General features: G+C 62.9%; 40 protein-coding genes (1 of these 40 cut by a window edge). 23 read left to right on the forward strand and 17 right to left on the reverse strand.

The window, feature by feature from the left end:
* From ACTJLB_RS19340 to ACTJLB_RS19395, 12 genes are all read left to right on the forward strand, one after another.
* Positions 1–265 carry the 3' end of an ABC transporter substrate-binding protein gene (locus ACTJLB_RS19340; RefSeq protein WP_020066283.1) on the forward strand. Its footprint begins 803 nt before the window's first position, so the window shows 265 of its 1,068 coding nt (coding positions 804–1,068); its start codon lies off the left edge, out of view; its stop codon occupies positions 263–265.
* Positions 266–322: 57 nt separating this feature from the next.
* Positions 323–1,402 (forward strand): ABC transporter ATP-binding protein, encoded by a 1,080-nt coding sequence (locus ACTJLB_RS19345; RefSeq protein ID WP_087753361.1) that lies wholly within the window; start codon positions 323–325, stop codon positions 1,400–1,402.
* The gene (locus ACTJLB_RS19350) at positions 1,389–2,261 is read left to right on the forward strand and encodes an ABC transporter permease (RefSeq protein WP_020066285.1); all 873 of its coding nucleotides are present in this window, start codon (positions 1,389–1,391) and stop codon (positions 2,259–2,261) included. Before ACTJLB_RS19345 ends, ACTJLB_RS19350 begins: the two co-directional genes overlap by 14 nt.
* Positions 2,262–2,277: 16 nt before the next feature.
* The gene (locus ACTJLB_RS19355) at positions 2,278–3,075 is read left to right on the forward strand and encodes an ABC transporter permease (RefSeq protein ID WP_020066286.1); all 798 of its coding nucleotides are present in this window, start codon (positions 2,278–2,280) and stop codon (positions 3,073–3,075) included.
* Positions 3,072–4,223, forward strand: coding sequence for an NAD(P)/FAD-dependent oxidoreductase (locus tag ACTJLB_RS19360; protein WP_087753364.1), 1,152 nt, complete (start codon positions 3,072–3,074; stop codon positions 4,221–4,223). Before ACTJLB_RS19355 ends, ACTJLB_RS19360 begins: the two co-directional genes overlap by 4 nt.
* Before the next feature lie 7 nt (positions 4,224–4,230).
* The gene (locus ACTJLB_RS19365; RefSeq protein ID WP_027804346.1) at positions 4,231–4,614 is read left to right on the forward strand and encodes a (2Fe-2S)-binding protein; all 384 of its coding nucleotides are present in this window, start codon (positions 4,231–4,233) and stop codon (positions 4,612–4,614) included.
* The gene (locus tag ACTJLB_RS19370; RefSeq protein WP_440784215.1) at positions 4,604–6,010 is read left to right on the forward strand and encodes an FAD-dependent oxidoreductase; all 1,407 of its coding nucleotides are present in this window, start codon (positions 4,604–4,606) and stop codon (positions 6,008–6,010) included. Before ACTJLB_RS19365 ends, ACTJLB_RS19370 begins: the two co-directional genes overlap by 11 nt.
* The gene (locus ACTJLB_RS19375) at positions 6,003–7,184 is read left to right on the forward strand and encodes an NAD(P)/FAD-dependent oxidoreductase (RefSeq protein WP_440784216.1); all 1,182 of its coding nucleotides are present in this window, start codon (positions 6,003–6,005) and stop codon (positions 7,182–7,184) included. Before ACTJLB_RS19370 ends, ACTJLB_RS19375 begins: the two co-directional genes overlap by 8 nt.
* Positions 7,185–7,262: 78 nt before the next feature.
* Complete coding sequence (locus ACTJLB_RS19380; protein ID WP_440784217.1) at positions 7,263–7,616, forward strand: RidA family protein; 354 nt, start codon at positions 7,263–7,265, stop codon at positions 7,614–7,616.
* 191 nt (positions 7,617–7,807) lie between these two features.
* On the forward strand, positions 7,808–8,689 hold the full coding sequence (locus ACTJLB_RS19385; protein ID WP_088173923.1) for an RNA polymerase sigma-70 factor: 882 nt from the start codon (positions 7,808–7,810) through the stop codon (positions 8,687–8,689).
* A gap of 104 nt (positions 8,690–8,793) precedes the next feature.
* Positions 8,794–9,804 (forward strand): LysR family transcriptional regulator, encoded by a 1,011-nt coding sequence (locus tag ACTJLB_RS19390; protein WP_087753368.1) that lies wholly within the window; start codon positions 8,794–8,796, stop codon positions 9,802–9,804.
* 157 nt (positions 9,805–9,961) lie between these two features.
* Positions 9,962–10,717, forward strand: coding sequence for an SDR family oxidoreductase (locus tag ACTJLB_RS19395; protein WP_440784218.1), 756 nt, complete (start codon positions 9,962–9,964; stop codon positions 10,715–10,717).
* Between the two features lie 63 nt (positions 10,718–10,780).
* Here ACTJLB_RS19395 and ACTJLB_RS19400 read toward each other — a convergent pair whose 3' ends face one another.
* Positions 10,781–11,959, reverse strand: coding sequence for a GGDEF domain-containing protein (locus ACTJLB_RS19400; RefSeq protein WP_087753370.1), 1,179 nt, complete (start codon positions 11,957–11,959; stop codon positions 10,781–10,783).
* A gap of 442 nt (positions 11,960–12,401) precedes the next feature.
* On the opposite strand from ACTJLB_RS19400, the gene ACTJLB_RS19405 reads away from it, so the two are divergent.
* Positions 12,402–13,589, forward strand: a complete 1,188-nt coding sequence (locus ACTJLB_RS19405; RefSeq protein ID WP_020066297.1) for a hypothetical protein — start codon at positions 12,402–12,404, stop codon at positions 13,587–13,589.
* Between the two features lie 144 nt (positions 13,590–13,733).
* Here the strand turns inward: ACTJLB_RS19405 and ACTJLB_RS19410 are convergent, their stop codons facing one another.
* Genes ACTJLB_RS19410 through mhpT form a run of 3 tightly spaced genes read right to left on the reverse strand, consistent with a single transcriptional unit; the run spans position 13,734 to position 17,893 of the window.
* Positions 13,734–15,440 (reverse strand): tannase/feruloyl esterase family alpha/beta hydrolase, encoded by a 1,707-nt coding sequence (locus tag ACTJLB_RS19410; RefSeq protein WP_440784219.1) that lies wholly within the window; start codon positions 15,438–15,440, stop codon positions 13,734–13,736.
* Between the two features lie 10 nt (positions 15,441–15,450).
* Positions 15,451–16,593, reverse strand: coding sequence for a porin (locus ACTJLB_RS19415; RefSeq protein ID WP_288827291.1), 1,143 nt, complete (start codon positions 16,591–16,593; stop codon positions 15,451–15,453).
* Positions 16,594–16,651: 58 nt separating this feature from the next.
* The gene (gene mhpT, locus ACTJLB_RS19420) at positions 16,652–17,893 is read right to left on the reverse strand and encodes a 3-(3-hydroxy-phenyl)propionate transporter MhpT (RefSeq protein WP_165572649.1); all 1,242 of its coding nucleotides are present in this window, start codon (positions 17,891–17,893) and stop codon (positions 16,652–16,654) included.
* A 423-nt stretch (positions 17,894–18,316) separates the two neighbouring features.
* Between mhpT and ACTJLB_RS19425 the strand changes: the two genes are divergently transcribed.
* The 3 genes from ACTJLB_RS19425 (at position 18,317) to ACTJLB_RS19435 (ending at position 22,681) form a co-directional block, all read left to right on the forward strand.
* Complete coding sequence (locus ACTJLB_RS19425; protein WP_020066301.1) at positions 18,317–19,153, forward strand: p-hydroxycinnamoyl CoA hydratase/lyase; 837 nt, start codon at positions 18,317–18,319, stop codon at positions 19,151–19,153.
* Between the two features lie 80 nt (positions 19,154–19,233).
* Entirely contained in the window at positions 19,234–20,685 is a 1,452-nt protein-coding gene (locus tag ACTJLB_RS19430; protein WP_440784220.1) for an aldehyde dehydrogenase, read from the forward strand.
* A gap of 106 nt (positions 20,686–20,791) precedes the next feature.
* A complete protein-coding gene (locus tag ACTJLB_RS19435) occupies positions 20,792–22,681 on the forward strand; it encodes a feruloyl-CoA synthase (RefSeq protein ID WP_440784221.1) in 1,890 nt (629 codons plus the stop codon).
* Between the two features lie 45 nt (positions 22,682–22,726).
* Here ACTJLB_RS19435 and ACTJLB_RS19440 read toward each other — a convergent pair whose 3' ends face one another.
* Positions 22,727–23,416, reverse strand: coding sequence for a hydrolase (locus ACTJLB_RS19440; RefSeq protein WP_408192446.1), 690 nt, complete (start codon positions 23,414–23,416; stop codon positions 22,727–22,729).
* Positions 23,417–23,813: 397 nt separating this feature from the next.
* On the opposite strand from ACTJLB_RS19440, the gene ACTJLB_RS19445 reads away from it, so the two are divergent.
* From ACTJLB_RS19445 to ACTJLB_RS19455, 3 genes are all read left to right on the forward strand, one after another.
* The gene (locus tag ACTJLB_RS19445) at positions 23,814–24,830 is read left to right on the forward strand and encodes an ATP-grasp fold amidoligase family protein (protein ID WP_440784222.1); all 1,017 of its coding nucleotides are present in this window, start codon (positions 23,814–23,816) and stop codon (positions 24,828–24,830) included.
* A gap of 260 nt (positions 24,831–25,090) precedes the next feature.
* Complete coding sequence (locus tag ACTJLB_RS19450; protein WP_020066306.1) at positions 25,091–26,092, forward strand: glycosyltransferase family 2 protein; 1,002 nt, start codon at positions 25,091–25,093, stop codon at positions 26,090–26,092.
* Positions 26,093–26,197: 105 nt separating this feature from the next.
* Positions 26,198–27,421: an acyltransferase family protein gene (locus ACTJLB_RS19455; protein WP_027804350.1), complete on the forward strand. Its 1,224-nt coding sequence runs from the start codon at positions 26,198–26,200 to the stop codon at positions 27,419–27,421.
* A gap of 56 nt (positions 27,422–27,477) precedes the next feature.
* Here the strand turns inward: ACTJLB_RS19455 and ACTJLB_RS19460 are convergent, their stop codons facing one another.
* Positions 27,478–28,329, reverse strand: a complete 852-nt coding sequence (locus ACTJLB_RS19460; RefSeq protein ID WP_310066480.1) for an alpha/beta fold hydrolase — start codon at positions 28,327–28,329, stop codon at positions 27,478–27,480.
* A 124-nt stretch (positions 28,330–28,453) separates the two neighbouring features.
* On the opposite strand from ACTJLB_RS19460, the gene ACTJLB_RS19465 reads away from it, so the two are divergent.
* Positions 28,454–29,275, forward strand: a complete 822-nt coding sequence (locus tag ACTJLB_RS19465; RefSeq protein WP_174447015.1) for a LysR substrate-binding domain-containing protein — start codon at positions 28,454–28,456, stop codon at positions 29,273–29,275.
* Positions 29,276–29,355: 80 nt separating this feature from the next.
* On the forward strand, positions 29,356–30,300 hold the full coding sequence (locus ACTJLB_RS19470) for an ATP adenylyltransferase family protein (RefSeq protein ID WP_440784223.1): 945 nt from the start codon (positions 29,356–29,358) through the stop codon (positions 30,298–30,300).
* 60 nt (positions 30,301–30,360) lie between these two features.
* On the opposite strand, the gene ACTJLB_RS19475 is transcribed toward ACTJLB_RS19470, so the two are convergent.
* The 11 genes from ACTJLB_RS19475 to ACTJLB_RS19525 form a co-directional block, all read right to left on the reverse strand.
* Positions 30,361–31,395, reverse strand: a complete 1,035-nt coding sequence (locus tag ACTJLB_RS19475; RefSeq protein ID WP_440784224.1) for an MxaL protein — start codon at positions 31,393–31,395, stop codon at positions 30,361–30,363.
* The gene (locus tag ACTJLB_RS19480) at positions 31,392–31,961 is read right to left on the reverse strand and encodes a tetratricopeptide repeat protein (protein ID WP_440784225.1); all 570 of its coding nucleotides are present in this window, start codon (positions 31,959–31,961) and stop codon (positions 31,392–31,394) included. The genes ACTJLB_RS19475 and ACTJLB_RS19480 overlap by 4 nt, the downstream gene beginning before the upstream one ends.
* A complete protein-coding gene (locus ACTJLB_RS19485) occupies positions 31,958–32,947 on the reverse strand; it encodes a vWA domain-containing protein (protein WP_440784226.1) in 990 nt (329 codons plus the stop codon). The genes ACTJLB_RS19480 and ACTJLB_RS19485 overlap by 4 nt, the downstream gene beginning before the upstream one ends.
* The gene (locus ACTJLB_RS19490) at positions 32,944–33,879 is read right to left on the reverse strand and encodes a calcium incorporation protein MxaA (RefSeq protein ID WP_440784227.1); all 936 of its coding nucleotides are present in this window, start codon (positions 33,877–33,879) and stop codon (positions 32,944–32,946) included. The genes ACTJLB_RS19485 and ACTJLB_RS19490 overlap by 4 nt, the downstream gene beginning before the upstream one ends.
* On the reverse strand, positions 33,876–34,829 hold the full coding sequence (locus tag ACTJLB_RS19495) for a DUF58 domain-containing protein (protein WP_440784228.1): 954 nt from the start codon (positions 34,827–34,829) through the stop codon (positions 33,876–33,878). Before ACTJLB_RS19495 ends, ACTJLB_RS19490 begins: the two co-directional genes overlap by 4 nt.
* Before the next feature lie 3 nt (positions 34,830–34,832).
* Positions 34,833–35,852 carry an AAA family ATPase gene (locus tag ACTJLB_RS19500; RefSeq protein WP_027775908.1) on the reverse strand — a complete coding sequence of 340 codons (1,020 nt, stop codon included), beginning with the start codon at positions 35,850–35,852 and terminating at the stop codon, positions 34,833–34,835.
* Between the two features lie 52 nt (positions 35,853–35,904).
* Complete coding sequence (locus tag ACTJLB_RS19505; protein WP_440784229.1) at positions 35,905–36,891, reverse strand: LysR family transcriptional regulator; 987 nt, start codon at positions 36,889–36,891, stop codon at positions 35,905–35,907.
* Between the two features lie 13 nt (positions 36,892–36,904).
* Positions 36,905–37,714, reverse strand: a complete 810-nt coding sequence (locus ACTJLB_RS19510; RefSeq protein ID WP_087753383.1) for a hypothetical protein — start codon at positions 37,712–37,714, stop codon at positions 36,905–36,907.
* Complete coding sequence (locus ACTJLB_RS19515) at positions 37,711–38,625, reverse strand: substrate-binding domain-containing protein (RefSeq protein ID WP_020066319.1); 915 nt, start codon at positions 38,623–38,625, stop codon at positions 37,711–37,713. Before ACTJLB_RS19515 ends, ACTJLB_RS19510 begins: the two co-directional genes overlap by 4 nt.
* A gap of 30 nt (positions 38,626–38,655) precedes the next feature.
* Positions 38,656–39,075: a c-type cytochrome gene (locus ACTJLB_RS19520; RefSeq protein ID WP_020066320.1), complete on the reverse strand. Its 420-nt coding sequence runs from the start codon at positions 39,073–39,075 to the stop codon at positions 38,656–38,658.
* A 227-nt stretch (positions 39,076–39,302) separates the two neighbouring features.
* On the reverse strand, positions 39,303–41,069 hold the full coding sequence (locus ACTJLB_RS19525; protein ID WP_370687530.1) for a methanol/ethanol family PQQ-dependent dehydrogenase: 1,767 nt from the start codon (positions 41,067–41,069) through the stop codon (positions 39,303–39,305).
* A 575-nt stretch (positions 41,070–41,644) separates the two neighbouring features.
* On the opposite strand from ACTJLB_RS19525, the gene ACTJLB_RS19530 reads away from it, so the two are divergent.
* Both ACTJLB_RS19530 and ACTJLB_RS19535 read left to right on the forward strand, forming a co-directional pair.
* Positions 41,645–42,052 (forward strand): 4a-hydroxytetrahydrobiopterin dehydratase, encoded by a 408-nt coding sequence (locus ACTJLB_RS19530; protein WP_408167128.1) that lies wholly within the window; start codon positions 41,645–41,647, stop codon positions 42,050–42,052.
* A gap of 241 nt (positions 42,053–42,293) precedes the next feature.
* The coding region (locus tag ACTJLB_RS19535; RefSeq protein WP_440784230.1) for a beta-ribofuranosylaminobenzene 5'-phosphate synthase family protein at positions 42,294–43,159 on the forward strand (866 nt) is incomplete at its 3' end.

A 43,159-nucleotide genomic window follows, 5' to 3' on the forward strand; every position in this document is an offset into this window, starting at 1 on the left:
GGCGTGCGTCGTCGCCGAGAATGCGCAGCCGCAGTTGTCGCAACAGTTCGTGCAATACCTGTTGAGCCCGGAAGTGCAAACCGTGCAGGCGCAAGGCATCGGTCTCGGTCCGGTCAACAAGACGGTGAAGCTGACGCCGGAAATCGCTGCGCGCGTGCCCTATGGTCCCGATCAGATCTCGAAGCTGACCTCGATGGACTGGGCGACCATCAACCAGCATCGCACGGAATGGACGGAGCGCTGGAACCGTTCGGTCGAGCGCTGATGCGCGGCACCGGCAAGTCCCTCGCGCGGCGCGCGATCTGATGAAGGAGCGAGGCGTATGGCCTTCCTGACTCTGCAAGGCATTTCGAAACGCTACGGCGATTTCACCGCGATCGAGCACATCGATCTGGACGTCGAACGCGGCGAGCTGCTTGCGCTGCTCGGCCCGTCCGGCTGCGGCAAGACCACCACGCTGCAGATGGTCGCCGGGTTCGTCTCGCCGACCACCGGCCGCATTCTGCTCGACGGACGCGACATCACGAACGAGCGTCCTGAGAAGCGCGGCATCGGCGTCGTGTTCCAGAGCTACGCGCTGTTTCCGCACATGACGGTCGCAGGCAACGTCGGCTTCGGGCTCGAGATGCGCAAGGTCAGGCGCAAGGAGCGCGAGGAGCGTGTTGCCGAAGCGCTGTCTCTCGTGCGCCTCAAGGGCCTCGGGCATCGCTATCCGAAGGAACTGTCGGGCGGCCAGCGGCAACGCGTCGCAATTGCACGCGCCATTGCCATGGAACCCGAACTGCTGCTGCTCGACGAGCCGATGTCCAACCTCGACGCCAAGCTGCGCGAAGAGATGCACATCGAACTGCGCGCGATCCAGAAGCGCCTCGGCATCACGACGATTCTGGTCACGCACGACCAGGTCGAGGCAATGACCATGAGCGATCGCATCGCCGTCATGCATCGCGGCGTCATTGCGCAACTGAGCACGCCCTACGACGCCTATGAGCGCCCCGCCACGCCTTTTGCGTCCACGTTTCTCGGCCGCACCAACGCGTTCTCCGGCGAGGTGTTGCGCCGTAATCCACGTTGCGCGGAGGTCGACGTCGCGGGCACGACACTGCATGTTCCGCACGAAGGCCGCCATGTGGACGGCGCAGTGCATGTGTATATCCGGCCGGAGAAAGTGCACCTTGCCAACGGCGATGCCCGGCTGCGCGGACGCATCGCGACGCGTGTGTTCGTCGGTAATCAGTGGCTGCTCGAGGTAGACACCGAGCTCGGCAAGCTGCGGGTCGCGCAGCCGAACCACGGTGCGCCGCCGCCCGAGGAAGGCCATGAAGTGGGCCTCGCATGGACCGACGACGACCTGCGCGTGCTGACGCAAGACCGTCCGGAGGGCGCTCATGGCCACGCTTGACGACGATCGCCCCGGCGCGGCGCCGTGGTTGCTGTCGGGGCCGGCGCTGCTGCTCTTTGTCGGTCTCTTACTGGTGCCGCTGCTGCTCACACTGATGCTGTCGTTCCGCGTGTTCAGCGATACGGCCGGCGTCACCGCAGCCTATACGCTGAAGAACTACTGGGAGGTGGTCAGCGACCCGTACTACGGCACGATCTTCCTGCGCACCGCGGGTCTGGCCTTCGCCGTCACGCTGCTGTCCATCGTGCTCGGCGTGCCCGAGACCATCGTGCTCGCACGGATGAAGCGCCCGTGGCAGTCGCTGTGTCTGCTGGTCGTACTGGGGCCTCTGCTCATCTCGGTGGTGGTGCGCACGCTCGGCTGGCAGATTCTGCTCGGCAACAACGGTGTGCTCAACAACGTTCTCCAGTCGCTGCACGTCACCAGCGAGCCGATCCGTCTGGTATTCACCATGACGGGCATGATCATCGCGCTCACCCATGTGCTCGTGCCGTTCATGGTGATGTCGGTCTGGGCGACCATGCAGAAGCTCGATCCGCAAGTTGAATGGGCCGGCCGCTCGCTCGGCGGCTCGCCGTTCGCGGTGTTTCGCCGCGTGGTGCTGCCGCAGATCATGCCGGGCGTGCTGTCGGGCTCGATCATCGTGTTCGCGCTGTCGGCGTCCGCTTTCGCCACGCCTGCGCTGATCGGCGGGCGGCGCCTGAAGGTGGTCGCCACCGCCGCCTACGACGAATTCCTCGGCACGCTCAACTGGCCGCTCGGCGCGAGCATCGCCGTGCTGCTGCTGATTGCCAACGTGGCCATCGTGATGGGCTGCAGTCGAGTCGCCGAACGCCGTTTCCGGCACATCTTCGATTGAGCGAAGGAGAGCGATCATGAAACAGAACGGCATTCTCGGGCTCGTCTACAACGCGTTTTTCCTGAGCTTCATTCTTGCGCCCCTCGTCGTGGTGATGCTCGTCGCTTTCACCGACAAGGGCTTTATCTCGATGCCTTTCGACGGCGCGTCGCTGCGCTGGTTTCGCGCGATCATCGAGAACGGCGACATTGTCTCGGCCTTCTGGCTATCGGTGCGGCTTGCGTTCGCGGCCGCGACCATCGGCGTGTTGCTCGCGGTGCCCGCCGCGCTCGCCATCGCGCGCTATCGCTTTCCTGGCCGCGCCGCGCTCACGAGCTTCTTTCTTTCACCGATGATGATTCCCGCCGTCGTGCTCGGCATCGCGTTCCTGCGTTTTCTGTCGCTGCTGCATCTGTCGGGCTCGTTCTGGTCGCTGGTGTGCGCGCATGTGGTCATCGTGCTGCCGTATGCGCTGCGTCTCGCGTTGTCGTCGGCAGTCGGACTCGATCGCGATGCGCAACGCGCCGCGCTCTCCTGCGGTGCAAGCCGCTTTACCGCGTTTCGCCGCGTGGTCCTTCCGATGATCCGCACCGGCGTAGCGGGCGGCTGGGTGCTCTCGTTCATCCAGAGTTTCGACGAACTCACGATGACCATCTTCGTCGCAACTCCGGGCACAACCACCCTGCCCGTCGCCATGTACAACCAGATCGCGCAGACGATCGATCCGCTCGTCGCTTCGGTGTCGGCGGTGCTGATCGTGGGCACGGTCCTGCTGATGGTTCTGCTCGACCGCATGGTCGGACTGGACCGCATTCTGATCGGAGAAGCGCAATGACATTGACAAGCACCGCCGCGAGTCCCGATACGCTCGCGGACGTAGTCGTCATAGGCGGCGGCCTCGTGGGTTCGGCCGTGGCCTACGGACTTGCCCGCGAAGGCGCGCGCGTAACCGTGCTGGACGAGGACGACGGCGGCTTTCGCGCGTCACGCGGCAATTTCGGCCTTGTCTGGATCCAGGGCAAGGGTTACGGCCTGTCTCCATACGCACGCTGGTCGCGCAGTTCGGCCACGCGCTGGCCGCAACTCGCGAAGGCGCTGCTGGAGGAGAGCGGCATCGACGTCGCGCTGAAGCAGCCGGGCGGCTTCCACTTCTGCTTCAACGACGAAGAACTCGCCGAACGCGACAAGCGCCTCTCTACCCTGCAAGCCGAACTGGGCGATTACCCGTATCAGATGCTCGATGCCGCCGAAGTCCGCGCGCGCATTCCGCAAGTCGGGCCTGCAGTAATCGGCGCGAGCTACACGCCGATGGACGGCCACGTGAACCCGCTCAAGCTGTTGCGCGCGCTGCACACCGCAATGCAGGCTCGCGGCGTGCGCCTCGTGTCGAGCGAGCGGGCGCAGCGCATCGAACCGCAAGCGCACGGCTTCGTCGTGCACGGGAAACGCGGGACCTATCGTGCTGCAAAGGTCGTGCTTGCGGCGGGACTCGGCAATCGCGTGCTCGCGCCGTTCGTCGGGCTCGACGCGCCGGTCGCGCCCAATCGCGGCCAGGTGCTGGTGAGCGAGCGCGTTGCGCCGTTTCTCCACTATCCGACGCTCAACGTGCGCCAGACCGACGAGGGCAGCCTGCAGTTCGGCGATTCGATGGAAGAAGTCGGCTTCGACGATTTCACGACTACCCATGTGCTTGCCGACATCGCCCGGCGTGGCGTGCGTGCATTCCCGATGCTGCAACACGTGCGGCTCGTGCGCATGTGGGCCGCGTTGCGCGTCTACAGTCCTGACGGCTTTCCGATCTACGACCAGTCCGTGGCGCATCCCGGCGCGTTCGTCGTCACTTGTCATAGCGGCGTGACGCTGGCAGCTGCGCATGCGCTGCGCGTCGCGCCGTGGATCATGGGCGCGCCGATGCCCGGCGAACTGCCCACCTTCTCCGCGCGACGCTTCGAGCACGCGCGAGAGCTGATTCCCGCACATTGAATTCGACATGACTACTCAATCGACTCAAATGCCGACTCACGCCCTTTTCAAGCCGCTCGACGGCGCGCAAGGCGCGGCCGCCACACCCGTCGCAATCTGGTTCAACGATCAGCCGCTGACCGTGCCGGATGGCCGCTCCGTCGCGGCAGCGCTGCTTGCCGCGGGCGTTTCGCGGTTTCGCGCGACGCCGGTGTCGGGCGCTCCGCGCGCACCGTTCTGCATGATGGGCGCGTGCTTCGAATGCCTCGTCGAGATAGACGGCGTGCCGAGCCGCCAGGCCTGCATGGTCGAGGTCAAGGCGGGCATGCGAATCCGCTCGCAGGAGGGCGCGCGCGATCTGCCGCCCGCAGATTTGACAGATGTACCTTTGGAGAACGCCCATGGCCGCTGATTTTGTTTCCGAAGCAGTGGACGTCGTCGTGATCGGCGCCGGTCCCGCCGGCATGAGCGCGGCCACGCGCACGGCGCGCGCCGGACTGAAGACGGTGCTGATCGACGAACAGGACGCCGTGGGCGGCCAGATCTATCGCGGCATCGGCCGCGCCGATGCGCGCCGCAAGGAGATACTTGGACCAGATTACGCGGCGGGCGCGGCGATCGCCGATGCATTCGCCGCCTCCGGCGCGCGTCACGTGACCAGTGCAACTGTGTGGCAAGTCACGCGCGAGCGGGGCATCAATTATCTGAAGGACGGCAAGATCGGCAGCTTCGACGCCCAACGCGTGATTCTCGCGAGCGGCGCACTCGAGCGCCCGTTTCCGATTCCCGGCTGGACGCTGCCGGGAGTGCTGACGGCGGGCGCCGCGCAGATCCTTTTGAAGAGCGCGGGCGAAGGGCCTGCCGCACCGCCGGTGCTGGCGGGCTGCGGACCGCTGCTGTATCTGCTCGGCTGGCAATACGTCCGCGCCGGCGTGCCGATCCGCGCGCTCGTCGATACCACGCGCCACGAGGATCGCTGGCGCGCGAAACGTCACATGCTTTCGGCGCTGCGCGCATGGCCGTTCCTGAGCAAAGGCCTGCAACTAATCCGAACGCTGCGCAATGCCGGCGTGCCCATTTTCGAGGCGGCCGACGACTTGCGCGTGGAAGCGCGCGTCGGCGCAGATCATGTGGAGCGCGCCGCCGCGCTGCACTTCACGACCCAAGGCAACGCGCATCGTCTTGAAGCCGACGTGATTCTTCTGCATCAGGGCGTGGTGCCGAACACGCAATTCACGCAGGCGCTGCGCGCGTCGCACCGCTGGGACAACGACCAACTCTGCTTCACCCCGAAAGTGGACGCGTGGGGCGAACTGGACGTGCCCGGCATTTTCATCGCCGGCGATGGTGCGGGCATTGGCGGCGCGCAGGCGGCGGCCTTGCAGGGCGCACTGGCCGGCCTCGCGGCAGCCGCGCAACTCGGCGCGATCACCGCCGCCGCACGCGACGCGCAAGCCGTCGAGCACCGCCGCGACCTCGCGGGCGTCATGCGTATCCGGCCGTTTCTCGACAGCCTGTACCGCCCTCGCGACATCAACCGTATTCCGCGCGACGAGACGATTGTGTGTCGTTGCGAGGAAGTCACTGCGGGCGAGTTGCGCAAGTTTGTCGAGTTGGGCTGCGTCGGGCCGAATCAGGCCAAGTCGTTCGGACGCTGCGGCATGGGTCCGTGCCAGGGGCGCATGTGCGGTCTGACGGTGACGGAGGTGATCGCCGATGCGCGCCGCGTCTCGCCCGCCGAAGTCGGCTACTACCGCATCCGTCCGCCGATCAAGCCGCTCACGCTTGGAGAACTGGCCGGTGAATGACACGACCGTCATCCAGGAAGCCGATGTGCTCGTGGTCGGCGGCGGGCTGCACGGCACGAGCAGCGCGCTTCATCTCGCGCGCCGCGGCGCGAAGGTGATCGTGCTCGAAGCCGATTACGTCGCGCGTCATTCGTCGGGCGTCAACGCGGGCGGCGTGCGAACGCTGGGCCGTCCGTTGCCCGAGATTCCGCTCGCTCTGATGTCGCGCGAAATCTGGCATGGCATGACCGACCTGCTCGGCGAGGATGGCGGCTTCGTGCCTTCAGGTCAGTTGAAGATCGCCGAGACCGACGACGAACTGCAGGCATGCCGCGAGCGCGTTGCGCTGCTCGAATCGCACGGATTCACACACGAGAAAGTAATCGACCGCGACACCGTGCTCGAACTCGAACCGGCGCTCGCGCGGCACGTCACAGGCGGAATCTGGGTCGAGCGTGACGGCTACGCGCTGCCCTTTCGAACCACGACGGCATTCCGCCTCGCGGCCCAGCGTCTCGGCGCCCGTTTCCTGGAAGGCACCGCCGTGCACCGCATCGAACAACGCGGCACGCGCTGGCTCGCCTTCACGCCGCGCGGCACCTTCAGCGCGGAGAAGCTGCTCGTCACCGCGGGCGCGTGGTCCGGCGAACTGGCGAAGCAGGTGGGCGAGCCCGTGCCGGTGCACCCGGAAGGTCTGATGCTGATGGTCACGCATCGCGTCGCGCCGTTCTGTCGTGCCACGCTCGGTGCAACCGGCCGTCCGTTGTCGTTCAAGCAGTTCGACAACGGTACCGTGGTGATCGGCGGGAAGCTGATCGGTATCGCCGATCTGTCGAACCGTCACGGCGAAGTCGACTTCGCGCGGCTCGTGCGCAGTGCACGGACGGTGACCGACCTCTTTCCTCATTTGCGCAATCTCGGCGTGAACCGTGCGTGGGCCGGCGTCGAGGCCTTCACCGAAGACGAACTGCCAGTCATTTCCGCAAGCCGCAAGGCGTCGAACCTGTACTACTCGTTCGGCTATTGCGGCAGCGGCTTTCAGCTAGGACCCGGTTGCGGCAAGCTCGTGTCCGAGCTGATGTTCGACGGCACGCCTTCCATTTCGCTGGATGCGTTCGGAATCGACCGGTTCGAGCGCGGCGCGGCTTCGTCTGCGTCTTCGTCTGCAAGCGCGGCGCATCTCGTTACGCAATAAGCGGTTCCCTTTTTGCTCCGTCGCGCGTTTCATGAGCGCGCGCGGCGGCTTCGTTCGACCTCAACCAGAGACATTGTCATGACCGATATTGTTCGCATCGAAACCAATCAACGTATGAGCCGCGTCGTCAAGGCTGCCGGCCTCGTATTCATCGGCGGCCAGACTTCCGCTGATCACACGCCGGACGTGAAAGTGCAGACCGCGAAGGTGCTGGAAAAGATCGACGGCTTCCTGGAGAAGGCCGGCATCGACAAGACAAGACTCGTTTCCGCCCAGGTATGGCTCTCGGACATTGCGCGCGACTTCGGCGGCATGAACGAGGTATGGGACGCGTGGGTTCCGCAAGGTTGCGCGCCCACGCGCGCCACCGTGCAAGCGCAGCTTGCCGCGCCGGAATTGCTGGTGGAGATCGCCGTGGTGGCGCTCGGCTGAAACCGGTCCAGAGGCGGCACGTGAGCGCGACTGCTGGTTCGCTCACGCGCCGGAGTCCGATCCTGCCCGGATTCCCGTCGAGCCGACCCGGCGTTTAAGGCTGTCGCTCGCAAGACAGATCGTCCATGGCAATATTCGGTTGCCGGCCCGCTCTTCGAGCGAGGCCTGTATCAACGCAACAGGAAACCTCCATGGACGACGACGTCAGCGCCTTCAACGGCCTGCGCCCGCGCTTGCAGAAAATCGCTTATCGAATGCTCGGCTCCGTAGCGGAAGCCGAAGACATCGTGCAGGACGTCTGGCTGCGCTGGCATGCGGCCGCGCGCGAAAAAATCGACAACGTGGAAGCATGGCTCGTCGCGGTCACGACCCGCGTGTCCATAGACCGTTTGCGCGCTGCCAAAACGCAGCGCGAGCACTATAAGGGCATCTGGTTGCCCGAACCGCAAATGACCGGCTCGCCCGCTACACCCGAGGAGGCGGTCGAACGCAGCGACGACGTGTCCGTCGCGTTCCTGATGCTGCTGGAACGGCTGACGCCCGAAGCGCGCGCCGCCTTCCTCTTACGCGAAGTTTTCGATGCCGACTACGACGAAGTGGCCCGCGCAATCGGCAAGAGCGAGGCGGCCTGCCGCCAGCTCGTGAGCCGTGCCAAAGGCCAACTTCGCGAAGAGCGTCCGCGTAATGCCGTGCCGCAGGAGACGCATCATCGTCTTTTGCGGATGTTCGCGCAGGCCGTCGAGCGCGGCGACTTCCCGGCGATCAACGCGTTACTCGCCGAAGACGCCATGCTGATCGGCGACGGCGGCGGCAAAGTGCCGAGCGCGCCCCAGCCGATGCTCGGCGGCCGCAGAATCGCGCAGCTGTTCTACGCGTCGTCGCGCCGCTATGGCAGCGAACTCAGTATCAGGCTCGTGGTGCTCAACGGTGAGTGGGCGCTGCTGCGCTTTTTCGAAGGCAAGCTCGAATCGGCACAAGCGGTCGAAACGGACAATGAGCGCATTGTCCGCATCCTCGTGCAGCGCAATCCCGAGAAGCTCGCGCGCCTTGCCGCGGCCTGTTCGAACGGTTGAATCCACATGCGGCGCGCGGCGCCGGCGACGCAAAACCGCGGGCGATGTCACAAACGGCGCGACTGATACGTCTAGCCGGTTTTAGACCTCACGAGTCGCGCCGCATGTCAGATTACCGATCACCTCGCCCTGTAGCCGGCAGCCAGGACCCGTTCGCGAGCAGCTTTGCGACCACCTATGCCGGCGTCGTTTCGTTCCTGGCCGTCGCCAATGAAGGCAGTTTCGCCCGCGCGGGCGATCGCCTCGGCATCGGCCGCTCCTCGGTTAGCCGCAATGTGCAGAAGCTCGAGGCGCAACTCGAAGTGCGCCTGTTCCTGCGCACGACCCGCAGCACGTCGCTCACACGCGAGGGCGAACTCTTCTACGAGAGCTGCCAGCCTGGCATCGAGCGTATCGTGGCGGCGCTCGACGGCATGCGCGATCTGCGCAGCGGGCCGCCGCGCGGGCATTTGCGCATTGCGTCGACCTCCGGCTTCGGCCGCAAGATCGTCGCGCCGTTATTGCGAGACTTTCACTCGCGCTATCCCGGCATCACGCTCGAACTGCTGCTGAACGATCGCCCCGCCGACTTCACCGCCGACCGCGTGGACGTGTCGTTTCGCGACGGGCGCATGGAAGACAGCGGGATCGTCGCGCGGCAACTCACTGCGATGCAGATGATCGTCTGCGCATCGCCCGCCTATGCGCGCCAGCACGGTCTGCCGCGCCACGTCGACGAGCTTGCGGATCATCGTTGCATCAACCTGCGCAACGCCTCGGGCCGCGTCAAGGACTGGCAGTTCAAGGTGGACGGCAGCCCGCTGCGGCATCAGCCCGCCGCGCAGCACACGTACAACGACCCTGACCTGATCCTGCAGGCGGTGCTCGACGGTCTCGGCATCGCACAATTGCCGGCTTATCAGGTGCGTGACCTGCTTGGCGACCGCCAGTTGCTGAGTTGCCTCGCGCAATATGCGCCCGACGACGAAGGTCACTACATCTGCTATCTGAGCCGCCAGCATCTTCCGGCCCGCATCCGCGTGTTCGTCGACTACATGATCGAGCAAACGCGCGCGATGAACCCGCCATGCGACACGACGGTGACGTCGGCGCCGGCTTTATCGACGGTCGAGTGAACCGCAAGTTCGTCAGACGGAAGCGCGCGGTGCCGGATCGCGATTGGTGCGGTAAAGACAACACCGTGAGTGCCTGCACGCGCATGGCGTCACGCCCGGCGTCCGCCTACCATGAAGCTATGCGGCGTCTTGCCGTCAATTACGAGGGGTCTCGATCATGAAGATCGTTGTTATCGGCGGCACCGGCCTGATCGGCTCGAAGACCGTCACGATTCTGCGCGACGCCGGCCACGACGTTCTCGCTGCGTCGCCCAGAAGCGGTATCAACACGCTCACAGGAGAAGGCCTTCAGGAGGCGCTCCAAGGCGCGCAAGTGGTCATCGACCTGGCCAATTCGCCGTCGTTCGAAGACAGCGCAGTGCTCGAATTCTTCGAGACTTCCGGTCGCAACCTTCACGCCGCGGAGGCCGCTGCCGGCGTCGGCCATCATGTCGCCCTTTCTATCGTGGGAACCGACAGGACGCCGGAGAACGGCTATTTCCGCGCCAAGGTCGCACAGGAAAAGCTGATCGAGGCTTCGGGCATTCCCTACACCATCATTCGCTCGACGCAGTTCCTGGAATTTCTGGGCGGCATCGCCGCGTCGAGCGCCGAGGACAACACGGTCAGGCTTTCGCCCGGACTCTTCCAGCCCATTGCATCCGACGACGTCGCGGCCTTTGTTGCCGATGTCGCGCTTGCTGCGCCGCGCAACGGCATTGTCGAGATCGCGGGTCCGCAACGAGCCCCATTCGACGAAATCATCGCGAGCTACCTGAAGGCAATCGGAGATCCGCGCGAAGTGGTGCGCGATCCGGAGGCGCGCTACTTCGGCGGTCGCGTCGAGGAGCTATCGCTTGTGCCATTGGGCGAAGCGCGCCTCGGCCGCATCGGGCTGGAAGAATGGCTCAGCCGGTCAAAGGCGGCAGGCTGACTGGGCGTCGGTGGACAGACCTGGTGCTCGATGAAACGCACGTTGCCGTTGGGGAAAGATCGCTTATCTAACCACTCTCAGGCGCGCGGCATTCTGTGCCGATTCGAGCCGGTTGCCGCCCAACGATTTGGCGCGGTATAGCGCCTCGTCGGCTGCGGCCAGCAGTTCGGCAAGCGACTGCCCCGCGTCGCCGGAATGCGCGAGGCCGATGCTCACCGTAGCCTGAATATCAACGCCGTCCACCCTGTGCGAAACGGTCTGTGCAAAGCGCCTGACAATAGCCTCGCCCACCTCGCGCGCGCGGCGTTCGTCATGGCGCGGCAACAGCACAGCGAACTCTTCTCCGCCGATTCTGGCAAGCACCGCCTCGCGCCCCACCACGCTGCGCGCGACATCCGCAAATGATTTGAGCACTTCGTCACCGGTCTTGTGACCGTAGCGATCGTTGAGCTTTTTGAAGTGGTCGAGGTCGAGCGCAAGCAGCGACACGGAACCGCTTTCATGACCCTCACCGAGCACACGCATCCCTTCCTCGAAGAACCATCTGCGATTCCCGAGACGGGTCAGGTAATCGGTTTGCGATTCGTGCAGGAGTTGGCCATGCGTTTCCTCGCGGATCATCTTCAGCACGGTCATCGGCAGAATGACCGAGTACAGGACGCCCTCGTACATCGTGATTGCGCCGATGGTGGGCAGCAGGCCCATTCCGTACCGCGTCACGAGCCAAGGCAGAACCAGAGCCCGAAAGGCATAGAAAAGCGCGTGGATAGCCGTCACCGCCACCGCGATACGCCGTGACTGGAAGGCTTTGAAGTCGTCGCTTCGAAGGAACTCGCGGGACGTCATGCCGCTCGCCACCGCGATTGCGACCGCGCTCACGTATGCCCACACGGTGCTCTCCCAGCGCGCACCGCCCACTGCCCATGTCAGCGCCATGAGCAGGAGCAACGCGAGCGAACCGGCCGGGTATCGACGCCCGTTTAGCAACGCGGCACCGTGCAGGACCAGCAGGTAGCCCGTCAGAATGACCAGATTGCTCAGCGCGGAGCCCCACGGGGCGGGCAGATCGTGACGAAACACGGCCGCTGCGCAACCGGTTGCGAGCGTCGCATATCCCGCTGCCAGTACTCGCAACTCCCGGCTTCGCCGCGGATGGCTTTGGTGTTCCCAAAGCGTCATTCCGGAACTGGCGAATAGCGTTCCGATTAAAAGCAGGTAAAGGGTGAGGAGATCGACATGCATCGCTGACCGGACAGTTCCACGCCGGCAGGATGCGGCGACTGCGGCATTTTACTTGTATCGGAACGAAGTGCTCCGCTAATGGAGGCATGCACTCTTTTCTGGGAGCTTGCCGATAACTCAATGCGCCATTAACCAATGCGCCTAAAAAGCACTCGACGAAGTGCCGCTGAACCATAAGTGCATTTCAAGTGAATCGCATCGATGCATCGCCCGACACCCCTAAATGCGACAGAAATAGTCGCAAAACGTTGTGATTCATCGGGTTCGTTTTTTAACCGCATCTGCTACCCTCAACCTGCCGATTTCGTGCGGGCTCGCGAGCATGCGCCGGCTTCATCGCCGCCTTTCTTTCGCAGCTGCTCCACGCAGCGAAGCGACTCCGCGACGTCTGCGCGATATCTACTTCTACGAATTCATCTTCAACCACCGCATGGAGTAAGCGATGTTGGAACGGCTGGGCTCACGGTTTGTCGCCATTGGTGTTTTACTGATCGTCGCAGGTTGCGGCGGCGGAGGCGGCGGGGGTGCCTCGAACACGGGCGCCGCTGCACCGGCATCCGGCGCATCGGGCACGAGCGCGACTACACCGACACTGGCCGCCGCTACGCCTGTGATCGACGGCACGACGCTTGGCGATGCAAACTGGCCCACGGGCTCGACATCGTCGGGCGGCCTCGGACAGCCGGTCGGCGGGCTGAATTGCGGGTTGCGCAGCAATGCCTATACCTACACGCATCTGTCGATCTATCAGAACGGCCGCCTGCTCTCGGTGCCCGCCAACATCGGCACGGTCGGACCGACCATGACTGCGCAGACAGGTTGCGCGTATCCGCTGCACACCGTCGACGCAAGCGGCAAGATTCGCATGGATACGACCACCGGCGCGTCCTACACACTCGGCCAGTTCTTTGCGATATGGGGCGAAACGCTCGGTGCATCGAACGTCGCGGGCCTGAGCGGATCACCCGTTACGATCTATGTGAACGACGGCGGCACGCTTTCGCAATACAAGGGCGATCCCGCGAGTCTCGTGCTTCCGCCGCATGGCGAAGTCACCATCATGACCGGCACGCCGTTGACGCAGATCCCCACCTACACATGGACCGATCCGCCGCCCTTCGACCCGAATCCGGTCACGCTCGCCTATCTGGGCGTGGTGGGAAGCCAGTACTGGCCGGCCGGCAATACGGCGACCGGCGGGAACGGCGCCACGGTCGACGGTTTGATCTGTGCTGCCGGGATGAGCGAGCTGTACCACGTGCATGCGCATCTCGCGATCATCAAGGACGGCCAATGGCTCGCCATGCCGGCGAACGTGGGCATACTGTCGCAGTGCAACTATGAAATGCACACGCACGACCAGACCGGCATCATTCATATCGAAACGCCGACCCTGAAGACGTTCACGCTGGGTCAGTTCTTCGACATCTGGGGGCAGCCGCTCTCCAGCACGAACGTCGCGGGCATCACCGGGAACGTCGTGGCGTATATCAACGACAACGGCGATTCGCGCCGTTACATGGGCGATCTGCGCAATATCGAGTTGACCTCGTTGCGCGACGTCACATTGCAGATCGGCACGCCGCCAATCAGCTCGCTTCCGACATACTCGTGGTACGAGTCGCAATAACTGAAACGTTCGCGGCATGCGCGGTGTGCGGACAATAGCGGCGACGGCGGTGACGCTCAACGCGTCCAGCCGACGCCGCAAGACCGCAAACATCATTACTGTCGTCACCAGTAACGGGCCGTGGAACCGCGGCTCGCGCATGCATCAACTACACGAGAAGCTCGCCGCTGAATTCACATCGCCGCCCTTATAGCGCGCGACTTTCGGATACGGACACAGCGGCCGTGTGCGGCCCGCTCCCCACTGCGCAGGCACTTCGCTATTCGGGATCGCATTGCTCGCATCGCGAGCGGTCGCGATGACGCTATCCGGTGCCTTGCCCTGCTCCACCCAGGCGACCATCGGCGTGAGCATGTCGAACTGATCGGCTGCGGGGCCGCCCGAGCAATGGTTCATTCCCGCGACCGTGAAGAGCCGCGCGAAGCTGCTCGCATCGCCGCCATTGGCCGCCATCACGCGTTGATACCAGTCGGTCGTATCGTTCGACGAAAACACTGGGTCGCTCGTGCCGTGATACACCATCAGCTTCGCGCCGCGTTGCCTGAGCGCGCTGAGATTGGCCTCGTCGGGCGGCGTCATGAACGACCACGACGATTCCGTGTACGCGCCGCTCGTCGCAAAGATCTTCGGTGCGTCGGTGTCCATGCTGAAGTTCAATGCATACGATGACAACTGGCTCAGCAGCGAAGCGCTTTGCGGCGGCGTCGTGAACGTAAATGCAGCGGCGGCGGGGTCGAGCGTGATGGAGTTGCTCTGCTTCCATGCCGACCAGCCCGCGCCGCTCACGCCCGCATCGTAGGGAAAGCTCGCGTACAACGCGGTGCCGGCGCTGTTGCGCGCGCCCGAAAACACGTTGCCGATCGCTTCTTTTTGCGCGGTGGTCAGGCACGTTCCGTCGCGTACGTTGCCCGAGCAGGTCGGCAAGTCCGCGGACAGGTTGAAATTCGCCTGGCATGCCTTAATGTCCTGCACCATGCCGTCGGCGACACCATCTAGTGCATCGCACTTTGCAATGATCCTCGACGCCACCAGTTGGCGTTCGGCGGCAGTAAAGCCGGTCTTGATGTCGGGCAGGCCATTCGCGGTTGTCGCAGTCGCGACCTTTGCGAATTGCTGCGCGCCCCACATTTCGCCGATGGCCGCCTTCGGCAAATGAAAGCCCGGATCGCCCGCAATGATCCCGTCGTATTCGGCCGACGATCTCGCCGCCGCCACCATCGCGTGACGTCCGCCGTTCGAGCAACCGTCGAAATAACTGCGATCCGGCGCCTTGCCGTAGGCGGTGCGAATGACCTGCTTGGCCATCGGCGTGAGCGTCGCTACCGCGTTATAGCCGTAGTCGATACGCGCCTGAGGATCGAGGCCGAATAGCGGATTCTGCGACGACGAGTGTCCCGCGTCGGAACTGATCACGGCAAACCCCATGTTCAGTGCATCGTTGAGCGGTCCGCCTCCGCCGATCTCGCCGGTTGCCGTCACCACGTTGCCGTCGAGCCCGCCGTTGGCCTGATAGAAAAACCTTCCGTTCCATGCAACGGGCAGACGCATCTCGAAGCCGATTGCGTAGGTCTTTCCGTCGACAGCGCTCACGCGCTGATTCATCTGCCCTTGAACGACACAATGCTCGGCGATTGGCTTGCTCGCCACCGTCAGCGTTCCGGCCGGTACATCCTGCACGGAATTGAACGTGGTGTTGGCGAAGGACAATTTGCTCGCCAGCGCCGCGCAGCTTCCGACGAGCGTTGCCGGTGTCGCCGCGCTCAGGTGCGGCAACGTCAATGTGTTATCGGAAGAGCCGCCGCATGCTCCAAGCGTCGCGCACACGGATACCGCAATTACAGACTTTCTCATTCGATGTCTCCTAGAACGCGTGCTTGATGCCGACCATTACACCTGTCTGACCGATGCCGGCGGCGGGCGTCGTGCCGCCACCGCCGCCGCTTACCGAATAGCGCGCCTTCGCGCTATTGGCCAGATAGGCGGCCTGCGCATACACGGACGAGCGCTTACTCAACAGATACGTGGTTCGCAGCGCGCCCATCGTCGCGCGGGAGTCGTGCACACTGTTGACGATGCGGAACACTTCTCCGTCGACCAGGAACGCGGGCGTCACGAAGTACGACGCGCCGACGAAGAACAGATCCGAGCGCACGTTCGGCACCGCTGGCGAGTCCGTCACGACGCGCCGACCAAGCCAGCCCGCGCCGAGCTTCGCGCCCGCGTACTGCGCATAGGCGCTCACATGTGTGCGGGCGTCCTTGTCGGCGGCGTTGCCAAGCGGCGTGGGAGCGACGCCGTCGAAGAAGTTCGCCTGCGCATTTGTGCCGCCGCGTTGCTCCTCATACGAAGCTGCAACGCCGAAGTTCGGCGCGTCGTATTTGAGCATTACCGACCAGTCGCGGCACTCGGTCGGGTGGCCCGCTACCGAACCCGCGCAAGTGCCCTGCCCTGGCGAGTTGCCCGTGCCGGCCGAATCGCGGCCGAACGAATACCCGGCGCCGAGCGTGAAGCCCTTGTACGTGCCCATGTACGTCACCGAATTATCGGCACGCGCATTGGGCACATATGCGTCGAGCGAACCCATGCCGTAGATGTCCGGGCCGATAATGTCGGCGCCTTGCAGCGCGAGGTACGTCATCGTGTATTGCCGGCCAAATGCCATGGTCCCGTATGGCCCCTTGAGGCCGACAAACGCCTGCCGTCCAAACAGCCGCCCGCCCTGGCCGGAACTGCCGTCGCGAACGTTGAACCCGCTTTCCAGTGTGAAGACGGCGCTATAGCCGCCGCCGAGATCCTCGGTACCGCGCAGGCCCCAACGCGAAGGCAGCTCGCCCGTTACCGCCGGCATGCGAAACACATGGCCGCCTGCGGCATTCGCATGCGATACGTATTCCACACCGGTATCGATGATCCCGTACAGCGTGACGCTCGACTGCGCGAGCGCGGTCGTACTCAGCGCGCACAGGGCGCCGGATATAAAAAGGCGGGTCGTGACTGTTTGCATCGTTGTCATCTCCAAACGTTGTGTTTTCTTTTTCAGTTGATTTGATAAGGATGTCTGATCAGTCGTTCGCGCGCGGACGGCGGATCAGCATCAGAGCCGCCGCCGCGGCAATCAGCGTGACCGGAATGCTCGCGCCGATCACCGTCGACGAACTGCGGCCCATGGCCAGCAACTGGCCCGCCGCAAGCGGGCCGACCACCGAGCCGACGCGCCCCACTGCGACCGCTGCTCCGACACCGGTGCCTCGCATCGCTGTCGGATAGAACGCAGCAGAGAGCGCATACAGCACCGATTGGCCGCCGATCACGAACATCCCTGCGAAGAACGCGGATACCGTCAGCGCCGCGAAACCCGGCGCGATCGACAACGCCGCGAGCGACGCGATAATGCCGATGTACATGCCTGACACCACCACACCGCCGCGCAAACGGTCCATCAACATGCCGATGAAAAGCGCGCCCAGGCCGCCGCCGATGTTGAAGAAGATCTGCACATAACCGACTTCCGCGCGCGCGAGTCCGCGTGCCGCCATCAACGAGGGCAACCAGTTCAGCAGGAAGTACAGAACGATCAGCGTGCAGAAGTAGCTGATCCAGATTTGCAGCGTTGAGAGCCCCCGGCTCCCGCCGAACAGCACTTCGCCGACGGGCGCGGGCTTCGCGTTCATGCCGTGTGACGCGCGGCGGAACGCGGAGGACTCAGGCAGGAATGCGAGCAGAAGCGGCACCAGAATGAGTGGCCCCGCGCCGCCCACATAGAAGATGTGTCGCCATTGCGTATCGCCGATGCTCACAATGCCGACAATCGAGGCGATCACTCCGCCGAAGGGGATACCGCAATACATCACGCTAACGGCGGTATTGCGCAACTTCGGCGAGACCGCCTCCGACGATAGCGCGATCAGGTTCGGCAACGCGCCGCCCAGCCCGATACCCGTCAACACGCGGACGAAAACAAGCATGCCGAAGCTGCTGACGAACGCAGTCGCAATAGACAGCAGACCAAACAGACACGCGCACAGAATCAGTATCCGCTTGCGACCGATGCGGTCGGCGAGCCTTCCGCCCAACATCGCGCCCGGCAATAGCCCGAAGGTGCCCGCGCTGAACGCAAGCCCCATTTGCGCGACGCTCAGGCCGAACTCGCGCGCCATGCGCGGCGCCGCGACGCCAACCGATTGAAGGTCGAGCCCCTCGAGCAAGGCAACCGCAAAACAAAGACTCAACGTGACGGCGGCGCCCGTTCGCGCGGTGGCTTGCGCCATGCCGTCTGCCGGCAGTGCTGTTCTGGTGGATTTCATGTCTGTCTCCTGTCGGCCGGAGCCGCCGCTTTCGCGTCCTGCTCCGGTCAATGCAAGTTGATTGCTGTTTATTGTGTCGATGGCCGCCGATGCATCCTTATCGCCCCATGTATCAGGTTCCCTGACATCATGGGTGAACAAAAGCGCGTTCATGAGAACGCGCTACGGTCAGTCGCGATGGAGCATATTAAATATCAGGCGACCTGACAAAACAAGGTGAGCGTCTTTGGTGAATACCCCAGGTACATTCAACGCAAGGGTTTTCACCGATCACGCGGCGATTGTGTCCAAAGCCGCTTGATAATAGACTTGTATCAGGCTACCTGATACGGCGCATGCATTGAAGCCTTAATGCAAACGCCACCGGGCGCTCGCACATCACGACAAACATCGATACGCGCACAGGCGCGCTGGAGCTACGAAATGGCAAGTTATGAGGGTCGGTGGAAGACGGTGGACGTGAAAGTCCAGGAAGGCATCGCATGGGTGACGTTCAATCGCCCCGAGAAACGCAATGCAATGAGTCCCACGCTCAACAGCGAAATGATCCAGGTACTGGAGACGCTGGAACTGGACGCGGACGCAAAGGTACTGGTGCTGACAGGCGCCGGCGACGCATGGACGGCGGGCATGGACTTGAAGGAGTACTTCCGCGAAGTCGATGCAGGTCCGGAGATCCTGCAGGAAAAGATTCGCCGCGACGCATGCCAATGGCAGTGGAAACTGCTGCGCATGTACTCGAAGCCGACTATCGCCATGGTCAACGGCTGGTGTTTCGGCGGCGGCTTCTCTCCGCTCGTCGCGTGCGATTTGGCTATCGCGGCCGACGAAGCCGTGTTCGGCCTCTCCGAAATCAACTGGGGCATTCCGCCGGGCAATCTGGTCAGCAAGGCAATGGCGGATACGGTCGGGCATCGTCAGGCGCTGTACTACATCATGACCGGCGACACGTTCGACGGGAAAGAAGCCGCTGCAATGGGACTCGTCAACAGCAGCGTGCCGCTCGAACAACTGCGTGCCAAAACGGTCGCGTTGGCCGCGAAGCTGCTCGAGAAAAATCCTGTCGTTCTGCGCGCCGCCAAGCACGGTTTCAAACGCTCGCGCGAACTGACGTGGGAGCAGAACGAAGACTATCTGTATGCGAAGCTCGACCAGGCGCAATTGCGCGATCCCGAGAAAGGACGTGAAGAAGGCTTGCGGCAATTCCTCGACCAGAAATCGATCAAGCCTGGCCTTCAGGCGTATAAGCGCACTGAGTGACGAACAGGTAAATATTGATCCCGTAGCCTGCCCGCACCTGCGCGCAGCACGGGAATAAGCATGCAAAGGAGACAGCCATCGTGAACGAAGTAAGTATGTTGATCGGGGGCAAGGACTGTCCGGCGTCGGGCGGCGCCACCTTCGAGCGGATTGATCCGGTTACCGGCGGCGTGGCTTCGCGCGCGCCTGCTGCGACGCTCGCCGATGCGGACGCCGCTGTCGAAGCCGCCGCCGCCGCGTTTCCGGCGTGGTCCGCGCTACGGCCGACCGAACGCCGTGCGCGCCTGCTGAAAGCCGCCGACCTCATGGACGCGCGAGCGGGCGCGTTCATCGAATGCGGCATGGCCGAAACCGGCGCGATGGCCAACTGGTACGGCTTCAACGTGCATCTCGCAGCCAACATGTTGCGCGAAGCCGCAGCCATGACCACACAGATCGACGGCAGCGTGATTCCGACCGACACGCCTGACAACATTGCTCTCGCGGTGCGCCAGCCGTGCGGCGTCGTACTCGGCATTGCGCCGTGGAATGCGCCGGTGATTCTCGGCACGCGCGCTGTCGCGATGCCGCTCGCGTGCGGTAACACCGTCGTGCTGAAGGCATCGGAGGCCTGTCCGGCCGTGCACAGAATGATCGGCAGCGTGCTGCAGGATGCGGGACTCGGCGACGGCGTCGTCAACGTGGTGACGAACGCGCCGGACGACGCGCCTGCCATCGTCGAACGGCTGATCGCGCACCCCGCCGTGCGTCGCGTGAACTTCACGGGATCGACCCACGTGGGCCGCATCATCGCGATGCATGCAGCCAAACATCTCAAGCCCGCACTGCTCGAACTCGGCGGTAAGGCACCCGTTCTCGTACTCGAAGACGCGGATCTCGACGCGGCCGTGGACGCCATTGCGTTCGGCGCCTTCTTCAATCAAGGGCAGATCTGCATGTCGACGGAACGCGTGATCGCGCATCGCAGCGTAGCCGATGCGCTCGTCGACAAGCTTGCTGAGAAAGCGCGCACGCTGGTTGCCGGCGCTCCCACCGCGAAGGATGCCAAGCTCGGCGCGATGGTCAGCGCGCAAGCCGCGCAACGCGCAACGGCGCTCGTGCAGGACGCCCGCGAACACGGCGCGAAAGTACTCGGCGGCGGCACGTTGACTGGCGCAATCATGCAGCCGACCATCGTCGACGGCGTTCTCCCGGCTATGAAGCTCTACGCCGAAGAATCGTTTGCGCCGGTCGTGACCGTGCTGCGCGTGGATACCGACGACGAAGCCGTGAAAGTGGCGAATGACAGCGAGTTCGGCCTGTCCGCCGCTGTCTTCAGCCGCGATATCGCACGCGCGATGAGCGTCGCGAAACGTGTGGAGTCGGGCATATGCCACATCAATGGACCGACCGTTCATGATGAAGCGCAGATGCCGTTCGGAGGCGTGAAGGGAAGCGGTTACGGACGTTTCGGCAGTAAGGCGTCGATTGCCGAGTTCACGGATCTGCGTTGGATTACGATCCAGACGGGTCCGCGTCACTATCCGATCTAGGCCGCTCGATCAAACACATCTCGATCTGACACGAATGCCGTTCAGCGGCATCATTCGAATCCCGCATGCTTCGCAGCAGACGAAGACTGCGGGAAGGAGACAATAAGTGAATTTGCAGCCGACGCAATCCAGTGTCGATAGAGAAACGCCCGTGCGCTATCGCGAAGTGCGGATCGGTTCGGCGCCCGCTCGCGTTCGCCGTGACGGCGACGTGTGGTACATGGAGTCCGCCGCGATGCCCGGCAACTATCCGCAGCGCCTGACCGACCGGCTGGCAAGCGGCGCGCGTGCGCATCCGGACCGCTGGCTCGTCGCGCGCCGCGGCGCGAACGGGGAATGGCAAGGCATCAGCTACGCGCAAATGCTGCAGCGTGCGCGTGCCATCGGCCAGGCGCTGCTCGAGCGCAACCTGTCGGCCGAGCGGCCCGTTGCGATCCTCTCCGGCAACGATCTCGAACACATGATGATCGCGCTCGGCGCAATGTGGGCCGGCGTACCGTACGCGCCCATTTCGCCGGCGTACTCGCTCGTTTCCAGCGATTTTGGCAAGCTGAGGCATACGCTCGATGTGCTCACGCCCGGTCTTGTCTTCGCGACCGATGCCTCTGCATTTGCCGCTGCAATCGACGCAACTGTTGCGGCCGATGTCGAAGTCGTGGCGTCCACGGGCTCCTGTGCCCGCCCTGTGACGAAGCTGTCGGCGCTGCTCGACACAACGCCCATTACGGTCGATACCGCGCACGAAGCGATCGATCCGGACAGCATAGCCAAATTCCTCTTCACGTCAGGCTCGACGACGCTGCCGAAGGCCGTTCCGACGACGCATCGCATGCTATGCAGCAACCAGCAGATGCTGCGCGAAACATTTCCCGAGTTCGCCGACGAGCCGCCGGTACTCGTCGACTGGCTGCCGTGGAATCACACGTTCGGCGGCAGTCACAACGCGGGCATCGCGCTCTATAACGGCGGCACGCTTTATATCGACGACGGCAAGCCCGTCGGCAAGAAGTTCGAAGAAACGCTGCGCAATCTTCGCGAGATCGCTCCGACGATTTACTTCAATGTGCCCAAGGGCTGGGAAGAACTGACGAGCGCGCTTGAAACCGACGCCAAGCTGCGCGAGACATTTTTCTCACGTGTGAAGGTGTATTTCTTTGCGGGAGCGGGACTCTCGCAAGCCGCGTGGGATCGGCTGCAACAGGTTACGGAACGCTTTTGCGGCGAGCGTATTCGCATCATGGCGGGTCTCGGCATGACGGAGACTTCGCCGTCGTGCCTCTTCACGACGCTGCCCGCGAAGGCCGCCGGTTATGTGGGCGTACCCGCGCCGGGCTGCGAAGTGAAGCTCGTGCCCATCGGAGACAAGCTGGAGGCGCGCTTTCGCGGTCCCCACGTCATGCGCGGCTATTGGCGAATGGACGGTGCAGCCACTGAGAAATCATTCGACGACGAAGGCTATTACTGCAGTGGCGACGCACTGAAGTTCGTCGACCCGCAACAGCCCGAACTGGGTTTGATGTTTGACGGCCGCATTGCCGAAGACTTCAAGCTCAGCTCCGGCACCTTTGTCAGCGTCGGCCCGATGCGCGCGCGTGTTATTTCGGCGGGCGCGCCGTATGTGCAGGACGTGGTCGTCTCTGGATTGAATTGCGACGACGTGGGCTTGCTCGTGTTCCCGCGACTCGACGACTGCCGGCGCCTCGCGCAACTGCCTTCGTCGGCGAGCGCGTCCGAAGTCGTGAGCGCGCCCGCCGTGCGGCAGTTCTTCGTCGAATTGCTCGATCGGCTCAATCGCGAGTCGACAGGCGGCGCGACCACGATCGCACGGATGCGTCTGCTCGACGTCGCGCCGTCGCTCGATCTCGGCGAAATAACCGACAAAGGCTCGATCAATCAGCGCGCCGTGCTCACGCACCGCGCTGAACTCGTGCAGGCGCTGCATGACCCGATCCAGCGGGATCCGGCCGTGATTTACGCGCCGCATGTCCAGACCTGAAGCCGGGCAATGCGACGCGCTGGCCGCAACATGCGGCCTAAGCGCTTACTTGCGTGCAGGCACGGGCGCGAGAACTTCGTGCGTTCCGACCGCGCGCTGCGCCGACTTGTGGACCATCGTGTACGCGTAGTCAACGCCCATGCCGTAGGCGCCGGAATGTTCCTTGACGATGCCCATGACTGCGTCGTACGTCTCTTTGTGAGCCCAGTCGCGTTGCCATTCGAGCAGCACCTGTTGCCACGTCACCGGAACAACGCCGGCCTGGATCATGCGCTGCATCGAATATTCATGCGCTTCCTTGGAGGTGCCGCCCGACGCGTCTGCCACCATGTAGATCTCGTAGTCGCCTTCGTCCATTGCGCACAGCGAGAAGGTGTTGTTGCAGACCTCGGTCCACAGACCCGCCACCACCACTTTCTTGCGGCCGTTGGCGGCGAGCGAGTCGCGAACCTTCTGGTCGTCCCACGAATTCATCGACGTGCGTTCCAGCACCTTGTGGCCGGGGAACACGTCCAGCAGCTCCGGGTACGTATAGCCGGAGAAGCTTTCCGATTCCACCGTCGTGATGGTCGTGGGAATGTTGAACACGCGTGCGGCCTTGGCAAGGCCAACCACGTTGTTCTTCAGCACCTGCCGGTCGATCGACTGGACGCCGAAAGCCATTTGCGGCTGGTGATCGATAAAGATGATCTGCGAGTTCGCAGGCGTGAGGACTTGCAGTTTCGGATTAGCCATGGCTTTGTACGTCCTAAGTGTCGATAAGGGTTTGCTGAACAGGGAAAACATGCCGCATTCGCTTCACAAGCGAGGAAAAACTGGAATGCAGTCTATCGACGGGCTTGCGCCGAGTCCTTGTCCAAGTCCTTAATCGTTCTTAAAAATAACAAACCGAAAGGTTTCATCCTTAAGGGCCAACGCCCCGCAAGGCGCGCGGTACCCTGCAGTCACATGCTTTCGGTTCGAAAACATGTTCGCGCACAATCGGCCGCCTTCATGGGATTAGGCCAAAACACCTTCGTTTAGCGACGCTGGCAATTAGCGCGACTTCCGTACGTTAACCTCGCATCGTGATACATCGGCAGGCCTGGCCGGGCCCCTGATGTAGCGCGAATAACTTACGGGAATTCGAAAAATGACGACGACCAATTCAGTCCAGTTTCCGGGTGAATCCGGCCCTTCTGTACCTCAACAAAAAGCGCCATCGTCCACAAGTACCGCCCCACTGCGCCGCCAATCGACAGTTCGCAAGATAAAGGAAGCGGCCAAGTCACTATTACCGGCGCCACTGTTCCTGAGCTTGCTGCATCACAAAGAAATTGGCCGCTATCCGAGCCTGCTGCGCCCTACTACCTTCAATGAGAAGATCTTGCGTAAAAGCCTGCGGCCCGATCCGTGGTTCGCGGAGCTGACCGACAAGCTTACGGTTAGAAAATATGTAGCGAGAGTGCTGGGCGAGGAGCACGTAATTCCGTTGCTCGCAGCGCCAGACACCTTTTCGAAAGAAGTATTCGATGCGCTGCCGAACTCGTTCGTGATGAAAGCCAATCACGGCAGCAGCTATGTGGAGGTGGTGAGAGACAAGTCCACACGCTCTTTCGAAGAACTGCGAGAGCTTGCCGATCACTGGTTGACACTCGACTTCTACAAGATCGCGCGAGAGAAACACTATCGCCAAATCGAGCCACGCGTTTTCTTCGAACACCTGTTGCTCGACAAGAGCGGCCAGATTCCCGCCGACTACAAACTGCACTGCTTCGGCGGCCGAAGTGGAAGGCCTACCATTTACATTCTGGTGATCTCGGACCGGTTCGGCTCGAATACGCATGGCGACATATACGACGCGAACTGGAACCATCTGGACATGGCGATTGGCGCCTACAAACCCAGTGCAGAGCCGTCACCCCGCCCGGAGAACCTGGAAGCCATTCTGGACGCCGCCACCAGGCTATGCAGCGATTTCGATTATGTTCGCGTGGACCTCTATGCGCCGGATAACCAGATTTACTTCGGCGAATTGACGTTTACGCCCGGCGCGGGCGTACTGCCATTCACGCCTGACAAGATCGACTACGAGTGGGGAAAACTCGTGCCCGACGCATTCCTTTCAGCAAGGCCGCCTTTACCGATTCCGTCGACGCAACCGGCGTAACGTTTGCCGGTTTATTTCGGCAACTTTTGTCAGGTAACGCGCGCCGCATAAGGGCATATTCCCCGCTTTACCGAAGCTCACGCGAGCCGCGTCCAGTTGTGTTATCAACCGCACATATCGCACTACCGCCCGTTGGCGGGGCAACGAACGGAAAGGTAAATTGATTCGTGCTGGCTTCAGAGGCCAGCGCGAGCGAACCCAAGGCGGGCAGTAGTCGCCGGTACGCTGCGCTCCCGGTTCATGACAGGTGGTGAATAAATATGCAAAACGTGACAATCGTCATCTGCAATTACAACTATGGCCGCTTCCTCGCTAAGGCCATCAACTCAGCCCTCGATCAGGATTATCCGGCTACTCAGGTGCTCGTAATCGACGACGGATCGACCGACGGCTCGCGTGAAATCATAGAAAGTTACGGCTGCCGCGTTAAAGCGCTTTACAAGCAAAATGGCGGCCAGGTATCCGCATATAACGATGCAGTGAACCTGATTGAGACAGAATTTGTCATTTTGCTCGATTCCGACGATCTGCTTTATTCTCACGCGGTGTCGAAAGTCATGCGCGTGTTCGATAGCGGCAACTTCGTCAAGGTCCAATTCCGGCTCGACGTCATCGATCCCGCAGGCAAGCCGTCGGGTACATACGTACCGCACTCCGCGGCTCCCAGCGACTGCGGCAGCCCTTTGCGCCAGGGATGGTTATATCCGTCGCCGCCTGCATCGGGCAACGCTTACCGCACAAGCGCATTAAAGAAGATATTTCCCGTTCCAGAGGCCGATATCAATCGCTACGGAGCGGACTTCTATGCGATCTACGGCGTCGCCCTGTTAGGAGCCGTCGCAACGATTCCGGAATCGCTCGGTGCTTACCGCGTGCATCGCACCGAGAACTCGGGCATTGATTTCGCAAACTCCGAAAGCAACGACAAAGCGCCAAAGGCGCTGACCAAACGCTGGGCCATTCTGCGGCAAATGGCGCGCGCGCGTCTGGGGATCGAACTTCCGCTGTCGTTTCATGACTTTTCGCTTGAGAAGGCCCATTTCTGCTCTGCCGTTTATCAGGCGCCGTTCACGAAACGCTGGCGATGGGTCAGCCGGCAGTCGCACAGCTACTTCCGCTCGATCGTAGGGAACCCGTTCTGGAGCTACAAGAAAAAGATTGGCACGCTCGCTTTGTCGAGTCTCTGTTTGCTGCCTTTCTCGACGCTCTCCGATTTCGCCGTTCGTTACATTGCGAATCCTCTTGCCCGTCGTCGCCTTTAGTCATCCGAAACAAGTTGAATTGTTGTTTGCGGTTCGTTTCGATCTTTAAAGCATGCCCGGTGCGTTGCACCTGATGTCACCGCAACAATTTGCATGGAAGTGATGATGAACAAGTTCGTTGGCCTGGATGTACTGCGTTTCGCGCTGGCTGTGTATTTGATGGTGTTTCATTCGATACATCAGTATCCGCAGTACGTGACGCTTCCGTTCGTTGAGTTGGCCAACCTGGGCGGCTTCGCCACGAGTTCGTTCTTCATCTTGTCGGGCTTCATTCTGGCCCACGTCTACTTCGGGCGAAGCGTCGAGTTGCGGGGCGGCACGCGCGAGTTTTTTGTGAAGCGCCTTTCCAATCTTTACCCCGTGCATCTCATTGCGCTCGTACTGGTGCTTCTCGTCTCGGCGGCAGGCACGCGCGGATACCAGCAGTTCGCGATCATGTCGCTCGACGACGCAGAGCACTACGTTACGCTCGGCCCCACCGAGACCGCTATTAATTTCGTGCTGAACCTGTTCTTGCTGCAGGTGTGGAATCCGCTATACGGGTCGGTTAATCCGCCATCCTGGTCGCTCGCGACATTGTTTTTCTTCTATCTGGCGTTTCCGTTTTTCGCGCCGCGGCTTCTCAAAGCCCGAAACAAACACCGGCTGTTACTGATTTTATGGGTGCTTTACCTCGTCCCGCCTGTGCTTGCGACGCTGATGCACTGGTACGGTCCCGCCGCGGTCGGCATAGTCACCCGCAACCCGGTGCTGCGACTGCCCGAATTTCTGGGCGGTATCGTCCTGTATGGACTGTTTCGCGAGGGACATCTGACCGCCATTCACCGCAGCGGCATGAAGCTTGCCGCAGCGTTGCTGGTGTTTGCAGGCTCGTTCGCAGCCGCTGCGTGGTTCGAGTCGCATGGATCCATCAATACACGTTATCTCGTTCATAACGGCGCGTTGATGCCCGCTGAGCTGTTGCTCGTCGCCGTATTCGCCGGCCTTTCGGTTCCGTCCAGATTCGCGGCGCTATCGACTCGTTTAGGGAACTCGGCACTCTCGCTATTTGCGATTCATGTGCCGATCTTCCTCGTCATGATGAAGGTGTTGAAACTGCTGTCTATTGGCAAATCGCCCCTATGGTGCGCTTCGCACTTCTCCGAATGCGTCGCGGCTTCCAAAGAAGTCATACCCAGTATGGCGACTTATCCGCTGTATCTGATCGGAACGGTGATTGCGGCCGTGTATTTCCAGGAGCGGCTGGTCGCTCCGTTGAGGGACTGGATTCGCGGCCGGTTCCTCAGAGCGAGGACGAGGGCTCCCGCAGCAGAGCCGGGAAGTGTTTGAGGATTGACGCCGCCGCGAGGCGTTTCAGCGCAAGGCGGCCGGCTTTAGAAGCACCTTCAAAAGCTCGCAAACGAATGCACGAGCCGATTGAAAGCTCCAGCGTTCGACACATTCATTCCATGCGACGCGCCCGCAATGGTCTGCTTGTCCGCGTAGTCGATCCAGTCCGCGAGTTTTTCGACGTTATTGCGGAACATGCGAGGGCTGCGTTGCCCTTCGATCAACAGCGTTCGGCATTTCACACCGCGCGCCGCGTCGCGTGAATATGCGGGCAACGGGTCACGCAGCTGTTTCGGCAGGGTGGCCGCGTTGTCCGTGGCCATCGTGCGAAAGGCTACAGAACTCTTGCGCCATGATCCCGGCGCGCTGACCGAGTCCACAAACAGTTCAAGACCCGCGTCGATCTCGCCTGCTTCTATCAAGTCCACAACGCGTGCGCGCAGCGCGTTCGTCGCGGTCGGCAGCGACGCGTCGGGCATGCCGTCTATCTGTAACGGACCGCCAGGGTCCGCAAGCGTAAGCGTCTTCACGAGTCGCGGGTACTCGCGCGCCAGGTTGAACGCGACGCAACCGCCGCGCGAGTGGCCGACCAGGTGCACAGGCGCGATGCCGAGCGCCTCGATGAATTCGGCCAGTTCGGCAACATGCGTCTGCCAGCCGAACTCACCCTGAATGCACGCGTAGGCTGCGGGCCAGTAGTGGCTCAAGCTCACCGAGATGCAGCGGAAATGCCTGGACAGCGCGGCTGTCTGCGCACTCCAGTAGCGGTAGTCGCACAGCGAGCCATGCACGAAGACGAGCGGCTCTCCCGTTCCGCACTCGACATACGGCACGCTAATGCCCGATGCGATGGTCGCAAACGAGAGTTCGGGCGCGGCAAGCAGGGAGAAATCGGTTCGGGCGTTCATACACTGGCTCCTTTGCCTGCACTATGCCGCACGTCAACATTTAAGAAAATCGCGTAATATTGATGGAATCTATTTGATTTTCTGATACCAGACTTTGAAAGCACTCGATCTCGATGTGATGACGATGATCGTCGCCGTCGCGGACACCGGCAATATCAGCCGCGCGGCGGAAGTCGTGCACCGCTCGCAATCGGCGGTGAGCATGCAGATCAAGACGCTCGAAACCGCGCTCGGCAAGCCGCTTTTCGTGCGCAAGCCGAGGAACGTCATACCGACACAAGACGGCGAAGTGCTGCTTGCTTACGCGCGGCGCATGCTGGCGCTGCGCGACGAAGCCTGGGCCGCCGTGGTTCGGCCCGACGTCACCGGCCGCGTCAGTATCGGCGTGCCGGACGACTACGCGTCCTCGCTGCTGCCGCCAATCCTCAAAAAATTCTCCGCAACCTATCCGAAGGTCGAAATCCGGGTGGTCGGCCTGCCAAGCGTCGCGCTCGCGCCCATGGTGAAGGACGGTTCCGTCGATCTCGTGTGCGCAACGCGGGTCAAAGGGTTGTCGGGCGAGTTTTTGCGGCTCGAGCCGATGGTCTGGGCGGCGTCGCCGAGCGCACACGACATCTGGCGCGAAAGGCCGTTGCCGATAGCCGTGTTTTTGCCCGGCAGCGTCGCGCGGGAGAATGCGATCCGCAGCCTCGAACACGCGAAGATCAGCTACCGGACCTCGTATGAAAGTCCGAGTCTGATGGGCCTCGTGTCGATGGCCGAAGCCGGCCTTGCGATCGTTCCGCTCGCACAATGCGCCGTACCCGCGCATTTCGCGCTGCTCGGTCATGCGCAGGGGCTGCCCGAAATCGCAGCGCTCGAAGTCGTGCTCGCGCGAAGCACGGCTTCGAAACGGCCGCCGTGCGATTTTCTCGCGGAGAAAATCATCGCAGAACTGAGGCGCTAACTCGTCGCAGAGAACTGAACGGTGACAGGCGGCACCTTCTCCGCGCGAGGCAGGTCGGCCGAGTGTATAAAGGAAGCTGCATGTCGTCCAAACAGGGCTTGCCTCTTTCGATGAACACGTCCCTTCCCGAGCAAGCCGGCGCGTTATGGCCGGCCATCCTCCGCCAAACCGCGCATGCGCTCGATCGCGGCGCGCTGCTTCCGATACAAACGAGCCGCACTACCATCGATGACGGCGGCGTGCGGTTCGTGGTCCGGCAAATCTCAAGCCTCGCCCGCAAAGAAAAGGACGCGCAGCAGCGCAAAGCCGGATCGAGCGGCGCTCGCGCGTCCAACCCTTTCCTGCCCTACGACCCGGATCTGTTCGTCGCCGACATTTCCGACACGCATCTCGTCCTGCTCAATAAATTCAACGTGATCGATCACCATGTGCTGATCGTTACGCGCCGCTTCGAGCTACAGCGAGCGCTGTTGAATCTCGCGGACTTCCGCGCGCTCTTCACTTGCATGACGCAGTTCGACAGTCTCGGCTTTTACAACGGCGGCCCCGAAGCCGGCGCAAGTCAGCTTCATAAGCATTTACAGATCGCGCCCTTGCCGCTCGATGACACTACGTCACCACTGCCGATAGAACCGCTGCTGGCGTCGGCGCGCATGGACGGCTCCGTCGGTGCGGTGCCAGGCCTCGGCTTTGCGCATGCGTTTGTCGGCTTCGATCCGGCGCTTGTATCGCGTCCGTTGGAACTGGCGCACAGTGCATTCGAGCGGTACATGTCGTTGCTCGCCGCAACCGGATTGCACGCTGTCGATGTGAACGGTGAACCGCTGCAATCGGCACCTTATAACCTGCTCGTCACCACGCGATGGATGATGCTCGTGCCTCGCCGCGCCGAACACAGCGAGGGCATTTCGATTAACGCGTTGGGGTTTGCCGGATCGCTTTTCGTGCGCGACGAAACACAAATGGACATCATCCGGACGCGCGGTCCGATGAGCATACTGAAAGAAGTCGCGGGGACCATCTGAAGCGTCGGTATCTGTATCCTCACTGAAACAGCGGTGAAGAACGAGGCGCAGCTGTCATTGCTACGTCGTGATCGATCCCTCGCTTCGGGTGGCCGCTGTCCGCACGTTGCCAGCAAGCGGTGCGCTATCTGCGCGAGCGCCTCGCGCAGGACGGAAAAGGCGCGCGCCGGCGCGCATCCACGCAGAGACAACGGCAGTATCCGGCATGAAGCGCCAGACGAGCAGCAGCAGCGCGAGCGCTGCGGGACACCAGCGCAAATCGGTCGGCACGCTTTCCCGGTGAGCGAGCCGCGAATCGAGCAGCGCATCGCGCAATGACGCGGCGTCGATGAGGCGCCCATAGCCGAAACCGACTTGCCCCGCCACCGACGACAGATAGTGCCCTTGCAACGCCGACAACTCCTCGCGACTCTCGGCATGAGTCGCGGACGCGTGCATCTGCGGGACCTGTACCACCTGGTCCGCCTGCCAGAAGCCGATGCGATTTCCATGGGCATCGCTGCGCGGAATAGGCGCGGGTTGATCGCCGCCCACGCCGATCAACCAGCCCTTCACGTGAGCGGGATTGATATCCTGCTTCAGCGCGTCGGAGGGCAGCAGCGGCGGCGCCTCCTGACCATCGGTGAGGAACACGACGGCCGTGCTGTCGCCGATCTCCTGCGCCACGCGAACCGCCGAATACACACCGCCTTCGGCAATACGGCTGTAGTTCGTCCAGCGCATGTGCCCGTCGATCCGATCGAGCGACGACAGCAGCGCGTCGTAGTTGCCGCAGACTTCGACCGGCGCCACGAGCAGAAAACTCCGCTGCCCGGTGAACGCACTCCAGCCGACTTTCGAGCCGCACGGCAATTGACCGAGTGCCTCGCGCATCGCGGCGCGCGCGAACGCGAGCCGGCTCACCGGCGCGCCGTTCAGCACGACGTCCTCAACGTACATGCTCTGCGTGATATCGAACGTGACAACATAGCTCGACGTGTCGCGCGGCAACGCCACCGGCGGCAAGGTAAGCGCGAGAATCAGCAGCACGAGCGCGGCTGGCATCGTCCAGTGACGGCCTGCGAGAAAACCACGTGTTTGTGCCCCGAGGCTCACGGCAAATCCTTGCTTTCGGGATCGCGCACCTTGACGTCGTGCTGCTCCTTGACGTCCGGCGCGCCCGACGCGGAACGCGTTTCGGGGGCGAGCCACAACGCCCGTTCCAGGTTGTAGCGCGCATCCCAATCGTCCGGTGCAATGCGTAGCAGGCTGCGGTAGCGCGCCTTGGCTTCCTCGACCATTGCAAGCGATTCGATCGCGCCGGAAGGGCTATGTCCGATGCCCTGCCGCAGGTACAGGTTGCCGAGATCGAACAGCGCCCCGCGTCCGACCTCGCCTTCGGGCTGCTCTCGAATCAGCGACTCGAAGAGTGGGCCCGCCGCATCGTAGGCGCCGTCTTTCGACAACGCCACTGCGCGCGCGAGCCTGACCTGGGGCACATCGTCGGTGCTGGCAACGTTGCGCTTCGCATCTTTGGACCCCGCTTTGTTCGCCACGACGGTTGCCGCAACGGTCCGGTTCACCTGCTCCGCCCGCTGCACTTCGATCCAGTTGTAAGCCGCTACGGCCGCGCAGCACAGCGACACGGCTCCGAAGATCATATGTACCGACGAGCGCTTCATGACCACACCCGCACCTGAAAGAGCCGCAACGCCATCAGCAGCACGCAACTTGCAAGCGCGACCGCGAAGCAGTACGGACCGAAGTCCTCGCGAGGCAAACGCTCGATAAACGTAGTCAGCGCATTTTGCTGGCGGTTAATCTCGGCCATCGCGTCCCTCATTGCTTTTGCGTTACCGGTCTGGAACAAACGATAAGGTGTCTTCAGCGACAGGAAATAACGGTGCAGCTCAGCTTCAGCGGAAGACTCGCTCGCAGGTACGGCCGCGTTCAGATCGGGGCTGTAAACGCTGCTGCGCAAATAGATGAAGTAAAGCGCAATCTCGTTGCGCAGCAGGCCGTCCTCGATCAACTGCCGCTCGCGCGCGTCGAGCTTCGCGCCGCCGTCCGAAACGAGAACGATCGCGCGGCGGCTCGACGAATGCTGCTGATTGAATTCACCGATTGCCGTGAGCAGCCCGAGATCCAGTTGCGTATCGGGCATGCCGCGGCCCACCGCAGTACCGGCGATAGCGGCGTCGATCGCGCGATGGTCGTAGGTGAACGGCATTGCAAGCAACGGGCTCGTGCCGAACATCATGAATGCGAGCCGGTCATTCGGCCTTTGGGCGACGAACTGCGTCAACGAAGCGCGCGCCACTCTGTTCTTCGATTCCCCTGCGCTCACCTCGACACCTTTGCTGTTCATCGGCTCGTCCATGCTGGCACTGCGATCCATCAGAATCAGAATCTGCGCGCCGCTGCCCGTGCGCACCACTTCCCGAGGCGAACGCCCAGGACCAGCCAGACCGATGACAATCGCCAGCATCGCCAGCACCGCACTGCCCTGCGCGACGGCACCGATCCATCGCCCGGCGCGATCGTCGGGCAGCCATGCGATCCACGAGAACGGGAGCGTGTCGGCGCGGCGAGGCAACAGCGGCAGCAACACGAGCGGCAGCAGCGCCAGCAGCCAGGGCTGAGCCAGGTCGAGCGCCATATCGTTCATCGCTGGTGGCGCCGCTCCGCGCGATACAGCGCCTCGCACAGAGTGCGCAGCGGATAGGCGTCGCCCGTCGGCGCAGGCGTGAAAAAGCGCTCGGCCGATTGCCGGTAGAACTGCTCCAGTTGCGCGCGCAACGGTTGCAGATAGGGCGCTCGAACGAAAAGGCCCGACAGCGCGCCGACATGCACTACGTGGCCCGCCGTTTCGTTCACCGCGCGATGCAGGCAAAGCCATGCCTCGGCAGACGCGTCCCCAGGCGGCCCGCTCGCTCGTGGCTTTCGCTGCATGTGCCGCAACTCCCGCCAGGCGCGTGCAAACGGCAGACGCGCCGACTCGCGCGCGTTGCGCCAGAACCACCAGCCAGCCCACGACAACACGGTCAGCATGAGCAAGCCAAGCGCGAAGCCCGCCTGCCGCCGAAGCGGCGCTGTAGGCACCGCAGGCGCCTGGCGGTCCGGACGCAGCGCTTGCAGGTCGCCGACGTTGAACGGATTTGCGGGCGTTGCCGGACCGATGCTGAGCGGCCATTCGCCGACCTGAAGCGTCGCGCCGGACGACGACGTCAGCGACAACGCAGGCAACGCAACCTGCGTGAGTGTCGTCGGCACGTTGACGACCTGGTAGTCGATCGCCATCCACCGGCGACCGTCGGCGTCGGTTTCGCTACGAACCCGCCGGCGTTCGAGCCACGAATCGGTGCGACCGAGCGAAGGCGGCGTTACGGTGCCGATATCGTAGCCGTCGCCTTTCAGCAGAATGCGTTGCGTGAGGACGTCGCCCAGCAGATAGCCGAATGCGCGCGGTTCCTGCACCGTCGGCTGCAAGGCCGCGCCGCTCGCCGCTGCGCTGCTGGTGGACGGCATCGTGGCCGGCATCAGTGAGACAGCTAGCAAGAAGGCGAACCGGAGGCGGCGCGACGAACCATTTGCTCTCATGCGATTGCCTCCAGAAAATAGCGTGACATCGCTTCGGGGTCGAACTCGCCTTCGATGTAGAACGGTTGCATCGCGCGTTTGCCGAACATCTGCGAGAGTTCCGCGCGGCGCCGTGCAACGCCTTCGTGCCAGCGTTCACGCGCGCCGGCGCTTAACCAGAGCGTGCGCCGCGCACCCGACTCGGCGTCCCTCACTGCAAGCAGCGGACCGCCCGCAGGCGGCGCTATCTCGGCAGCATCCCACACGACGATGGGCACCACATACGCATGCACCAGCAGATCGAGCACCGCCGGCAATGCTGTAAGCGGCCAATGGAAATCGGAGACGAGAAAGACCAGCGCCTGACGGCCCGCTAGCGTCGACGCAATACGTTGCAGCGCGCCGACGCTGCCGCTGCCGTTGCGCTTGCCAATGCCACTGCCATCGCCGCTGCCGCTGCCGCTGCGGTTAACCGAGACCGCTGCAGCAGCGAAGTCCGCGCCCGTGCCCGAGTCCACACCTGCGCTCTCGCGCAACATCCCCGCGAGCAAATTGCCGATGCCGCGCCCGGAGCGTGGCGGCATAAAGAGGTCGTCGCGCGCGCCGCTATCGAACGCGAGCATCCCCAACGGATCGCCGACGCGAAACGCGCTGTGCCCCAATGCTTCGACGAAATCCGCAGCCACCTGCAACTTGCTGCGGCGCGTGCCGAAACGCATTGACGCCGACACATCCACAAGCACCTGCACGGGCACCGCGGCGCGCTGCAGATGCACTCTCACGAGCCACTCGGAACGGGCCGCGCGCACGCTTGCCCGCAGATCGATGCGACGTGGATCCGGATAGTCGAACAGGCGGCCATGCATTGCGAATTCCTGGCCGGCACCAAAGCTCGATCCGCGATGCGAGCCGGGCCGAAATCCCGAGGAACGCATCGGCAAACGGTAATGGAATTCCGCGATTTCTTTCATGGATCAGGGCACTGCAAGCCTGTCGACGATCTGCGCGGTCAGCGCCTCCGCGAGTTCCTGACGGCGCAATTCGTAGATCGGCGTGAAGAACACGCGGTGGCCGAGCGCCGGCAGCAACACCGCGTGAATGTCCTCGGGAATCAGATGCGTGCGTCCCGCGAGCCACGCCACCACACGCGCCGCGCGCAACAGCGCGCTCATGCCGCGCGGGCTCGCGCCCGCCAGAATGAGCCGATCCATGTCCACGCCGTCGAGTGCGATACCGAAACGCTGCGGCGTTTCGGTTGCCTGCCAGATGTCCAGCACATAACGTTCGATCGTTTCGCTCGACTGCACGCTGTGCTGAATGGCCGCGCCAGCCTGGTTCAGCTGCTCCCACGGCACGATAGCCGCAGAAAGCCGTGCCAGCAGCCGGTCGACGTCGTGATAATCCGCATCGAACACCAACGCGCGCCGCACGTCGGTGTCGTCCGGTGTCGGCATGCTCAGTTCGAACAGAAAACGATCGCGCGCCGCCGAGGCCAGCTCGAAGGTTTCCTCTTTCTCGACCTTGTTGCGATCGGCGAACACCGTCATGTGCGGGAAGCGGTATTCGCGGTCGAACGCCCAGACGGAGCGCTCGGCCATCGCGCGCAACAATAGCGACTGAACCTGCGGACGCGCCCGATTGATTTCGTTGAAGAAGAACGTCGTGAGACCCTCGCCGTGTCGCAGAAGCGGGCCTGGATCGATACGCGGCCTGCCCTCGGCATCGACATACGTGTGATACACGAGATCTCCCGGCATCAGGTCGATCGTGCCTTCCACGCGCTCGAAATCGCCGCCTACGACACGCGCAAACGCGCGCAGCACCGTCGTCTTGCCGACGCCCACGCCGCCTTCGAGCAGCACATGCCCGCGCGCGAACAACGCAACGGTGATGAGCCGGATCACCTCCGCCTGGCCAATCACGGCGCTCGCGACTTCCTCCTCGATCTGCAGCGCATGCAGACGCCAGTCCTGAAGCTGTTCGCTGGATCCCATCGGTGCAATCTCCTATGGCCGGCACACCCTGCGCCGCCGGCAAAATTGCGAGTCACGCGGACGCATCGTCGACTGCGGGTATGAGGACCTTCGGCCTGCTGGGCGGCCGTACGAATACCGCATACTCGCGCTCCAGATAAGCCGCGGCCTGTTCCAGCAGAAACTGCCGGAACATCATGCAGGTCGGCGAAAGCTGCTTGGCGCGCAAATGCACGATCTGCCACGTGCGCTCGATCGGCGTGCCGTTCACATCGAGCAATGCGAGTTCTTTCGTCCGCAATTCCAGCAGCAGCGTATGCAGCGAAATCAGGCTCACGCCCATTCCGGCGATCACTGCCTGCTTGATCGTTTCGTTGCTGCCGAGCGTGACGACTTTCGCGGGCGTGAAGAGATGCTGCCGGAACATTTCCTCCGCGGCCATGCGGGTGCCCGAGCCGGGTTCTCGCAGAAGAAACGTGTCGCCGCGCAACTCCTGCAAGTCAAAGCGCTGCGCGCCCGCGAGAGGATGGTCAACCGGCGCGATGACCACTTGCGGATGCCACGCGAGCGGCTCCGTTGTCGTATCCAGTTCCGGCGGCGGACGTCCCATGATCGCGAGATCGATCGCGTTGTCCTGAAGCAGGCGCAACAGCGCATCGCGGTTGCCGACCGAGAAGTGCACGTCGACTTTCGGATAGAGATGCGAATACATCGCGAGCAACTTGGGCGCGAAATAGGTTGCGGAACTGACGATGCCCACTGCAATAGAGCCGCTATCGGCCTGCTTGAGCGAACTCATCGCGTCCTCCGCGTCCTTGATCTCACCGAGAATCCGGCTCGCGTGATGGCTGAACTTCTCGCCGGCCTCGGTCAGCGCGAGCTTACGCGCGATCCGCTCGAAGAGACGCAGGCCGACCGCCTCTTCCAGTTGATGAATCTGCATCGACACCGCGGGCTGCGTCAGATGCAATTCTTCGGCGGCTCGCGCAAAACTCGTATAGCGGCTCGCCACGACGAAGATCTGCAATTGACGCAGCGTGAGCGAGCGGATGAAGTTCACGGCCGCGCGTCCGCTACCGGCTCGCGCGCGGCGCGTTCGACGACTTGACGGGCGCGTTCGGTGTGTTCGGTACGTTCGGCGCATTCCCCGGCGGCGGCAGCTTGCGCAACGCAGCCTGGAAGCTCAGGGTGCGGCTATGCAGCGGATGCGCGAAGTCGTTGTTCGCGCCGGGCACCTCCGTGCGAATCAACGCGACCTCGCCCGGTACCGTACTGGCGATCAGGAACGTGTAGCGCTTCGCGGTGTACTGAGCGAAACGTTCGGCATTGGGATCGTCGAGATAGGGCTGTACGACGATCTGCTGAGCCTTCACCGGCTTGCCGTCGATCTGGCTCGTCACCGTTTCGATCTTCGGCCCGGCGGCAAGCGCGAGCCGCAAGCGCTGCTGGAAATAGCGCCGTTGTCCGCCCGTCAACTGCTCCATTTCGGCGATGTCGCGCTCGAGGAAATAGATGATCACCGGGTTGCACTGCAAGCCGCCGTTCGGCAACGATACGGCCCCGCTGTGATCCGACACCTGGGCGTCGCCCTTCGCGTTGTCCGGGCTCGTCACGAGCACCTTGACGATGTCGGTGCCGCGCGCGGGCGGGTCGGAACTGAGCAGCGCGTAGTCGAGTTCGGTTTGCTGCGCGACGCCATGCAGATGATCGGTCGTGAAGATCAGCCGCTCGGCCGGCGATATCTCGCTGCTGCCCGCGGCAGGCGCTGCCGCGTGCGCGTCGCCGATCAGGCACGCAAATCCCGTAAAGCACGCGATGCTCGCAGCGCCTGCCGCAAGCATGCGCCGCCATTCACGTCGCACACCGGCTTGCGCCGCCGTCATGGCGATGCGTCCGCGGGCTTGCCGGACGGCGCATCGACGGGCTTCAGAAGCGGTACTTCATAACTGGTCAGGATGCTGTCGATCTTGTCGTGGTTCGCGCCGATCCATTGATCGACCTTGTCTTTCCACGCCTTCTCGCCGTAGCGCACGCCCATCGAGATCGTATAGTCGAAACGGATGCCCGGCGTGGCCGGAAAAGGCACGAGCTTCACCGAATCGCCGGAACGTTTCGCAAAGTAGCCGGCAATCGGCCCCCACAGGAACACGACGTCCACGTTGCCAGCCTGCAGATCCTTTTCGATCATCTGGCCGGGATATTCCTGCGGATCGCCGCTTTGCACCTGATACGACACAGCCTGATCGATCAGGTTATGACCGAGCAGCCAGTCGACCGCGGGCGTCTGCGAGAAGATGCCGAAGCGCAGCTTGTGCAATTGATCAGGCGGCAGCTTGAGCAGATCGTCCGGCGTATTGATGCCGGCCAGCTCGGGCCGCTTCTTGAACACCATTGCATAGGTGGAGCGCAGATACGGCTGCGTCGTCGAAGTCATGTCGTAGCCTTTCGGCACGCCGATGATCAGATCGCATTTGTAGCGCTCGCTGTCGGCCACCTTCTCGCGCAGCGTGTGACGCACGAAGCCCATGCGCTGCGGAAAATACGTGTATTCGAGCTTGTAGCCGAAGTCGCTCGCCATCTGGCTCGCAATGCGGTTCTCGTAACCCTCGCCCTTGTTGTTCGACAGGGGCATGTTGTTCGGGTCCGCGCACACTCGCAGAACGCCGTCGGCGCCGTCGTTGTTCGGCAGCGCCGCCTCGCCCTGGGCGCGTACCGCGCCGCTTGCGAGCGCCGCATAGCACAGCGCGCCTGCCACGAGTGCGGCATGCGCGTGCATGAGTTTGCGATGACGCATCGATCACCTCCTGAAGTTGTGGCGCCGGCGTTATTTCGCGTCGATGGCCTGCAGATCGCCGGGCTTGATCTGCCCGTCGGAGCGCCCTTTCAGATAGGCGTAAAGGTTCTCCCAGTTCTTTTGCATCATCTGGCTCGAACTGAAGTCAGGCATGCCCTTGTCGACCCGCCCACCGAACACCGTGCGGTGAAACTCGTTCTTGTCGAGCGTCTTGAAGGCGTCGACAAGCGAGGGTCCCACCATGCCCTGCTGCTGCGCGCCGTGGCAGCGTTCGCATGCAAGCGCGCGCCAGGTCTTCCATCCTTGCAACGTATTGGCGTCCACCTTGCTGCCGTCGACCACCTTGTACGCCACCTGGGCCATCGCGGGATTGGTCTGGGCGTACGTGACAGGCAGCATGACGAAAACGACGGGCAGTGCCGCCCGCAACAAGATTGCTCGGCGTTTCATAGACAGATGTCTCCTGATGTTAGAGCCGCGCGCCGATGCGTTTCATCGACGCATTGCTGCATCTCTGCAAGCGCGCGGACCTGGTAACTCGTATGTGACTCGTATGCGATTCTTATGCAACTCGTGGTTCGAACCCGCATTGAACCGTTCTGACCGAACCGGCGCCGCCGGCTGCCCCCAGTGCTTCACCAGGAGCGAACCGGCCGCGCGATTCGAACGACCTGCGCTCAGCTGTTGCCGCCAGGAATGGCGAACACGAAGAGCGTACCGCCGAGCGCCGTGTACTTCGCGAGCTCGCGATAACCGCCCACCGCGCCGAGGCCTTCCGTCGATTTCTCGAGTCCTGCCGCCATGCCGATGCCGGCCCAGCCGCCAATGCCCGAGTAGACGCCGACGTACTGCTTGCCCTGATACTGGTACGTGAACACGTTGCCGATAATCCCCGACGGGGTCTTGAAGCGCCACAACTCCTTGCCGTCCTTGATGCGAACCGCCTTGAGGTAGCCTTCCAGCGTGCCGTAGAACGCAATGCCGCCGGCGGTCGCGAGCGCGCCCGACCACACCGAGAACTTCTCCGGCTTGGACCAGACGATCTTGCCCTTCGCCGCATCCCACGCGATGAAATTGCCCATCGCATTGTTCTCGTTCGGACCCGGATACATCGACAGCGTCGCGCCCACATACGGCTGACCTGACACATAGTCGACATCGAACGGTTCGTAGTCCATGCAAACGTGATTCGTCGGCACGAGGAAAAGGCTTGAGTTCGGGTCGTACGCTGCGGGCTGCTGATCCTTCGAGCCGAGCGCCGCCGGACAGATGCCCTTCACGTTGTGGTCCGAACCCGCTGCCTGCGTCGAATACGCCGCGTTACGAATCGGCTTGCCGCTCTTCAGGTCGACGCTGTCGGCCCAGTTCACGGCCGGGTCGAACTTCTGAGCAACGAGCAGTTGGCCGCTCTCGCGGTTCAACGTATAGCCGAAGCCATTGCGGTCGAAGTGAACGATGGCGGGTACCTTCTTGCCGTCGATTGTCAGATCCGACAGGATCATTTCATTGACGCCGTCGTAGTCCCACTCGTCGTGAGGCGTCATCTGATAGACCCACTTCGCCATGCCGGTATTCAGGTCGCGGGCCATGATCGACATCGACCACTTGTTGTCGCCCGGACGTTGCGTCGGGTTCCATGTGCCGGGATTGCCGGTGCCGTAGTAGACAAGGTTGAGCTTCGGATCCCACGCATACCAGCCCCACGTGGTGCCGCCGCCCAGCTTCCACTGATCGCCCTTCCAGGACTTCAGCGACGAGTCCGCGCCCACCGGCACCATCTTGCCGTCGGCGTAGGTCATCGTTTTGTCGGGGTCCATCAGCATGTCTTTATCCGGACCCGTGCTGTACGCGGTCCAGGCCGGTTTGCCGGTCTTGATGTCATACGCGATCAGACGTCCACGCACGCCGAACTCGCCGCCCGAGATGCCCGTCAACACCTTGTCGCCGAAAACGTGCGGCGCGTTGGTGTTCGTTTCGCCGGCTTTGGAGTTGCCGTTCTGCGCGGTCCAGACCACGTCGCCCGTTTTGGCGTTCAACGCGACGAGCTTGGTATCGGCTTGTTGCAGGAAGATCTTGCCGTCGCCATAGGCGAGCCCGCGATTGACTGTGTCGCAGCACATCACGGAGACAACCGAATCGTCCTGCTTCGGCTGGTACTGCCAGAGGAATGTTTGATCCTTCAGGTTGATCGCAATCACCTTGTTAGGGAACGGCGAGTGGATATACATGGTGTCGCCGATCACGAGCGGCGCGCCTTCATGGCCGCGCAGCACGCCGGTCGACATGGTCCACGCGACCTGTAGTTTGCCGACGTTGTTCTCGTTGATCTGCTTGAGAGGGCTGTAGCGGTGATTCGCATAATCGCCTGCCTGCGCCGCCCAGTTCGACGGACTTTTCATGAGCCCATCGAGCTGCGAATCGGCCTGTGCAACGATAGAGCTCATGGCTGCCGACGCGAGGATCGCGAGCCCAAGAACCGTGGTGCGTAAGTTCATGTCTCCTCCAGAATGGTCTTGCTGTTCAACGCACGAATGACCCACGCTACCTCGTCGCACCGGGCGCGCCCTCCACGGATGCAGGGTAACGATCAGCGCCATTCCCAATCGTTGTCGGGTTTGCGGCGCATGACGGCCAACGCATATTCCATGCCGGTCGCGCAGCGGCGCCGACCACGTTCGCCGCCACAAGCCGGTCTGAAAACGCCGCACAGGCACACCGCATCAGGCTACGCGCCGTGCGTCGGGTACCGTTCGAGTCGCCGTGCGCAGGCTGTATCAAACGGCAATGACGCGAGACGCCGTTCAGCGGTGTCACGCCGTCACACCACTTAATCCGGGCATGTGGAACATACTGTGTCATTGCCCGATACGAAGCGTGTCCGTCGCGTCGCAGGCCGCGGGAGAACCGCTTCGCAAAAGCGCTGTATCGGGTTCGCGCGAGTACGGCGCATCCAGTGGCGGGTCATTTGCAGCGCAACATGAGTGTTATCGATCGAACCAACATCCGCGGAGAAGCGATCATGGCAAAAACCGAAAAGACCTATACCGACGAGGAGATCCAGCAACGGCTCGTCGGACCGCTCCAGCACTGGTACGTGGAAGACGGCTGGCTGCGGCGCAAATACCGCACCGAGGGCTGGAAGGGAACGTTGATGGTGGTGAACGCAGTGGGCCATCTCGCGGAAGCCGCATGGCATCACCCCGATCTCACGGTCTCCTATGCATTCGTGATCGTGAAGCTGAAGACCCACTCCGCAAAAGGCATCACCGACAAGGACTTTGCCCTCGCCAACAAGATCGAGTCGTTCATCCAGTGGCAGCCGGCCACCGAAGGCGGCCCGCTGGAAGGCACGCCGAGCGACGACCAGCGCTTTCGCTACATCAAGTACGACGCGCCCAAAGCGGAGGGAACGGCCGAGGGTGGCTGACGCGCGGGCGGCGACAGCGAGCGACAGCGAGCGACAGCGAGCGACAGCGGACGACAGCGGAAGCGGCCCGCACGTCATCTGGTACGTCTGAAAGCGGACGTCCCCGCACGTGCCTGGTACGGCTTTCGCTTGACGTCCTGCGCCGGCCGCCCACGCGACGGCACACGCCGTCGCCATGGCGGCGTGTGCGGCTCGCCGTGCGCGGTCTACACTGGATCACGCCCGAACAAGGACACTTGCGATGCAGCTTCACGTTCGCCGCCTTCCGCCTGACGCCACCGTGACGGTCGACGCCCCCGCGCGGTTGCATCTGGGCTTTCTCGACCCGAATGCGTCGCTCGGACGCGCGTTTGGCAGCGTCGGACTGGTGATCGACGGCGGCGGCACTCGCGTGGAAGCGCGGCTCGCTGAACGCGACCGCATCGACGGCCCGGTGTCCGATGCGGAACGCGAGCGCATCGCGGTATGTCTCGAACGGCTGCACGCCGCCTACGACCCCACGCCTGTCGCGATCGACGTCACCCAGACGCCGCGCGCCCACACCGGCCTCGGATCCGGGACGCAGCTCGCGCTCGCAGTCGGCGCGGCGTTCGTCCGGCTGCTCGGCGACGTCGCGCCGAGCGCCGAACTCGCGGCCCTGCTCGGACGCGGCGCGCGCTCGGGCATCGGCGTGCTCGGCTTCGATTCCGGTGGCCTGCTGGTGGACGGCGGCCCGTCGGGCGATCTGCATCCGGGCGTGCCGCCGCTGCTCGCACGCCAGCCGTTTCCCGACGACTGGCGCGTGCTGCTCGTCAGCGACAATTCACGCGAAGGTCTGCACGGCGCTGACGAACGGCGCGGCCTCGCCGCGCTCGCGCCGTTTCCTCAGAAACTTGCCGCGCATCTGTGCCACCTCGTGCTGATGAAGATCCTGCCTGGCGCCGCCGAGCGGAACATCGTGCCGTTCGCGCATGGGTTGACCGAGATGCAGCAGACCATCGGCGAATATTTCGCGCCCGTGCAAGGCGGCGTGTTCGCGAGCCCCGGCGTCGAGCGTGCGCTGCGCGTGCCGCTCGGCATCTGGACCGCGAAAAGCCGGACCGTCGAAATGATCGTGCGTCCCGTGCT

It is taken from the genome of Paraburkholderia sp. 22098 (assembly GCF_052045935.1).
GTDB lineage: Bacteria > Pseudomonadota > Gammaproteobacteria > Burkholderiales > Burkholderiaceae > Paraburkholderia > Paraburkholderia caledonica.

What these genes read in the sequence shown, in the direction of transcription:
- ACTJLB_RS19345 (WP_087753361.1), top strand. Translation starts at nt 323, where the DNA reads ATGGCCTTCCTGACTCTGCAAGGCATTTCGAAACGCTACGGCGATTTC.
- ACTJLB_RS19350 (WP_020066285.1), top strand. Translation starts at nt 1,389, where the DNA reads ATGGCCACGCTTGACGACGATCGCCCCGGCGCGGCGCCGTGGTTGCTG.
- ACTJLB_RS19355 (WP_020066286.1), top strand. Translation starts at nt 2,278, where the DNA reads ATGAAACAGAACGGCATTCTCGGGCTCGTCTACAACGCGTTTTTCCTG.
- ACTJLB_RS19360 (WP_087753364.1), top strand. Translation starts at nt 3,072, where the DNA reads ATGACATTGACAAGCACCGCCGCGAGTCCCGATACGCTCGCGGACGTA.
- ACTJLB_RS19365 (WP_027804346.1), top strand. Translation starts at nt 4,231, where the DNA reads ATGACTACTCAATCGACTCAAATGCCGACTCACGCCCTTTTCAAGCCG.
- ACTJLB_RS19370 (WP_440784215.1), top strand. Translation starts at nt 4,604, where the DNA reads ATGGCCGCTGATTTTGTTTCCGAAGCAGTGGACGTCGTCGTGATCGGC.
- ACTJLB_RS19380 (WP_440784217.1), top strand. Translation starts at nt 7,263, where the DNA reads ATGACCGATATTGTTCGCATCGAAACCAATCAACGTATGAGCCGCGTC.
- ACTJLB_RS19385 (WP_088173923.1), top strand. Translation starts at nt 7,808, where the DNA reads ATGGACGACGACGTCAGCGCCTTCAACGGCCTGCGCCCGCGCTTGCAG.
- ACTJLB_RS19390 (WP_087753368.1), top strand. Translation starts at nt 8,794, where the DNA reads ATGTCAGATTACCGATCACCTCGCCCTGTAGCCGGCAGCCAGGACCCG.
- ACTJLB_RS19395 (WP_440784218.1), top strand. Translation starts at nt 9,962, where the DNA reads ATGAAGATCGTTGTTATCGGCGGCACCGGCCTGATCGGCTCGAAGACC.
- ACTJLB_RS19400 (WP_087753370.1), bottom strand. Translation starts at nt 11,959, where the DNA reads ATGCATGTCGATCTCCTCACCCTTTACCTGCTTTTAATCGGAACGCTA.
- ACTJLB_RS19405 (WP_020066297.1), top strand. Translation starts at nt 12,402, where the DNA reads ATGTTGGAACGGCTGGGCTCACGGTTTGTCGCCATTGGTGTTTTACTG.
- ACTJLB_RS19410 (WP_440784219.1), bottom strand. Translation starts at nt 15,440, where the DNA reads ATGAGAAAGTCTGTAATTGCGGTATCCGTGTGCGCGACGCTTGGAGCA.
- ACTJLB_RS19415 (WP_288827291.1), bottom strand. Translation starts at nt 16,593, where the DNA reads ATGCAAACAGTCACGACCCGCCTTTTTATATCCGGCGCCCTGTGCGCG.
- mhpT (WP_165572649.1), bottom strand. Translation starts at nt 17,893, where the DNA reads ATGAAATCCACCAGAACAGCACTGCCGGCAGACGGCATGGCGCAAGCC.
- ACTJLB_RS19425 (WP_020066301.1), top strand. Translation starts at nt 18,317, where the DNA reads ATGGCAAGTTATGAGGGTCGGTGGAAGACGGTGGACGTGAAAGTCCAG.
- ACTJLB_RS19440 (WP_408192446.1), bottom strand. Translation starts at nt 23,416, where the DNA reads ATGGCTAATCCGAAACTGCAAGTCCTCACGCCTGCGAACTCGCAGATC.
- ACTJLB_RS19445 (WP_440784222.1), top strand. Translation starts at nt 23,814, where the DNA reads ATGACGACGACCAATTCAGTCCAGTTTCCGGGTGAATCCGGCCCTTCT.
- ACTJLB_RS19450 (WP_020066306.1), top strand. Translation starts at nt 25,091, where the DNA reads ATGCAAAACGTGACAATCGTCATCTGCAATTACAACTATGGCCGCTTC.
- ACTJLB_RS19455 (WP_027804350.1), top strand. Translation starts at nt 26,198, where the DNA reads ATGAACAAGTTCGTTGGCCTGGATGTACTGCGTTTCGCGCTGGCTGTG.
- ACTJLB_RS19460 (WP_310066480.1), bottom strand. Translation starts at nt 28,329, where the DNA reads ATGAACGCCCGAACCGATTTCTCCCTGCTTGCCGCGCCCGAACTCTCG.
- ACTJLB_RS19465 (WP_174447015.1), top strand. Translation starts at nt 28,454, where the DNA reads ATGATCGTCGCCGTCGCGGACACCGGCAATATCAGCCGCGCGGCGGAA.
- ACTJLB_RS19470 (WP_440784223.1), top strand. Translation starts at nt 29,356, where the DNA reads ATGTCGTCCAAACAGGGCTTGCCTCTTTCGATGAACACGTCCCTTCCC.
- ACTJLB_RS19480 (WP_440784225.1), bottom strand. Translation starts at nt 31,961, where the DNA reads ATGAAGCGCTCGTCGGTACATATGATCTTCGGAGCCGTGTCGCTGTGC.
- ACTJLB_RS19485 (WP_440784226.1), bottom strand. Translation starts at nt 32,947, where the DNA reads ATGAACGATATGGCGCTCGACCTGGCTCAGCCCTGGCTGCTGGCGCTG.
- ACTJLB_RS19490 (WP_440784227.1), bottom strand. Translation starts at nt 33,879, where the DNA reads ATGAGAGCAAATGGTTCGTCGCGCCGCCTCCGGTTCGCCTTCTTGCTA.
- ACTJLB_RS19495 (WP_440784228.1), bottom strand. Translation starts at nt 34,829, where the DNA reads ATGAAAGAAATCGCGGAATTCCATTACCGTTTGCCGATGCGTTCCTCG.
- ACTJLB_RS19500 (WP_027775908.1), bottom strand. Translation starts at nt 35,852, where the DNA reads ATGGGATCCAGCGAACAGCTTCAGGACTGGCGTCTGCATGCGCTGCAG.
- ACTJLB_RS19510 (WP_087753383.1), bottom strand. Translation starts at nt 37,714, where the DNA reads ATGACGGCGGCGCAAGCCGGTGTGCGACGTGAATGGCGGCGCATGCTT.
- ACTJLB_RS19515 (WP_020066319.1), bottom strand. Translation starts at nt 38,625, where the DNA reads ATGCGTCATCGCAAACTCATGCACGCGCATGCCGCACTCGTGGCAGGC.
- ACTJLB_RS19520 (WP_020066320.1), bottom strand. Translation starts at nt 39,075, where the DNA reads ATGAAACGCCGAGCAATCTTGTTGCGGGCGGCACTGCCCGTCGTTTTC.
- ACTJLB_RS19525 (WP_370687530.1), bottom strand. Translation starts at nt 41,069, where the DNA reads ATGAGCTCTATCGTTGCACAGGCCGATTCGCAGCTCGATGGGCTCATG.
- ACTJLB_RS19530 (WP_408167128.1), top strand. Translation starts at nt 41,645, where the DNA reads ATGGCAAAAACCGAAAAGACCTATACCGACGAGGAGATCCAGCAACGG.